A 53288-nucleotide genomic window follows, 5' to 3' on the forward strand; every position below is an offset into this window, starting at 1 on the left:
AGCATCCGTTTGCGCTCAAGAACGACCTTGCGCGAATAGGCGATCAATCGACCATTGGCCAGCGCTGAACGGACCGCGTTGTGGCCGATCGCGGCGACGAGTTCCTGACGGTCGTGGGCCCCGTGCAGGCCAGGCGGAAGTTCGAGCACGCCACCACAGTGCCGTTTTCCGGGCCTGCTGTCGCGGGCATCCCAGGCGCCTGTGGATAACTCAGGGCGGAACTACCAGTTCATCGTTCTGAACGTTGGACTCGTTGTTCTGAACGTTGGACTCGCGGTTAGGACAAAGCGGTTAGGGCGGTGTGGGTCATGGTGCGGATGCCGGTGATGAGGGCGCGTTCGTCCAATTGGAACGTTGGCTGGTGCAAGTCGTGGATGGGGCCTTCGCCGGACCAGACGCCGAGGCGCATGAAGGAGCCGGGGACCTTTTCCAGGTACCAGCCGAAGTCTTCGCCGCCGCTGGACTGCTTGGTGCCTGCCAGGGCGTCCTGGCCCAGGGCCGACTCGATGCCCGCGCGGAGGATCTGGGTGCTCTCGCGGTCGTTGATGACCGGGGGGACGCCCCGGGTGTGGATCAGCTCGAAGCCGACGCCCGTGGGGGCCAGGAGGGACTCGACCAGGCTGGCCACGATGGGCTCCAAGTCCGCCCAGACGTCGTGGTCGCCGGTGCGCAGGGTGCCACGCAGGACGCCGTCCTGGGGGACCGCGTTGGCCGCCTCGCCCGCGTGGACCGCGCCCCAGACCAGGACGGTGCCGGAGCGGGGGTCGATGCGGCGGGACAGCAGCGCCGGGAGGCCGGTGATGACCGTGCCGAGGGCGTGGACCAGGTCTGCCGTCAGGTGCGGGCGCGAGGTGTGGCCGCCCGGCGAGGTGAGGCGCAGCTCCAGCAGGTCGGTCGCCGAGGTGATGGCGCCGACGCGGGTGCCGATGCGGCCGACCTCCAGGCGCGGGTCGCAGTGCAGGCCGAAGATGCGGTCGACCCCGTCCAGCCCGCCTGCCTCGATGACCTCCAGGGCGCCGCCGGGCATGACCTCCTCGGCGGGCTGGAAGATCAGCCGGACCCGGCCGGGCAGCTCCGGCGCGGACGCCAGGGCGATGCCGGTGGCCAGCAGGATCGTGGTGTGGGCGTCGTGGCCGCACGCGTGGCAGACGCCCTGGACCTTGGCCGCGTACGGCAGGCCGGTCGCCTCGGTCATCGGGAGGGCGTCCATGTCGGCGCGCAGGGCGACGCAGCGGTCGCCCTCCCCGACGTCGCAGATCAGGCCGTTGCCCGCGGGGAGCAGCTCCGGCTGCAGGCCGAACGACTTGAGCAGGCCCGCGACCATCTCGGTGGTCGCGAACTCCTGCCGGGACAGCTCCGGGTGCTCGTGGAAATGCCGGAACCACGCCAAGACGTCGGACGCGTTGGCGTCCAACCACTGGTCGAGCCAGGCAGGTCCACGCCCGGCCGCGAGATCCTCCACAGTGGGCATACTGACCCCACTGGACGTGATCAGCACGGCTGAATCCTCTCCGGAGACGGCGAGGTGTCCGTTTCGACCACCCTCCGACGGGAGTTCGGGTCGCGAGTCCAGCAGAGTCACGCGACCCCTCCGGCTGTGGTTTCGGTTTCCATCTCCTGTCCCATAGTGCATCATCCCCCGCTCCGATCCGTTACGGCGACCACATCGCAAGACCGCCGGTAGTGACCTTGCGACGAACGGCACGCGGTGTTCGGCCGGGCAGTTCGATGATCAAGACGAAGGACCGTCTACCGGCGCTGAGCTGCGGTCATCCCTTCTTGCGCCGCTTCGCCCTCACCCGGTTGCCGTAGATGACGATTCCCAAGAGGACAGCCGCGGTCAGCCCGATCACGAGCTTGTTCTTCGAACGTGCCGCATCTTCCTCGGTGGGCGCGGGCTCCAGGGTCGGGCCGGTCGGCGCGACGGTCTCCGTGGGCTGCGCCAGGGGGTCGGCACCGGCCATCGGGGCCGCGCCGAGCACGACGAGCGCGCTGAGCAGAAGTCCGAGCAGCAGCCTGGTCACAGGCATCCGAGCCCTCCAAAGGGTGGTGAGGTCGTGACCAGATTAGTCGGACCGCTCACGCTCCGAGAAGGCCGCGAGGATGCGTTCGGCGGCCAGGGTGGCCGTCAGTTCGCCGTCGCGGACCTGTCGTTCCAGGTCCGGGGCCAGCGCGCGCACGGCAGGGTGGTCGTGAAGTCGGCCGAGAAGGATGTCCTGGACCATCGACCAGGTCCAGTCGACCTGCTGGCGGCGCCGCTTGTCGGCCAGCTCGCCGGACTCCGACAGGGTGCGGTGGTGCAGCTCGATCTGCTGCCAGAGCGTGTCGAGGCCCAGGTTCTCCTGGCCGCTGCAGGTCAGCACGGGCGGAGTCCAGGCCCCTTCGGGCGCACGCAGCAGCCGCAGGGCGCCAGCGAGCTCCCGGGCGGCCTTCTGGGCCTCTCGCGCGTGGTCGCCGTCGGCCTTGTTGACCGCGATCACGTCTGCCAGCTCCAGGACGCCCTTCTTGATGCCCTGCAGCTGGTCACCCGTTCGCGCCAGGGTCAGGAACAGGAAGCAGTCGACCATGTTGGCCACGGTGACCTCGGACTGCCCGACGCCGACGGTCTCGACCAGCACGGTGTCGTAGCCCGCGGCCTCCATCAGCACGATGGTCTCGCGAGTCGCCTTGGCGACGCCGCCGAGCGTGCCCGACGTCGGCGACGGCCGGATGAACGCCGCCGGGTCGACCGCGAGCCGCGCCATCCGGGTCTTGTCGCCCAGGATGCTGCCGCCCGTGCGGGTCGACGACGGGTCGACGGCGAGCACCGCGACCCGGTGCCCCGCGGCGGTCAGGTTCGAGCCGAGGGCGTCGATGAACGTCGACTTGCCCACCCCCGGCACGCCGGTGATGCCGACCCGGTGCGCCCCTCCCGCATGCGGCAGCAGCTCGACCAGCAGCTCCTGAGCCAGCGCGCGGTGGTCGGCGCGCTTGGACTCCACCAGCGTGATGGCCCGCGAGAGCAGCCCTCGGTCGCAGGCGAGCACACCCTTGGCGTACTCGCCGACATCGATCTTCTTACCCAAGCGAGTGCCCGTGCTGCTCGGCGAGCTTGCGCAGCAGTTCGGCGGCCGCGTCGGCGATGACCGTGCCGGGCGGGAAGATCGCCGCCGCGCCCGCGGCGCGCAGCTCGTCGAAGTCCTGCGGCGGGATGACGCCGCCGACCACGATCATGATGTCGTCGCGGCCCAGGGCCGCGAGCTCCTCGCGCAGCGCGGGCACCAGGGTGAGGTGACCGGCGGCGAGGGAGTTGACCCCGACGATGTGCACGTCGGCCTCGACGGCCTGGCGCGCGACCTCGTCCGGGGTGGAGAACAGCGGGCCCACGTCGACGTCGAAGCCGAGGTCGGCGAAGGCCGTGGCGATCACCTTCTGGCCGCGGTCGTGTCCGTCCTGGCCCATCTTGGCGACCAGGATGCGCGGGCGGCGCCCCTCAGCCTCGGCGAACTCGTCGACGACAGCGCGCGCGTCATCCACAGTGGACGACTGGCCGACCTCGTCGCGGTACACACCCGAGATCGTACGGATCTGCGCCGAGTGCCGTCCCCAGACCTTGCCCAGCGCCTCGGAGATCTCGCCGACGGTGGCCTTCTTTCGGGCCGCGTCGATCGCGAGTTCCAGCAGGTTGCCGCCACCGTCGGCGGCGTTGGTCAGGGCGTTGAGCGCGCTCTCGACCGCGCCGGAGTCGCGTTCCTCGCGGAGCCTGCGCAGCTTCTCGATCTGCTGCCCACGCACGCCCTTGTTGTCGACCTTGAGGACGTCGATGTGGTCCTCGGTCTCGACCCGGTACTTGTTGACGCCGATGACCGGCTGACGCCCGGAGTCGATGCGGGCCTGGGTGCGCGCGGCGGCTTCCTCGATGCGCAGCTTGGGGATGCCCGCGTCGATGGCCTGCGCCATGCCGCCCGCGGCCTCGACCTCGCTGATGTGGCCCCAGGCCTTACGGGCGAGGTCGTAGGTGAGCCGCTCGATGAACGCGCTGCCGCCCCACGGGTCGATGACCCGGGTGGTGCCGGACTCCTGCTGCAACAGCAGCTGCGTGTTGCGGGCGATACGCGCGGAGAAGTCGGTGGGCAGCGCCAGCGCCTCGTCGAGGGCGTTGGTGTGCAGCGACTGCGTGTGGCCCTGGGTCGCGGCCATCGCCTCTACGCAGGTGCGGATCACGTTGTTGTAGACGTCCTGCGCGGTCAGCGACCAGCCGGAGGTCTGGCAGTGCGTGCGCAGCGACAGCGACTTCGACGACTTCGGCTCGAAGCCCTTCACCAGCTTCGCCCAGAGCAGGCGGGCCGCGCGCATCTTCGCGACCTCCATGAAGAAGTTCATGCCGATGGCCCAGAAGAACGACAGCCGCGGCGCGAACCGGTCGACGTCCATGCCCGCGTCCCGACCGGCCCGGATGTACTCCACGCCGTCGGCGAGGGTGTAGGCCAGCTCCAGGTCGGCGGTCGCCCCGGCTTCCTGCATGTGGTAGCCGGAGATGGAGATCGAGTTGTACTTCGGCATGTGCTGCGAGGTGTAGCTGAAGATGTCGGAGATGATCCGCATCGACGGCCGCGGCGGGTAGATGTAGGTGTTGCGGACCATGAACTCTTTGAGGATGTCGTTCTGGATGGTCCCGGCGAGCGCTTCCGGCGCCACACCCTGTTCCTCGGCCGCGACGACGTAGAGCGCGAGAACGGGCAGCACGGCGCCGTTCATCGTCATCGACACGCTCATCTTGTCCAGCGGGATGCCGTCGAAGAGCTGGCGCATGTCGTAGATGGAGTCGATGGCCACGCCCGCCATGCCGACGTCACCGGCCACCCGCGGATGGTCGGAGTCGTAGCCGCGGTGGGTGGCCAGGTCGAAGGCGACCGACAGTCCTTTTTGGCCCGCCGCGAGGTTGCGGCGGTAGAAGGCGTTGGACTCCTCGGCGGTGGAGAACCCGGCGTACTGGCGGATGGTCCACGGCTGGTTGACGTACATCGTCGGGTACGGCCCACGAAGGTACGGCGCGATGCCCGGGTAGGTGTTGAGGAAGTCGAGTCCTTCGAGGTCCTCGGCCCCGTAGACCGGCTTGATGCCGATGCCTTCGGGGGTGTCCCAGGACAGCGCGTCGGCGCCCTTGCCGGTGGCCTCGTGCAGCGCGGCCTGCCAGTCGGCGGCCGACCCGGCGGCGGGACCGCCCAGCTCGATTCCGGAGAAATCGGGGATGCTCATGCCTTGACTCCCAACGTCTCCATGGTAGCTCGCAGAACGGCGAGCGCGTCGCAGCCCGCGAACACGAACTCGTCCACAGTGGACAATTCGGCGTTCGGTTTGCCCGCCAGCAGGATCCGCTGGGCCCCCGCCGACTTCAGGGTCTCGATGACCGCCGCCGCGTCGGCGGCGTAGGCCTTGTCGGTGCCCGCGAGACAGGCGATGGTCGCGCCGCTCGCAGCGAACTCCTCGACCGGTCCGGCGACGGTCTCGATGCCGCCTGCCTGGAACAGGTTGGCGGCAAAGGTTGCCCGCGCGGTGTGCGCGGCCACCGGCCCAAGCGTGGCGAGGAAGATCTTCGGTCGCGCGCCCGTCTCGGCGAGTGTCCGATCGGAACGGTCGCGCAGTTCCTCATAGGCCTCGGCGTAGTGGATGACCGGCAGGCCGCCGGTCGGTGCGGCGGGCTCCGGCTCGCGCACGATCGGCTTCTCCGCGAGGTTCGGGAACTCGTTGACCCCGGTGATCGCGTCGGTCCGGTTCGCGATGTTGGCCGAGCGGGCCGCCCAGGTGGCGGCGAGCCGGTCGGAGATGACGCCGGTGTCGAGGGCGGCGATGATCCCGCCCGCGCGCTCGATCTCGGTGAAGAAGTCCCACGCGGTGCGGGCCAGGTCGTCGGTGAGCCGTTCCACGAACCAGGAACCGCCCGCCGGGTCGATCACACCGGCCAGTTTGGACTCGTCGAGCAGCACCGACTGGGTGTTGCGGGCGATGCGCCGGGCGAACCCGTCGGGCAGGCCGAGCGCGGCGTCGAACGGGAGGACGGTGACCGAGTCGGCGCCGCCGACACCCGCGCCGAAGCAGGCCAGCGTGGTGCGCAGCATGTTCACCCACGGGTCGCGCCTGGTCATCATGGCCGGCGAGCTGACGGCGTGCTGGCGCTGCGGCGCCGTGAACCCGGCGACCTCGGCGACGCGCGCCCAGAGTCGGCGGGCGGCGCGGAACTTGGCGATGGTGAGGAACTGGTCGGCCGTGGCGGCGTAGCGGAACTCCAGCTGCGCGGCGGCGGCCTCGACGCCGAGCCCGGCGTCGGTCAGCGCGCGCAGGTAGGCGACACCGGCGGCGATGGACGCGCCCAGTTCCTCGGCATCGGACCCGCCCGCGTGGTGGACGGGAAGGCCGTCGACGACGATCGAGCGCAGCGCCGGGTACTCGGTGGCGACCCTGACCGCGAGCGTGGCGGCCCCGTCGAGGTCGGCGCCCGCGGCGGTGCGGGCGTGGTGGCCGATCGGGTCGGCGCCCAGGTTGCCCTTGACCTCACCGGCGGGTATGCCCTTGTCGGCGTGCACCCGCAGCAGTTCGTCGGCGGCGGCGCGGAAGTCGGCGCCCGCGTCGAGGGTGACCGGCGCGAGGTCGAGGTAGACGTCCTCAAGCACGTCGGCCAGCGCCGAGACCGGCAACCCGCTGCCACCCACAGCCAGCCAGAGCGAGGTGACACCGTTCTCCAGGTCCGCCATCACCGCCTTGCGGGCGGACGCGGGGTCGGGATCGGTGTGGCGCTGACGCACATCCCACCCGGTCGCGACGTTGCCCTGGGGCTTGCCGCCGCGGACATAAGGCGGCAGTCCGGGAAAGCCCGCGGGCGGCGGCGCGTCCTCGGCGGTGTAGAGCGGCTCCAGGACGATGCCGTCATAGGTGGTGGTCGCGAGCAGCGACTCGACCGCGCCGTCGAACTCTTCGGGCAGGGCACCTGACTTGCGGAGCACGCCCGCGACAAGGTCCTGCCACTGCTCGCGGGCGGCGTCGGCGAACTCGCCCGCCAGAACCAAGTCGTGCGGCGCCGTGCTCGCCCTCGCAGTGGGGGATGTCATGCCCAGAAATGCTACGGAAACCGAGCGTCAACACCAGGCGAGGACGTTGTGAGGCTAATCGCGATTCACAAACCGTCCGGGGTCTTGTCTGCTTTCGCCACCGCCGAGCCCGAGGTTTCGGGGAACAATGGGCCAGTGTCCACTGTGTCTGACTCGCAACCACCTCAGCGCCTGGTCGCAGGCCGTTACCGGCTGCGCGCGCTGCTTGGACAGGGGTCCATGGGGACGGTCTGGGAGGCCTACGACGAGCACCTGCACCGCCCGGTCGCGGTGAAGGAGGTCCGGCTCGACCAGGGAATCCCCGAGGGCGAGGCCGATGAGCTGCGGGAACGCACGATGCGCGAGGCCAGGGCCATCGCCGTGGTGTCGCACCCGAACGTCATCACCCTGCACGATGTCGTCCGGGTCGACGGCGAGCCGTTCGTGATCATGGAATACATGCCCGCGGCCAGCCTGGCGCAGATTTTGCGGGCCAACGGGCCGCTCACCGACACCCAGGCGGCCGTTGTCGGAGACGCGATCGCCGCGGGCCTACAGGCCGCGCACGAGGCGGGAATCACACATCGAGACGTCAAGCCGGGCAACGTGCTGGTGGGTCTGGACGGCCGGGTCAAGCTCACCGATTTCGGAATCGCGCGCAATGTCTCGGAGAAAACACTCACCCGGACCGGCATCATGCTCGGCTCCCCGGCCTATATCGCCCCCGAGATCGCCTCGGGCGCGGCGGTCAGCCCCCGCGCCGACCTGTGGGGGCTCGGCGCCACGCTCTACGCCGCGGTCGAGGGTCGGGCGCCGTACGACCCCGAGGGCGAGGCGCTCGCCATCGTCTCGGAGGTCGTGCACGGCGAGATCCCCACACCGACGATCGACGGCCCGCTGCGGTCGGTCATCGAGGAGCTGATGGTCAAGGACCCGGCCGAGCGGATCTCCCTGAGCGAGGTCCGCGCCCGACTGCACCCGCTGCAGCCGGTCCCGGGGACGCCGGTGTTCGCCGGTCTGACCACGACACTGCCCGCGCCCGTGACAGCGGAGGCCGCGCCGAGCGACCCGACGGTCACGATCGCCGCCGACGCGGTGTCGTCCCCCAGCATGCCGCTGGCGGCCGCGCCCGGCCCGCTGCCCTTCACCGAGCCCCCACCCAGGCGGTCGCACTGGGGCGTCGCCGCGGCCGGGGTCGCCGCTGCCGTGCTGTTCGCCGCCGCCGCGGCCGGCGGTTTCGCGCTGACCCGGGTGGTCGGCGGCGAGCCGATCGGGCCGCGGCCCCAGACCCAGACGTCGCAGGCGTCGGCGCCGGTTCGCGATGTCGAGGTGCGCACGGCGGACGCCGCCACCCTCGCGGGCGAGCAGGGCGGCAGCTTCTCCATCCCCGTGCCCGCCGACTGGGTCAAGTTCGTCGAGCAGCGCGCGGAGAAGAAGCTGACCAACAGCACCCGCGTGCACTGGGTGGCCCCGGACGGCACGTCGGAACTGGTGGTGGAGCGGTTCCCGAACTTCTACCCCGACCACCGAATCGACAAGTACCTCGCGGTCCTGGCCGCCCGCGCGCCCGGATACCGGCTGGTGGGGACATCCGAGCCTGCGGCGGGCGAGCCCGAAATGCCGCTGCAGCTGACCTACCGGACGGTGGAGATGGCCGACGACGCGATCGGGCAGGTGCCCGCCGACCTCAACCGGGCGACGTTCGCGAACCTGCTGCCCGCGGGATCGGACCTGTGGGTGGTCAGCCTGACGGTGCCGATCGAGCAGGAGGACAGCGGCAAGCGCGGCCTGTTCACCCGCACGGTCGCGGAGTTCCGCCCGACTGGGTAGCGGGGTTCACTCGACGGGATCGTCCGGCCCGTAGCGGCGGTGGGATTCCGCGGTCTGCGCGAGTTTCCGCAACGCCGCCAGTGCCGAATCACCCAGGACAGTGCCGACCACGACACCCTCCAGGACGCGGTCGATGCCTGTGAAGTTCGCGACGTAGTCAAGATCGGTCCGCGCGATCACCTCGCACGCCTCGGCGTAACGGCGCATCCCGGCGATGAGCTGAGGGTGGTCGATCTCGCGGGCCGCTGTGTAGACCATGGCGAGCGAGCGGGCGGCCGGGTGATCCCGAGTGCAGGTCCAGCCCATGTCCTCGATGAGAGCGACGACCTCGTCCAGCGCGGCCTCGTCGACCTCCTCCGGCGCCTGGGTCAGCCCCTTCGAGACCGTGCCCATCAGCTTGTCGAGGTCGTCGGTCGGGGAGTCGACGGTGGCGAGGATGTCGTGGACGGCCGCCACCGAGAGCCCGCCGAGTTCGATCATCGCCCGTACGAGTCGCAGCCTGCGGACGTGGCTGTCATCGTATCTGGCCTGGTTGGGGCTGGTGCGTTCGCCCGGCGGGAGGATGCCCTCACGCAGGTAGAACTTGATCGTCGGCACGGCGACACCGCTGCGCCTGCTCAGTTCCGCGATCCGCACCGCGCCTCCTTCGGAATTTTCCTTGCCAACGAGCCGGATAGATAGTGTACTTATCGATAGTAGAGAGTATCGCTATCCATTCAGGGGGATCTTGTGCGCACCAGACTCAGTCAAGCCATCGACTGGCACCGGCCGTTGATGATCTTCTCGCTGGCCATGGTCGTCATGACAGTGGCGTCCGTGCTCGGTCTCATCGTGGACGACCGGATGATCGCCGGCGCGCCCAACTGGCTCAAGCCGTTCAAGTTCGCCGTGTCGTTCATCGCCTACAGCGTCATGTGGGCCTGGCTGATGTCGCTGCACCCGCGCAGGCCACGCTGGCTGCACCACACCGGAACGCTGCTGGCCGTCGCCGGGGTGGTCGAGATGGCCGCGATCGCGGGCCAAGCCCTGCGCGGCAAGCCCAGTCACTTCAACGTCCAGACCGAGTTCGACGCCACGCTGTGGATCACCATGGGCATCACCGTCGCGATCCTCTGGGTCGCGACGCTGGCCGCGTCGATCTCCGTGGCACGCGACGTCCTGCTTCCCCGGCCGCTCAAGCTCTCGATCAACCTGGGCATGGCGATCTCGCTGGCCGGGATGCTCACCGGCCCGCTGATGTCGCAACGCGAGACGGGGATCAAGGGGGTGGCCGGAGCGCACTCGATCGGGGTGCCCGACGGCGGGCCGGGCATGCCGATCACCGGCTGGAACCTCGTCGGCGGCGACCTGCGTGTCGGCCACTTCATCGGCATCCACGGGCTGCAGGTGCTTCCGCTGGTCGCGGTCGTGCTGGCCGCGTTCGTCGCCCGGCACGCGATCCTGGCGCGCGAGGAGGTGCGGACCCGGCTCGTGTGGACCGCGGGCGGTGTCTACACCGGACTGTTCGCGCTCGTCACCTGGCAGGCGTTCCGCGGGCAGTCCCTGGTCGAGCCGGACGCGCTCACGCTGCTCGCGTTCGCCGGAATCGTCGCGGCGGGCACCGCCGGGGTCACCTGGGCGAAGTCCGCCGCGCGGACACCGGTGCCCGCGTGAACGCCCTGCTGTTCGACCTCGCCTTCTGGGTCACCGTCCCGTTCTGGGCGCTGATGGTGTTCGCGCCCGCGTGGTCGTGGACCCACCGGATCGTCTCGTCGCCGTGGATCGTGCTGCCGCCGGTGGCGGTCTGGGCGGTCCTGGCCGTGCCGCGGTTCCCCGAGCTGTGGTCGGCGGTGAGCACGCCGTCGGTGGAGAAGTTCACCGCGTTCGCCGCCGACGGCGGGGCGGCGGCGCTGATCTGGGCGCAGATCATCGCGTGGGACCTGTTCATCGGCCGGTGGATGTACCTCGAGGCGCGCAGGCTCGGAATCCACCCGCTGATCATGGGCCCCCTGCTCGTGTTCACCATCCTGCTCTCACCGATCGGGCTGCCGGCGTTCCTCGTGCTCCGGGCGCGCACGCGCGCGTAGGCTTCCCGGAGTGACCGCTATCGACATCGACACAGACCCGAAGGCCTTCGCGGAGCAGGCGGCAAAAGCGCTTGCCGAACGGACCGGGGTCGAACAACACGACCTGGCATTCGTCCTCGGCTCCGGCTGGCGGCCCGCCGCCGACGAACTCGGCGAGCCGATCGCCGAGGTGCCGATGGCGGAGCTGCCCGGCTTCCTCGCGCCGACCGTCCAGGGACACGGCGGCACGATCCGGTCGGTCGACGTCGACGGCAAGAAGGTGCTGCTCGTGCTCGGCCGCACCCACCTCTACGAGGGCCACCCAGTCGCGCGTGTGGTCCACGGGATTCGCACGGCGGCGGCCGCCGGTGTGCGCGCCGTGGTGCTGACCAACGCGGCGGGCTGCCTGATGGAGGGCGTGCAGGTCGGCCAGCCGGTGCTGATCAGCGACCACCTGAACCTGACCGCGCGCTCCCCGCTGGTCGGCGCGGACTTCGTCGACCTGACCGACCTGTACTCGGCACGACTGCGGGCGGTCGCCAGGAGCATCGACCCGACGCTGGTCGAAGGCGTCTACGCGGGCCTGCCCGGGCCGCACTTCGAGACCCCGGCGGAGATCCACATGCTCCGGGTCATGGGTGCGGGCCTGGTCGGCATGTCCACGGTCCTCGAAGCCATCGCGGCCCGCGCGGCCGGTGTCGAGGTGCTGGGGCTGTCGCTGGTGACGAACCTGGCCGCGGGCATCACCGGCGAGCCGCTCGACCACCTGGAAGTGCTGGAGGCCGGTCGGATCGCGGCGAGTTCGATGGGCACGCTGCTGCGCGAGTTGGCTCTGCGCTCGTGACCCGGCTGACCTCGGAGCTGCGCGACCGCGCGTTCCGCTGGATGGCCGACGACCCCGACCCGGACACCAGGCTGGAGCTGCAGAAGCTCGTCGCGGCGGCCATGGGCGGCGACCCGGCGGCGGTCGACGAGGTGGCAGATCGGATGGCGGGCACGTTGGAGTTCGGCACCGCCGGGCTGCGCGGGCCGGTTCGCGCGGGCTCGAACGGGATGAACCGCGCGGTGGTCATCCGCACGACGGCCGGTCTTGCGGAGTGGCTCAAGGCGCAGGGCCGGGGTTCGGGGATCGTGATCGTCGGCCGGGACGCGCGGCGCGGGTCGGAGGCGTTCTACGCCGACGCCGCCGGGGTGCTCGCCGCGGCAGGCTTCGACGTGCGGGTGCTCCCCCGCCCGCTGCCGACACCGGTGCTGGCGTTCGCCGTGCGCGAGTTCGGCGCGGTGGCGGGAATCCAGATCACGGCGTCGCACAACCCGCCCGCGGACAACGGGTACAAGCTCTACCTCGACTCGGGCGCGCAGATCGTGCCGCCCGCGGACCGCGAGATCGAGGCCGCCGTCACGGTGGCCCCGCCAGCGGTGTCCGTGCCGCGCTCGGACACCTGGACGACCCTGGGCGACGACGTCCTGCAAGCGTATCTGGACCGCGTGTCGTCGCTTCCCCATGGCACCGCCCGCGAACTGCGCGTGGTGGCGACCGCCCTGCACGGTGTCGGCGCGGGCACTCTCGCGCCGGCGTTGAACCAGGCCGGGTTCGTCGACGTGCGGATGGTGTCGGAACAGGCCCAGCCGGATCCGGACTTCCCGACCGTCCCGTTCCCCAACCCGGAGGAACCGGGTGCCACGGATCTGTTGCTCGCCAAGGCAACCGAGGTCGACGCGGACGTCGCGATCGCCTTGGACCCGGACGCCGACCGCTGCGCCGTGGGCGTTCGCGGCGCTGACGGTGTCTGGCGGATGCTGCTGGGCGACGAGACCGGCGCGCTGCTCGGCGTGCACCTTTTGTCCACTTTGGACCGAGTGGCGCATCCCGACGCGTTGGTGGCCAACACGATCGTCTCGTCCTCGCTGCTCAAGTCGATCGCCTCGGCGGAGAACGTCCGGTATGACGCCACCCTCACCGGGTTCAAATGGCTGATGCGGGCGGGCGACGGGAACGGCACCGGACTTGTCTACGCCTACGAGGAGGCACTGGGTCACTGCGTCGACCCGGACTCGGTGCGCGACAAGGACGGCATCTCGGCGGCCGTGCTGGTGTGCGACCTCGCCGCGACCCTGAAGGCTGCCGGCCGGACGCTGCTGGACGCGTTGGACGACCTCGCCGTCACCCACGGCCTGCACCTGACCCGGCAGGTTTCGTTGCGGGTGACGGACCTGGCGCGAATCGCCCGACTCATGTCGGACCTTCGGGTCGATCCGCCCGCCGAGCTGGCGGGCGTCCCGGTGGCTTGCGAGGACCTGCTGCCCGCGGCGGATGTGCTGCGGTTCAGCGGCGAAGGCGTTCGGGTGATCGTGCGTCCATCTGGGACCGAGCCGAAAATCAAGGCATATCTGGAGATCGTGGAACCGGTGGCGGACCGGTCTTCGCTCGCCGACGTTCGCACTCGGGCAACCGGCTCGCTGGACGCACTGGCCGACGAGGTGGCCGGGCTGCTGCGTTAGCGCGATGACCGTTATCCGCCAGCGGTGGCGCGGCCGAGCCAGCAGGCTGGTGTCATGAACACACCACTTGAGGGCAAGGCCGCGCTGGTCACCGGCGGCAGCAGGGGAATCGGCGCGGCGACGGCGATCCGTCTCGCCCAGGACGGCGCCGACGTCGCTTTCACCTTCCACAGCAACGAGACCGCGGCCGCGGCCGTTGTCGAGCAGATCAAGGCGACGGGCGGACGAGCGCTCGCGATCCAGGCGGACAGCGCTGACGCGGGAGCGGTCATGGCCGCCGTCGAACAGACCGCCGCGGAGTTCGGCCGATTCGACATCCTGGTCAACAACGCCGCGACCTATGTCGTGGAACCGTTGGAGGAACTCGATTTCGCCGCGTTCGACCGAAGCGTGGCGGTCAACATCCGGGCGCCGTTCGCCGCGGCCAAGGCGGCCGTCCCGCTGATGGCCGACGGCGGGCGGATCATCTCGATCGGCACCCTGGTCAACGACCGGGTCGCGTTTCCGAACTACACGCACTACGCCACCACGAAGACCGCGCTGATCGGCCTCACCAAGGGACTGGCGCGCGAACTCGGGCCGCGAGGGATCACGGTGAACCTGGTCAACCCGGGTCCGACCGACACGGAGTTGAACCCGGCGGACGGGCCGTATGCCGACACGATCCGCGGGTTCACCGCGCTCGGGCGGTTCGCCGAGCCGTCGGAGGTGGCGGGCGCGGTGGCGTTCCTGGCCGGGCCGGACGGCCGGTACGTGACGGGCGCGACGCTCACCATCGACGGCGGGTTCACCAGCTGATCTGGCAGACTCGGTGGCCGTGCCCAGACTGCTGATCGTCCACCACACACCGTCGCCCGCACTGCAGGCGATGTTCGAGGCCGTGGTGTCCGGGGCGAGTGACCCTGAGCTGGCCGAGGTCGAGGTCGTCCGCGAGCCCGCCCTCTCCGCGACGGCCGCCGACGTCCTGGCCGCCGACGCCATCGTGCTCGGCACCCCGGCCAACATCGGGTACATGTCGGGCGCGTTGAAGCACTTCTTCGACACCGTCTACTACCCGTGCCTGGACGCGGGCAAGGGCACGCCCTTCGGCTTCTACGTCCACGGCAACCAGGGCACCGAGGGCGCCGTCACCAGCGTCCGCACCATCGCCAAGGGCATGGGCTGGACGCCGGTGGCGGAACCCGTGGTCGTCCTCGGCCAACCCGAGAAGCCCGACCTGGAACGCTGCTGGGAACTCGGCGCGACGGTCGCGGCCGGACTGCTCTAACCGCGAGTCCAACGTTCCCGACAACGAGTCCGACGTTCGGGACCGCCTGAACGTCGGACTCGTTGTTCTGGCTGTTGGACTCGCGGTTAGCGGTTGGTGGTGTTCAAGGAGTCTGGGAAGTAGCGGGCGCCCGCGGGGGTGGGGACGGCTGCTTCCAGGGCCTCGATGTCCTCGGGGGTGAGGGTCACGTCGGCCGCGGCCAGGTTCTCCGCCAGGTAGGTGCGGCGCTTGGTGCCCGGAATCGGGACCACGTCCGAACCCCGGCTGTGCACCCACGCCAGCGCGAGCTGTCCCGCGGTGACCCCGCGTTCGGCGGCCATGGCGCGCAGGCGGTCGGCGATGGCCAGGTTCTCCTCGAAGTTGCCCTCGGTGAAACGCGGCTGGAACTTGTCGCGCATGTCGCCTTCGGGGAGGTCGGCGCGGGAGGTGAACCGGCCGGTGAGGAAGCCGCGGCCGAGCGGGGAGTAGGCGACGATGCCGATCCCCAACTCCCGGGCGACCGGGAGGACCTCCTCCTCCAGGTCACGCGTCCACAGCGACCACTCGGTCTGCAGCGCGGTGATCGGGTGCACGGCGTCGGCCCGGCGGATGGTCTCCGCACCCGCCTCCGAGAGGCCCAGGTGGCGGACCTTGCCCTCGGCGACCAACTCGGCCATCGCGCCGACGGTCTCCTCGATCGGGGTGTCCGGGTCGACCCGGTGCTGGTAGTAGAGGTCGATGTGGTCGACGCCGAGCCGCTTCAGCGACGCCTCACAGGCGGCGCGGATGTAGGCGGCGTCGCCGCGGACGCCGCGGGCCATGGGGTTCTCCGGGTCGCGGACGATGCCGAACTTGGTGGCCAGCACGACCTGGTCGCGGCGGTCGGCGATCGCCTTGCCGACCAGCACCTCGTTGGTGTGCGGGCCGTACATGTCCGCGGTGTCGAGCAGCGTGACGCCGCCGTCGAGGGCCGCGTGGATGGTGGCGATCGACTCCGTGTCGTCCGTCTTGCCGTAGAACTCGCTCATACCCATGCAGCCGAGACCTTGGGCGCCGACTCGCAGGTCACGCAGCAAGCGGGTCTTCATGCGGAAGCCTCCTCGGACCGCATGAGGCGGTCATAGTTGTCGATCTTGTAGTCGAGGATGTCGAGACACGCCAGCAGCTGTTGGACGCGCTCGGCGACGGCGTCGCGGTGCCGTTCCAGGATTTCCTTGCGCGGGGCCGCGGTGACCGCGCCCTCGCGGCACAGCGCCGCGTATTCGCGCATCAGCTGGATGGGCATGCCGGTGGTGCGCAGCTTGGTCAGGAACTCCAGCCACGCGAGGTCGTCGTCGGAATAGGCGCGTCTGCCCGCGGAATCACGTGCCGGGGGCGAGATCAGCTCGATGCGCTCGTAGTACCGAAGGGTGTCGATCGACAGCCCACTGCGGTGGGCCGCCTCGGCGATCGCGTATGTCACGCCTTCGACCGTATGACCTGGAGTGCGCTCCAGGTCAACTACAAGTCACTTTCTTTCGGCAAAGCCCACGCCTCCAGGTGCTCCGCGAGCTTCGGGACCTCCAGCGCGCCCCGGCCCACCTCGCGGACCAGGTCGAGGGCGTCGTCGGTCTCCGCGTCGATCCACCAGCCGTTGAGGTCGCAGAAGGTGACCACCGCGACCCAGCCCAGGCGCCAGTTCCCCTCGGCCAGCGGCCGGGTGCGCACGATGGAGTCGAGCAGGGCGGCGGCCTTGAGCCAGAGGTTGTCGTACGCCTCGACACCGAGCACTGTCGCGCGCGGGCGGTGGGCGGCGGAATCGAGCAGGCCGAGGTCGCGGACCACAAGGTCGCCCCCGGTCACGGCGGCGGCCAGGACAAGCAGGTCGCTGGCGTCGAGATAAGTCGTCACACCGTGCCGATGCGGTCGAGCAGGCCCCGGTAGCGGGGCAGGACACGACCGAGGACCTCGCCGAGTTGCTCCTCGCGGTGCAGCCGCGCCCAGCGGTCGGCCAGCGCCAGCCGCAGGATCTCCTGCTTGGAACGCCCTTCCGCGGCCGCGAGCTCATCGAGGCGGGCGTTCTCCTCGTCGGTCAAGCGCAGTGTCATCGCCATGGGTTGATGGTATCACCACGGTACCAACAATCCTGTTCACCAAACCGGCCCGCACTAGGCTGAATCGCGTGCCCCGACCGAAGACCCATGACGACGCGCTGCGGGTCCGACTGCTCGACCGGGCCGGTGAGCTGATCTCCACCCAGGGCGCGTCCGCGTTGAGCCTGCGCAAACTCGCCTCCGACGCCGACACGTCGACCACCGCCGTCTACTCCCTCTTCGGCGGCAAGCCCGCGCTGGTCCGCGAGCTCTACCTCGAGGCGTTCGACCGCCTCGGCCGCAGACTGCGCGCGGTCACCCCGTCAGGCGACCCGAAAGAGGACATGGTCCGGCTGGGCCTGGCCTACCGGGAGAGCGCCCTGGCCGACCCGCACCTCTACGGCGTGATGTTCGGCGAGGTGATCCCCGGATTCGAGCCCGACAAGGAGGCGCACGCCGAGGCCTTGGCCGCGCTCGCGCCGCTGCGGGACGTCATCCACGCCGGGATCGACGCGGGTGTGTTCATCGAACCCGCCGAGGACATGGCGATGGCGTGCTGGGGCATCGTGCACGGGCTGGTGTCGCTGGAGCTGTCCGGCAACCTGCCGCCGGACCTCGATGTCGAGTCCACCTACGAGCGCGCGCTCCGCAACAACCTCGTCGGCTGGCTGAGCTAGACCGCGCCGTACTGGCGGTCTCCCGCGTCGCCGAGGCCCGGGACGATGAAGCCCGAGTCGTTGAGGCGCTCATCGATGCTCGCCGTCACCAGCCGGACCGGCAGACCGGACTGAGTCAGGTGCTCCACGCCCTCCGGCGCGGCCAGCGCGCAGATCGCGGTGACATCGGTGGCGCCGCGGTCGGCCAGCAGCTTGATCGTGTAGACCATCGAGCCGCCGGTCGCGAGCATCGGGTCGAGCACGAACACCGGCCGGTCGGACAGGTCGGCGGGCAGCGACTCCATATACGGCGTCGGCTGCAGGGTCTCCTCGTCGCGGGCCAGCCCGACGAAGCCCATCTGCGCGTCCGGGATCAGCTTGTGCGCCTGGTCGGCCATGCCCAGCCCAGCGCGTAGAACTGGCACGAGCAGCGGCGGGTTCGCCAGCCAGTGCCCGTCGGTGCGCGCGACCGGGGTGTGGATCCGCTCGACCCGCAGCGGCGCGGCGCGCATCGCCTCGTAGGTGAGCATGACGGTCAGCTCGTGCAACGCCGCCCGGAAATTGGCGCTGTCGGTGCGTGCGTCGCGCATGACCGTGAGGCGGGCTTTGGCGAGCGGGTGATCCACGGTCAAGACGTCCATGAACGCACACGGTAGCGGTTGGGCGACTGGTGTGGGTCGAGTGACAAGTTGGGCATACCGAGCATCGTCGTCGCCCGATAGGGTGACGCGGTCCACCGAGCTGGAGTGACCGATGCCCGACTTACCCACCGCAGCACCGGTGTTCGTCGACCCGACCGGGAAGCGGCGCAAACACGTGCGAACCACCGCCGTCGTGAGCGTCGCCGCACTGGTCGCCGTGGGTGGTCTCCTGGTCGCGGCGCTGTTCGGCGCACCGCTCGGACCCACCGCGTCGCTGCCGATCCCGCCGCCGCCCTCGGCGCCCGCGCGGCCCGCGCCCGTCGTGACCACGACCGAGGCCCCGGACCGCACCTCGCGCGTCCAGACCACCGCGGCGCCCACCAGCACCACGACGACGACCTCGAAGGCCCCGGCGACAACGACCACCTCGTCGGCCGCCGGCACCACGACCAAGCCCGGCAACACACCGCCCGGCAGGCCAAGCGACCTTCCCCGCCCCACCAAGCCGCCGCGCTAGTGGCCCGGCATCTCCGGGCACGCAAACCGCGTGCGCACTGGGTTCTGCTCGTCGCCGTGCTCGTCGCGGTGGCCGGTTTGCTCACGGTACAAGCGATCATGAACGGCGGGATCGGAGCGGAAGGCGCCGCACCGAACGGCACGGCGAACAACGTCCCGGCCGCCGCGCGGGACGGCGGCGCGGTCATCGATCCGCGCGGGGACACGCCGGTCACGGTGGGCCCGAAAGACAAGATGCTCGCCCTGACCTTCGACGACGGCCCGGACCCCGAGTGGACCCCGAAGATCCTGGAGACACTCGCCCGGCACAACGTCCGGGCGACGTTCTTCATCACCGGCGCGAGCGCGGCGAAACACCCCGGCCTCGTCGAGGAGATCATCCTGCGGGGCCACGAGATCGGCCACCACACCACCACGCACACGGACCTGCGCGAAGCGGGCGAATCGCGCACGTGGATGGAGCTGCGGGCGACGGACCTGACCCTGGCGTGGACCGCGAACCGCACCACCGCCTTGGTCCGACCGCCCTACGCCGCGACGCCGGAATCACTCGACGACCTGGCCTGGCAGGCCGCGCGCAGGCTCGGCGCCGACGGCAGGCTCGTGGTGCTCTCCGACCTGGACTCGCAGGACTGGCGCAAGCCCGGTGTCGACGCGATCGTCGCCAACTCCACGCCGCGTGACGACCGTGGCGCGATCCTGCTCATGCACGACGCGGGCGGCGACCGGTCCGAGACGGTGGCCGCGCTGGACCGGCTCATCCCGGACCTGCACGCGCGCGGCTGGACCATCGGGTCGGTGTCGACGACAACCGGGTTGCAGGACTCCGGAGCCTTGCCGGGGATGCTGGCCCGACTGGGCGGGCTGCTGCTGGTGGGCATCGTGCAGCTCGCGGAGTTCGTCGCGGGATCGCTGGAGGTGGTGCTGATCGCGGCGACCGCCGTTGCCGCGCTGCGCACGCTGCTGGTGCTGCTGACGACCGGGGTGCACGTGCGCCGGGTCCGGGGAAAACGTTTGCGTCCGGTCCGCTACCCGGTCACGGTGCTGGTGCCCGCGTACAACGAGGCGAAGGGCATCGAGGCGACCCTGCGGTCGATCCTGGAATCGCGGCATCCGCTGGAGATCATCGTGATCGACGACGGCTCCACCGACGGCACCGGGCGCATCGTCCGCGACCTGCAACTGCCCAGGGTCCGGCTGATCCGGCAGGCCAACGCGGGCAAGGCGGCGGCGCTCAACACCGGCATCGCCGCCGCCCGGACCGAACTGATCGTCATGGTCGACGGCGACACCGTGCTGGAAGCGGAAGCGGTCGGCACGCTGGCCGCGCACTTCGCCGACCCCACGATCGGCGCCGTGTCGGGCAACGCGAAGGTCGGCAACCGCGGCGGCGTCCTCGGCCGCTGGCAGCACATCGAGTACGTCATCGGCTTCAACCTCGACCGCCGCATGTACGACGTGCTGCAGTGCATGCCGACCGTGCCGGGCGCGATCGGCGCGTTCCGACGGTCGGCGGTGCTCGAGGTGGGCGGCGTCGGCGAGGACACGCTCGCCGAGGACACCGACCTCACCATGGCCCTGGAGCGCGACGGGTGGCGGGTGATCTACGCGGAGGGCGCGGTCGCGTGGACCGAGGCCCCGGCGACGCTCGGGCAGCTGTGGAAGCAGCGCTACCGTTGGTGCTACGGCACTTTGCAGGCCGTGTGGAAGCACCGGCGCGCGGTCATCGAGCCGGGCCAGTCGGGCAAGCTCGGCAGGCGTGGGCTGCCGTACCTGCTGATGTTCCAGGTGCTACTGCCGGTGCTCGCGCCGATCGTGGACGTCGCCGCCGTGTTCGGCCTGCTCACCGGCGACGCCACGACGACGCTGCTGACGTGGCTCGGTTTCCTGCTGATGCAGGCGATCCCGGCGGTCATCGCGTTCCGGCTCGACGGTGAGCGGCTGGGACCGCTGTGGGCGCTGCCGCTGCAGCAGTTCGTGTACCGGCAGCTGATGTACCTGGTGGTGATCCAGTCGCTGGCCACGGCGGTCTCCGGGGTGCGGCTGCCCTGGCACAAACTGGAGCGGCGCGGTCAGGACCTAGCCCTTGTGGGCCAGGACAGCGAACATCGTCACTGACATGTGGAAGTCGCCCGACCGAGCGCCCGCGGCCAGGTCGGCGAGGAACTTGTCGGCCTGCTCCTGGGTGATCGCGCCGCGGCCGACGCCGGTGGCGGCCAGCATGCGCACCAGCGAGCCGTCAGCGGCGGTGTGGTCTTGGATCAGGGCCTGCGAGCCGATGTCGGTCACCTTCAACCCGGCCGCCGTGAGCTGCCCGGCGAGCCTGCGCCCGCTGTAGGGGTTGGGCGTGGTGGTGAGCATTGCCTCGGTGAGGGCGCCCAGGACGGCCGGGTCGCCGGGGTGCAGGATCGCGGTGGCCCAGTCGGAGTCGATCACCACCGCGCGTCCGCCCGGCCGCAGCACCCGCGCGATCTCGACGGCCGCGCGCTCGGGCTCGGCGAGGTGCTGGAAGACCCGCTCACAGCGGACAGCGTCGAAAGTGTTGTCCCCAAAGGGAAGCTGGTATGCGTCGCCGTCGACGAACCGGGCGGATGAGGCTTTCTCGCCTGCGCGCTTCTCGGCGACGCAACGCATTCCGGCGTTCGGCTCGACCCCGACAGCATCGCCCGCGGACCCGACGGCCGCGGCGAAGGCCTGCACGTCCTCCCCCGTCCCGGCGCCGATGTCGAGCGCCTTCTCGCCGGGGTGGAGGTCGAGGGCGAGCATGGCCCACTGGCGCAGTCGCTGGATGCCGGGCAGGGCGGCCTGGAGGTCGAGGACCTCGACCAGGCGGTCGAGGTCGGCCGGATTGATCTGCTCGGCGCGGAACGACGGTTCACTTTCTGGCATGGGTTCACGGTAGCCGGATCGGATCGTCTCGACTTGCGGTCATGGTGTCACCCGATCGCGCTACGCTGCCGGGCGTGAGCGAGCAGCCAGGAATCCCAGGTCCGCACGAGATGCGCGCGTCCAACGACGACCGGGAGCGCTTCTCGAAAATCCTGCACGAAGCCATGTCCGAGGGCAGGCTCACCGTGGGGGAACTCGAGGAGCGCTTGGACCAGGTCTACGCGGCGAAAACCTACGGAGACCTGATCCCGGTGGTCCGCGACCTGCCGGGTCACCAGGTGGTCCCCCGGCTGCAACAGCCCCTCGCCACGCCCGCGCCGAACCGCATCGGCGGTCGCGGCACGTCGTCCAACGCCATCGCGATCATGTCGGGCTCGGAACGCAAGGGCCCCTGGGTGGTCCCGCCGTCGTTCAACGCCATCGCGATCATGGGCGGGGTCGAAATCGACCTGACCCAGGCCACTTTCGAGGCGGCGGAGACGATGATCCAGGCGTACGCCCTGATGGGCGGGGTCGAGATCCGGGTGCCGGAGGGCATCACGGTGGTGGTCGACGGCATCGGCTTCATGGGCGGCTTCGCCAACTCGGTCCGCACCCAGGGCCCTCCCGGCTCGCCGGTCGTCCGCATCACCGGCTTCGCGATGTGGGGCGGCGTGGACGTCAAGCCACCGCGGCGGCGCAAGGGCAGGCACGGACACAACGAGATCGAGAGCTGAGAAACGCGCACGTTTCGGAGCCACCGGTGGTGGCCCATCACGGCGGCCCGTCCACCACCAGATCATCAATGCCCACGCAGATCCCCCGCACGACCACTGCGGGCAGTGCTTGATCATTGATGGAGACAGTCCACGTCGAACTGTCGAACGCTTCCACGGCCACTAGACACTGCTCGTAGTCATCGGCCATAACCCGGTCTGGTGCGACGCCATCCCAGGTGTGAACCGCTACGACCAAGCAATCAATGGTCTGCTCCAGATCCACGGCGAACGCGGTCAGAGTTGGCCAATCGAATTTGTAGCCACCGTCGCGAACCGAGCTCACGAACTGCTCGTACGGCTGTCCGTCCGGCAGCCGCCCCACGCCGTCGTAATCCAGCATCGACCACTGCCAGGTATTGACCGGAATCGTGGCCAACACCCGGCACAGCCTGATGATGCCGCCCGCATCCTCGTGCATCGAGAATTCGCGGGTGATCATTCGCGCACGATGAATTCGCGGGACCCGGCAAGCACGTCTTCGAGCGTCAGCGGATTGTCGAGTGTGTCGATCTTGACGCCGAGCTCGTGTTCCCATTCCTCGTCGCACTGGGATTGATACCAGCGCTGCGGGAAGCCCAACGCACTCTCAGGCATATGCCGTGCCTCCGCCCTCAGCGAGTGAAGCGGCGATGCGATGGAGGTTGTCGCGCCACTGGTCGGTGGGGATGGGCGGTAGGACGTCGTCCCACATCGTGAGGAAGGATCCGCGGAACTGGAGCATGCCCGCGGGGCGGCCGAAGAACCACAGGTGCAGGTGCTCCGCGCCGTCGCCCCACTTGTTCTGGTGGACGCGGCCGATCCCGCCCAACGACAGGTAGGCGCGCTCGACCCGCTGGATCATCGGGCCGTAGGACGCGGCCAGGGCGGGTGGCAGGTCGACCAGGTCGTAGTGCTCGCGCGGGAACAGGAACAGCACCGCGGGCAAGCCGCTCGGTTCGCGGGTGGAGCCGACTCGCCAGTGGTCGTCGCTCCAGAGGAAATCCTCGTCCGGCTTGTCGCACGCCTCGCAGTCGACGCCGCCGGCACCGGCACGCGGGGGTTCGGGGAGCACCGGGGTCTCGAACGGCTTGACCCGCAGGTCGCCGGTGAACGGGAAGGTCGCCCAATCGGCGAACGGGGGCAGGGTGCCGGTCTCGCCGAACGGCACGGCCGCCAAGTGCTCACTCATGCGGCCACATTAACGCCGGTCAAGATCACGTACCCCTGATTTCGCCCGCCGCCGACGGCACCCGGACGGAGACGGCGGTCCGGCCGGGACGCGGCCTAGACTCGCGGGTATGGCCGCATCCACGACGACGACGTCCGGGTCACCCCCCGAGTTCGCCGACGCCACCCGCGACGAGACCTCGTTGCGCAGGTTCCTGCACGGGTTGCCCGGGGTGGACCAGGTGGGCGTCGAGCAGCGCGCTGCCGGGTTGGCGACACGCAGTATCAAGAAGGCCAGCAAGATGTGGGCCATCGACATGGCGATCTCCATGGTCGACCTGACCACCCTGGAAGGGGCGGACACGGCGGGCAAGGTGCGGACGCTGTGCGCGAAGGCGCGCAGACCGGAGCCGGAGCGGCCGGAGGTGCCGCACGTCGCGGCCGTGTGCGTGTATCCGGACATGGTCGAGACGGCCGTCGCCGAGGTTGCGGGGACTGGGGTCGGGGTCGCCAGCGTGGCCACCGCATTCCCCTCCGGGCGGTCGAGTCTGCGGATCAAGATCGCCGACACCGAATACGCCGTCGAGGCGGGTGCGACCGAGATCGACATGGTGATCGACCGGGGCGCGTTCCTGTCCGGCAGGTACGGGCAGGTCTTCGACGAGATCCAGACCATCAAGCGCGCCTGCGGGGACGCCCACCTCAAGGTCATCCTGGAGACCGGCGAACTCGCCACCTACGACAACGTGCGCCGCGCGTCCTGGCTGGCGCTGCTCGCGGGCGGCGACTTCATCAAGACCTCCACCGGCAAGGTCTCCCCCGCGGCCACCCTGCCGGTCACCCACGTGATGCTGCAGGCCGTGCACGACTGGCACGCCGTGACCGGCGAGCTGCGCGGGGTCAAACCCGCGGGCGGCATCCGCACGACCAAGGACGCCATCCGCTACCTCGTGGCGGTCCAGGAGGTAGCCGGGCCGCAGTGGCTCGACCCGCACCTGTTCCGCTTCGGCGCCTCCAGCCTGCTCAACGACCTGCTCATGCAGCGCCGGACGCAGCTCGACGGCTTCTACAGCGGCCCCGACTATGTGACGGTGGACTGAGATGACCTGGGACTACGCGCCCGCGCCGGAGTCGCGGGCCATCGCGAACCTCAAGCCGAGCTACCGGATGTTCCTCGACGGCGAGTTCGTCGAGGGCTCCGGCGAGCCGCTCAAGACGATCAACCCGGCGACGGAGGAAGTCCTCGCCGAGGTCAGCACCGCGAGCGCGTCCGATGTGGACCGTGCGGTGAAGGTCGCGAAGCGGGCGCAGGACAAGGTGTGGGGGCCGATGTCGGGCGCCGAGCGCGCCAAGTACATCTTCCGCATCGCGCGGATGATGGCCGAGCGCTCGCGTGAGCTGGCCGTGTTGGAGAGCCTCGACAATGGCAAGCCGATCCGCGAATCCCGCGATGTCGACGTGCCCACCGCGGCCGCGCACTTCTTCTACCACGCGGGCTGGGCCGACAAACTGGACTACGCGGGCTACGGCCCGAACCCGCGCCCGCTGGGTGTCGCGGGCCAGGTCATCCCGTGGAACTTCCCGCTGCTGATGGCCGCGTGGAAGATCGCACCGGCTCTGGCCTGCGGAAACACCGTGGTGCTCAAACCGGCAGAAACAACCCCGCTGACCGCGCTGGTGCTCGCCGAGATCATCCAGCAGGCCGAGCTGCCGCCGGGCGTGGTCAACATCCTGCCCGGCGCGGGCGACGTCGGCGCGGAGCTGGTGAACCACCCGGGTGTCAACAAGATCGCCTTCACCGGCTCGACCGAGGTCGGCAAGATCATCCAGAAGTCGTTGGCGGGCACGAGAAAGAAGCTCACCCTCGAACTCGGCGGCAAGGCCGCCAACATCGTCTTCGACGACGCGCCGCTCGACCAGGCAGTCGAGGGGATCGTCAACGGGATCTTCTTCAACCAGGGCCACGTCTGCTGCGCGGGCTCCCGGCTGCTCGTGCAGGAGTCGATCGCCGAGGAGCTGCTGGAGAAGCTGCACAAGCGCGTCTCCACGCTGCGCATCGGCGACCCGCTGGACAAGAACACCGACGTCGGCGCGATCAACTCGCGCGACCAGCTCACCAAGATCCAGGACCTGGTGGCGACCGGTGAGGCCGAGGGCGCGGTGCGCTGGACGTCGGCGTGCCCGCTGCCGGAGAAGGGTTTCTTCTTCGCCCCCACGGTGTTCGCCGGGGTCAGCCAGGCCATGCGGATCGCCCGCGAGGAGATCTTCGGGCCGGTCCTGTCGGTCCTGACCTTCCGCACACCGGATGAGGCCATCGCCAAGGCGAACAACACGCCCTACGGGCTGTCGGCCGGAATCTGGACCGAGAAGGGCTCCCGGATCCTGTGGGCGGCCAACCAGCTGCGCGCCGGTGTGGTGTGGGCCAACACGTTCAACCGCTTCGACCCGACCGCGCCGTTCGGCGGGTACCAGGAGTCGGGCTTCGGCCGCGAGGGTGGCCGCACGGGTCTGGAGGCGTACCTAGATGTCTGAGCGACTCAGCGTTGCCAAGACGTACAAGCTCTACCTGGGCGGTGCTTTCCCACGCTCGGAGTCGGGACGCACTTACCCGGTGACGGACTCGCGCGGCAAGTTCCTGGCCAACGCGGCGCAGGCGTCCCGAAAGGACGTTCGTGAGGCGGTTGTGGCTGCCCGCAAGGCTTTCGGCAAGTGGTCGGGCGCGACCGCGTACAACCGCGGCCAGGTTCTCTACCGCGTGGCCGAGCTGCTGGAGGGCAGGCGCGAGCAGTTCATCGCCGAGGTCGCTTCGAGCGAAGGCATCCAGGCGAAGAAGGCTGCGTCCATTGTGGACGCCGCTATCGACCGCTGGGTCTGGTACGCGGGCTGGACGGACAAGATCGCCACGGTCCTGGGCGCGTCGAACCCGGTCGCCGGGCCGTATTTCTCGTTCTCGGTGCCGGAGCCGACCGGCGTGGTCGGCGTGCTCGCTCCGCAGAAGTCGTCGCTGCTGGGCCTGATCAGCGTGATCGCCCCCGTGATCGCGACCGGGTGCACGGCGGTCGTGGTGACGAGTCAGGACCGTCCATTGTCCGCGATCACGCTCTCGGAGGTCCTCGCGACCTCGGACGTGCCGGGTGGCGTGGTGAACCTGCTGACCGGCCACACCGCCGAGTTGGCCCCCTGGCTCGCCTCGCACGCCGACGTCAACGCCCTGGACCTGACCGGCGCCCCCGACGAACTGCGCGCCGAGCTTGAGGCGTCGGCGTCGGGGACGGTCAAGCGGGTGCTGCGCGCGACCGAGGAGGACTGGGCGAAGCAGCCCGACATCCGCAGGCTGCGCGCGGTCCTGGAGACCAAGACCGTGTGGCACCCGATGGGCGTCTAGAACCAGTGCAGGACGGTGTCGAACAAGTCGGTGAGCGGGCCTAGGTCGCCGACCATGCCTGCCTTGCAACCCTCGATGTAGCGCTCGCCCGTGACCCGCGAGATGTCCATGTCCCAGCCGATGTGGGCGGCCAGGTGCCGGAAGAAGGCCCGCTGGGTCCGGCCGTTGCCCTCACGGAACGGGTGGATGACGTTGACCTCGACGAAGTAGTACGTGAACCGTTCGAGGAACTCGGTGCGGTCGAGCCCCGCGAGGAGGTGTTCCTCGCGGAGCGCGGTGAGCAACCCGGTCATGGACTGCTCGATGTAGCGCCAGTGGGCGAAGGGGGACTCGTCACGGGCGATGTCGACGTGCCGCGGCGTGCCCGCCCACGCGTAGATGTCACCGAAGAGGTGGCGGTGGTAGTCGCACAGGTGGGCGAAGTCGAAACCGCCGGGCGGCGGCTGCCTGCGCATGCTCTGGTCACGTAGGAAGGCGAGGTCGCGTTCCACGGCGATCAGGGTCGGTCGGTCGGCGATGTCGAGCAGGTTGAGCAGGACACCGGTCGCTGGATCGGTGTACGGGTCGTCTTGGGTCACTGCTTGGTGAACTGCCGAATCCGCCTGCGCACGGCCTCGTCGGTGGTGAGCTCGCCGCGGTCGACCGCGCGGGCGTCGGCGATGGCGTCGGCGGAGACGTCGAGCCCTTCCAGGCGGGCGTTGGCCACGGCCTGGGTGATGGCTGTCTCCGAGTCACAGATGAGTCTGCCGAAGTACTCGGCCATCACCTTCCGCGACAGCGGCTCGGTGCTGGGCTCGTCGTCGGCGAGACCGTGCCGGGCCGCGCGCCAGGGTTCCTCGTCGTGGGTCATGGCGCTGAGCTGGTGGCGGTCGAACCCGGCGTAGCGCTCGACCACCCAGCGCACCGTCTCCCGGTAGCTGTTGCCGAGCCGCTTCGGGTCGCCCTCGTCCCACGCGGCGACCGCGCGCTTGCCCTCGTGGTGTCGGTACACCTCAGGAACCACCGGACCGGCCCGCCAGGCCTCGATGCGGTCGGGGAACACCGGCTCGCCGGTCATCGCGAGATGCCAGCCCTGCACGTAGTAGAGCAGCTTCTGCAGGCGCATCGGGGAGTCCGGACCGGTCTCCGCCAGGATCGCGGCTGCGACGTCGTGCACGTCGGCCACACTGGCCTCCAGTCCGTTCGGGTGCCGCTTCCTTGTTAAAGAATACCGGTTCTACCTGCGAATGTCCCCCGTTCAGGGTGCTCTGTGGACAACTTGCGCGCAATCACACATGCCAGTCAGCGCGTTGTCATAACCTGATTCGGGATCGATGGAGCGAACTGGGCGGGACGTGCGTCCCACTGTCGATACAAGGGGGCGACATGACCGAGTCGGACGTCGGCGGCTACCGCGGCGAAGAAGACGCGTTCGCGAGTTACACGGCGGGGGTGAACCCGCTCGCCGAGCAGCTCAGGAGCGTCGCGGGCGGCCTCACGCCGCATGGGGAGTTCGGCGACGACGCGTTCTCCATCATCGGCGGCGAGGTCGGGCTCAGCCAGGCCATCCGCGACGCCACCCAGCGCCAGCTCAAGCGCGTGAACGGGCTGGCCGACAGCATGGGCGGCACGGCCGAGGCCGTCCGCAACACGTGGACCAACCTGCAGGGCACCGAGGACGACGCCGCGGCCAGGCTGCGCCGCGCGGCGGGTGACATCGCATGACCGCCCCCGTGCGCGACCTGCTGGAGCCGATGATCCAGCCCGCCGCGACCGCCCAGCGCCACCTGGCCACCAACGACGCCGCGATCGACCAGATCGGCGGCGCCCACGCGACCCTGAGCGGCTCCCTCGACACCGTCGGCTACGACGCCTCGCGACAGGCGTCGTCGCTGCGGCAGGGCTGGACCGGCCAGGCGAGCCTGCGCCACGAGTCCGACGCCGCCGCCCAGGCCAGCACCGGCGCCGAGCTGAGCTCCTACAGCGCCGAGGTGCAGACCGCGGTCCGTGAGGCCAGCGACATCCTCAAGGTCGGCCAGAAGCTCAACCAGGACCAGATCGACGACTTCAACCGCAAGGCCGCCGAGCTGCTGCAGGCCGCGGCGGCGCTGCGCCAGGCGGGCGACCCGGCGGGCGCGCAGCAGAAGCTCACCGAGCTCGCCCGCTACGCCGCCCAGCTGACCGGTGACACGTCGACGAACCTCGACACCGTGATGACCCAGCTGACCGGCGTCGTCACCAAGCTGACCGGCGGCGCGGGCTCGACGAGCGCGTCGAGCGCGGAGACGCCGACCGCCTACAACGACCGCCAAGGCGGCGGTGGTGGCGGAGGCGGAGGCGGCGGTGGAGGAGACGGCGGCGGAGGCGGAGGCGGCGGTGTCGCGACCAAGCGCAGGCTGCCCATGGCCATCCCGCCGCAGCCGGGCACGGGCGTCCAGGTCAACCTGCCCGACGGCAGCTCGGTCATGGCCCCCAACGAGACCGCCGCGAAGGCCGTGCGGGCCGCGCTGAGCCAGCTCGGCGTCCCCTACGTCTGGGGCGGCACGTCGCCGGGCTCCGGCCTCGACTGCAGCGGGCTGACCCAGTACGCCTACGGCGAGGGCGGCCTGGAGATCCCCCGCACCTCACGTGAGCAGGACATCGGCGCCGAGGTGCCGTCGGCCGACCAGCTGCTCCCCGGCGACCTGATCTGCTGGGAAGGCCACGTCGCGATGTACATCGGCAACGGCCAGATCGTCGAAGCGGGCGACCCGGTTCAGGTCGGCCCGCTGCGGACCACGAACTCCGGTATGCCGTTCGTCGGTTTCTACCGGCCTACCGGCTGACAGTCAGGCAGACTGGCGCAGTGGAGATCGATATCGATCATGAACTCGACACGGTGGTCCGCCGCGTCGAGCAGACCGAGCAGCGCGCCCAGCGGATCGGCCCGGTCACCGGGCAGGCCGCCAGCGGCGACGGCGCGATCACCGTGGAGGTCCGGCCGGGCGGGCTGCTGTCCGAGGTCAAGCTGACGCCCGCCGCGCTGTCGAGCGGGTCGGACGCCCTGGCCGCGCAGATCATGGCCCTGGCCGAGCGGGCGACCCGGCGGGCGGGCGCGAACATGCACGCCGCACTCGCGCCGGTGCTGGGGCCCGACGGCGAGAAGCACCTGAGGTCGCTGGGCTACGAGCCCGACGACGAGGACGACGACGAAGCCTTCGACACCCCGCTCGGGCACCAGCAGCGGCGGCGGGTCCGATGACCGGGCGGGAACCGATCCGGCGCAGCACCAAGCAGCTGATCGAGGACGGGCGCGCGCGCCAAGAGGCGATGGCGAACATCGACACCGTCCTCGCGGGCGTGCGGGGCACCGCGTACGACAACCACCAGAGCGTCCGCGTCACCGTCGACGGGCGCGGCAAGCTGCTGGAGCTGTGGCTCCGCCAGGACGCCGTGCGCTGGGGCGCCGACCAGCTCGGCAGGCTCATCGTGATGGTCGCGCGGGCCGCGATGGACCAGGCGACGCAGGCGGGATACAACAAGCTCGGGCCCATTCTGGGCGACAACATGACCTACGCCATCGAGTTGATCTCCGGGCGCTCCGCCCCCGCGCGAAACCCGCAGGCGGGCGGCATCAGCGCGGAGGAGTTCCAGCGCAGACGGGACGAACGGATGGCCAACGGTCCCACGAAGGCCGAACCAGCCGAGGACGACGGGTTCGACCCGGACGACCCGCTGTCGTTCGACCTGTCATCCCTACGTTCGGATCGTTGATCCGACCCCGTAGGCTGCCCGACGCACCCCGAACGTACGCCGATGGCTGCGCGACCAGGAGGACCTCCAATGGCCCAGGACATCGTCCCGATCGAGCTCGGGCTGCCGCAGGGTGACGTCGTCACGCTGTGGGCGCCGCGCTGGCGGGAAGACGGTGAGGAGTGGGAGGCGTTCCTCGGGCACGAGGACGACCTCTACGCCTTCCCCGACGCCGCCCACCTCGCGGCCTTCGTCCGCACCACCGAAGAGCACGACCTGTCCGACCACCCCGCCTGGCACCTGGTGCCCGCGCTGTCGGTGGCCGAGCTCATGCCCGACGAGGCACACCAGTACGACCTGGTGGGCGTCCCGGAGCTGGCGGCCGAGGAGCCGGACACGTGGACGGTCGGCGAGCTCGCCGAGATCGTCGCGATCGTCCGCTCGCTCGCGGACGTGTGCGAACTCGACGAGGTGCATGACGTCCTGAACTCCGCAGACGGGTTCGCGGTGCTCGACCAGGGCACCTTCCCGTTCACCGGCCGCGACGGCGAGCGCCTGTGGACCGACCTGGCCGAGACGATCGCCGAGCGCTGGGACGAGGTCCTCGACGCGCTCGACTCGGTCGTCACCGCGCCCGCGGTCGACGAGGTCGCGCTGGAGAAGAGCGCCGAGGAACTGGTCGCGTTCCACGCCGAAGCCGCTGAGGCCGCCGCCGAGGACGACGACATCGAGCCGGTCGACGCCGAGGCCGCCGAGGAAGAGGCCGAAGAGGAAGCTCCGCCGACCTTCTGGTCCGAGGTCGGCATCGACCCGATCAAGATCATCACCGACGGGTCCGAGTACTACACGCTGCGCTGCTACCTCGACGACGAGCCGATCTTCCTGGGCTCCGAGGGCAAGATCGACGTGGCGACGTCGGCGCGTGGGCTGGCCAAGTTCCTGGCGAACGGCGACCACTCGGAAAACGACATCGCCGAGGTCTCCACGTGGGACGCGGTGGCCGCGAAGGCGACCGACGGCAGCCTCGACCTCGAGGTCGAGACCGACAACACCTACGTCCTGCAGGGCCTGGGCGACGACCTCGCCGAGGGCGTCGACGCGGTCGACCCGGTGCAGCTCGACCTCGCGGTGGAACTGCTCACCGACACCGCCGACTGGGCGGGCGACGAGTCGGTCGGCGAGGCGCTCAACCAGTCCGAGAGCCTCGGCTGGCTGGTCAGCTTCATCCTGTCCCCGGACCCCACCCGGATGGCGCCGAGCGCACCGTTCGACAAGGAGTCGTCGACCTGGAACAAGCTCGTCCAGGACTTCGAGGACCGCCTCCGCACCCACTAACCCGCGAGTCCAACGTTCAAAACAATGAGTCCAACACTCGCGACTGTCGCGAGTGTTGGACTCATTGTTTTGGGCGTTGGACTCGCGGCTACATCAGGCGGGCGTAGCCGGGCTTGATGACGTTGTTGATGATGTCGAGGCGCTCCTCGAACCCGATGAACGCGGACTTCATCGCGTTGATCGTGAACCACTGAAGGTCCGACCAGCCGTAGTCGAAGGCCTCGACCAGCGCCGCCATCTCGCTCGACATCGAGCAGCCGCTCATGAGCCGGTTGTCGGTGTTCACCGTGACACGGAAGCGAAGCGAGGTCAGCAGACCGATCGGGTGCTCGCCGATGGACGTCGCCGCGCCGGTCTGCAGGTTCGACGACGGGCACATCTCCAGCGGAATCCGGCGATCGCGCACATAGGACGCGAGCCGTCCAAGGTGGACGGAGCCGTCGGCGGCGATCTTGATGTCGTCGACGATCCGCACACCGTGCCCGAGCCGCTCGGCGCCACAGTGCTGCAGAGCCTCCCAAATGGACGGAAGGCCGAACGCCTCACCGGCGTGGATGGTGAAGTGCGCGTTCTGCTGGCGCAGGTACTCGAAGGCGTCGAGGTTGCGGGTGGGCGGGAAACCGGCCTCCGGGCCCGCGATGTCGAACCCGACGACACCGGCGTCGCGGTAGCGCACGGCCAGTTCGGCGATCTCCAGCGACCGGGCGTTCTGCCGCATGGCGCACAGCAGCGTCCCGATGCGGATCGTCCTGCCCGCGGCGGCGGCCCGGCGCTCGCCTTCGCGGAAGCCCGCCTGCACGGCCTCCACGATCGCGTCGAGTTCCATGCCGCGCTCGGTGAAAAGCTCCGGGGCGTAACGGACTTCGGCATAGACGACCCCATCGGCCGCGAGGTCCTCCGCACATTCGGCTGCCACCCGGACGAGTGCTGCCTCGTCCTGCATTACACCGCACGTGTGCGCGAACGTCTCGAGGTAGCGGACCAGCGAACCGGAGTCGGCCGCGTCGCGGAACCAGGTGCCGAGCGCGTCGACGTCGGTGGTCGGGAGATCGGAATAGCCGTTGGCCTCGGCAAGATCAATAACCGTGCCCGGCCGCAGGCCGCCGTCGAGGTGATCGTGCAGGAGGACCTTGGGGGCGGTGACTATGGCCTCCGGGGTCACCGGAGTTTCGACATGCTTCGACATGCAGACACGGTACTCACAATGTGGGCTCACCCGATCGGGTAGCCACGCGGTCACGTATGGTTCGGCCCGGTCGCGAAGCAAGCAACGCGGCTGTACGCCGAACGGTCCAATCGTCCGTGTCTGGACCGACGAACTAGCAACGGGTGGTGTATGGACGCCTTTTGGGACTGGCTAGGCTCCCCACAGTCGTCTGCATCTCCCCTCCCCAGGACGAAGGTCACCTCCGTGAACGAGAGCACGAACCCCACGGTGTCGTTCGACCGGATGCGCAACATGCTCACGCGCGCGGCCGAGATCCGTGAGAGCGAACAGCAGCAGATCTTCGACGCCCTGGATGAGATCCATGCCAGGCTGTCGCCGCTGGAATCCATCGGGTCGGTGCGCAAGCGCCTGTCCGAGATGCCGGACCGCACTGAGGTAGCAGTGCTGGCCGACCGGCTGGACGCGGCGATGTCGAAGCTGGAATCTCAGGACAACGCGATCGCGGCCATCGCCCGCGCGGTCGACAGCATCGTCGACAAGCTCGCCACCCCATTCGCCCAGCTCGACGGCCGTCTCGACGGCATGTCCGGGCGGTTCGAGGGTGTCGCGGGCCGGATGGATGGGCTGGAGGACAAGCTCTCCAACATCCACCGCCGCATCGACGAACTCGACCACCACCTGGACAAGCAGGACGGCAAGATCGACCAGGTCCCGTCCCTGGCGACCACCCCGGTGCGCGAGCGCATCGAGCTCATGGAGACCGCGCTGCGCGGCCGCCTCGACGAGGTCGACGAGGGCGTGCACGAGCACCTCGACGGCACCAAGGACATCCTCGCGCGGACCGTCGCCGAGACGTCCGACGCGGTGCAGACCAAGATCACTGTCTCGACCGACGCCGTGACCGGCAAGCTCGCGGAGACCGCGACGGCGCTGACCGGCAAGGTCACCGAAACCTCGCAGTCCCTGCACGGCAAGCTGGCGGACGCCTCCTCGTCGCTGCACGGGAAGTTGGCCGAGGCTTCCACCTCGATTCACGGCAAGGTCAGCGAGTCGGCCGACGCGGTCCAGGGCAAGCTGGCCGAGTCCACCGACTCGCTGCAGACCGCGCTGCTGGAGACGTCGTCCTCGCTCGAGGGCAAGCTGGTCGAGACCTCGGCGTCGCTGCAGGCGCAGCTCGCCGAGACGGCCACGTCGCTGCACGACAAGGTCACCGAGTCTTCTTCGTCGGTGATCGGCAAGGTCGCGGAGACCTCGGCGTCGGTCATCGGCGCGGTCACCGAGACCTCGGCGTCGGTCGAGGGCAAGGTCGCGGAGTCGGCGCAGGCCATCGAAGGCAAGGTCACCGAGACGTCTTCGTCGGTGATCGCCAAGGTCGCTGAGTCCGCGACCGCGCTGCAGGGCAAGCTGGCGTCGTCCACCGAGGCGCTGCACGGCCGCTTCACCGAGACCTCGGACTCGCTGCACGGCAAGCTCGACACCAGCGTCCAGCAGCTCGACAACACCCGCATGGAACTGGGCACCTCCCTCGGCGAGACCCGCGACGCCGTCGCGCTCAAGCTGGAGGAGGCCACCCTGGCCCTGCAGGAAGCGCTGCGGGAGACCAAGGAGACCGTGGACGCCAGCGACCGCCTGGAGGCGCTCGCGCAGCGCCTGGAGAAGGTCACGGCGAACCTGGACAGCATGGCCAACCGCCTGGACACCGTCGAGGACGGCTTCACCGCCCGCCTCAACGAGCTGCGTGGGTCCATCCAGCAGAGCCTCACCAAGGTCGAGGGCACGCTGTCGAACCAGCCGGACAACACGTCGGTCGAGTCGATGATGAAGAAGACCAACGAGGAGTCGGTGCGTCGCATCGGCGGCCACCTGGACGAGGCCATGGCCACGTTCGCCGAGCTGATGATGGGCGGCGGCACCCCCAGCCCGCCCCCGCCCACCGCGCTGCCGCGTCAGGGAAACCGCCGCCGCACCAACGGCAAGGGCCCCAAGTCGGCCGACAAGGTGCGTGACGACAACTCGGAGGACACCGACATCGCCGCGGGCGCCTAAGCCCTTATCCACAGGCGACAGGGTTATCCACACCCCCACCCACAATCTCGGGAACTGACTCCCCTGGCCGATAGACTGGCCAAGGGACGTCCCCCCGAGGTGGGTGGGGGTTTGTCGTCGCGGGGGTTGGTGCGGGGTTGAACGGCCTCGTCGGGTGATCTGTCGCGCGAGGGCACGGCAACGGGCTGGCACAGCGGATTCCGCTGCCATGGAACTTGGCGGCCGGTGCCGCTCAGGACAGGTTGTAGGCCATCTGCGGCAGGAGCCTGCCTGGAACGGAACCGGAGGGCACCGAGCCGATCCGGACCGCTCCCATCTTCAGATAGAAGTCCTCGGCGTAAGGATCGGCGTCGATGGTGAATCGTTTGAGGTTCAGGGTTTGGGCGGTGTCCACGGCGTGTTTCCACAGGCGGCGGCCGACGCCGGTGCCGAGGTGGTCGGGGTCGACGTAGAGGTAGCCGAGTTCGCCTTCGGGCGCGTGGCCGCTCAGGGTGTAGAAGCCGACCACCTGGTCGCCGTCCTGCGCCACCGTCGCTCGCTGCGCTGTCACGTCGTCGGGGCGCAGGGTCAGCTCGGCCCGGCAGGCCTGCAGGAACGCCTCGTCGTAACCCCAGTGGGCCTTCGAACGCAACGCGAGTTCGCTCAGGGTGGCGGCCTCGGCCGGCGTGGCGGCGCGAATCAGCATGGTGCCCACTGTGGGGTTGTGACCCGCCGCGATCGAGTCGGTTTGCGGACCAGCAGTTGGGCGTGTTGGAACGGGCGTTCGCCCTGGTGCGGCTCGCGCACCAACCTGGCCAGCTCGACCAACCCCGCTTGGCGCAACAGTTCCATGAGGCTGTCGGGTGACCACCGGTAGGCGAGGGTGACCTTGTGGTCGAATTCCCGCGGCACGGGGTCGTCACCTGCGAAGAATCCGAGCAGCAGGTGACCGCCCGGTGCCAGCACCCGGTGGAATTCGGTGAATACCGCCGACAGTTGCCACGGTGGTGTGTGGATGATCGAGTAGAACGCGAGAATGCCGCCGAGGGCTCCGTCGGGGAGGTCCAACGCGGTCATCGAGCCCTCGTCGAACCGCAGGGCCGGGTGGGCTTGGCGGGCCAGGGCGACCATCTCGGGAGACAGATCGATGCCGAAGGCGGTCAGCCCGAGCGCGTGCAAGTGGGCGGTGACATGGCCGGGACCACAGCCGAGGTCGGCGACCGGTCCGGCGTCGTGGGCCCGCACCACTTCGGCGAACGCGGCCAGCATGGCGCGTTCCATCGGCAGGGTTTCAAGGATATTGCTGAAAAGTTCGGCGTAGTGGACCGCGATGGCGTCGTAGGCAGCCCTGGTGTCGCGCAAGACGGCGGGTTCGGTCACGGCGGAAACCGTAGACGCGGCGGCCCCCGGTCGCCGGGACCGGGGGCCACCTGAGTCAGGCCGCGACCGCCTCCTCCTGCTTCACCGAAACGGGCACGTGCCGCAGGGCGCGGTAGGCGAACACCGCCGTCAAGGCAACCACCACGGCGCCGAAGGTGGCGGCCACGGTGAAGCCCTCGGTGAAGGCGATCCGCGCCGCCGTGATCACCGTCGGGTCACCCGACGCGACCGCTCCACCCAAGGTGTCCTGCGCGACCCGGGCAAGATCCGGGGGCAGCGAACCCACGTGCCCGGCCATGTCCGCGTGGTAGATCGCGGCGCCGACGCTGCCTAGGATCGCCATGCCCAGGGCCGCGCCCAGTTCGCTGCCGGTCTCGGAGACCGCCGACGCGGCGCCCGCCTGTTCGGCGGGGGCCGCGGTGAGGATCAGGTCCGCCAGCAGGGACACCGTCATGAGCACCCCGGAGGCGACGAGGCCCGCGCCGACCAGCACCAGCCACAGGGGCGAGTCCGCACGAACCTGGGTGAGCACGACGAACGCCGCCGCGAGCACCACCAGGCCGGACGTGACCAGCACCGACACCCGCACCTTGTTGGCGAGCACCCCCGAGATCGTCATGCAGATCATCACCCCGGGCATGACCGCGAGCGACCACAGTGCCGCCGTGAACGGGCGCATGCCGAGCACCAGCTGCAGGTACTGGTTGGTGTACATCGTGATCCCGATGAAGCAGAACATGCTCACCACACTGACCACCACCGCGCCGCTGAACGTCCGGTTCCTGAACAGCGAGACGTCGACCAGCGGGCTCGCCGTGGTGCGCTGCCGGTGGACGAACGCGACGGCGAGCACCAACCCGAGGACGAGCCCCGCCACCGAGGACGCGGTGACGCCGTCGACGGCGATCTGCTTGATCCCGTAGATCACCGCGATCATGGCGACGAGCGATATTGCCGCGCCCGCCAGATCGAACCGGCCGGACTCCGGGGCGCGGAACTCGGGGAGCAGGAACGGACCCACGACGAGCAGCAGGACCATCGCCGGGACGTTGATCAGGAACGCCGAGCCCCACCAGAAGTGGTCGAGCAGGAAGCCGCCGACGATCGGGCCGATGGTGGCGCCCATGGTCAGACCGGCGGTCCAAACGGCGATGGCGGTCTTGCGCTGGGCGGCGTCGTGGAACATGTTGCGGATCAGGGCCAGGGTGGACGGCATGAGCGTCGCGCCGGCCAGGCCGAGCAGGCCGCGCGTCAGGATCAGCAGTTCCGCCGAATTCGAGTAGGCCGCGGTCACGGACGCCACGCCGAACGCGGCCGCGCCGATCAGCAGAAGTCTGCGGCGGCCGATCCGGTCGCCCACGGCACCCATGGTGATCAGCAGACCGGCCAGGACGAACCCGTAGGCGTCCATGATCCAGAGCTGCTGGGTGGCCGTCGGGCCGAGGTCGGCGCTGATGAACGGCAGTGCGAAGAACAGCACGCTGACGTCCATCGAGACCAGCAGGCACGGCAGGACGAGCACGGCGAGCCCGATCCATTCCCTGCGTCCGGCGGTGAGCTTGTCGTTCATGGGTACCCCCCTCTAACTGCGTATGTCATACGCGCTTCTGCGTAAGTTATACGCAGAACTAGGATGTGGAGTCAACCCGGATCGAAAGCGGAGGACATGGCGGACCAGACGAGCACCGGCTTGCCCCGGAGCATCGAGGCGGCGTGGGGACTGGGCGAGCGACCCAGCCGCGGCCCCAAGCCGGGCCTGACCCTGGACCGCATCGTCGCGGCGGCGATCACGGTCGCGGACACCGAGGGGCTCGACGCGCTGTCGATGGGCCGGGTCGCGAAGGAACTCGGCTCCAGCGCGATGTCGCTCTACCGCTACGTGACGGCGAAGGACGAACTGCTGGCCCTCATGGTCGACGCGGGCTTCGGCGCCCCGCCCGAACCGATGCCCGAAGACTGGCGTGCGGGATTGACGTGCTGGGCGCGGGCTGAGTTCATGGCGCTGATCACCCGTCCATGGCTGGTCCAGGTGCCGATCACCGGTCCGCCCGTGACACCGAACCAGCTCGGCTGGCTGGAGAGCGGGCTGAAGTCACTGTCGCGCACCGGGTTGGACGCGGGCGCGAAGATGTCGGCGATCCTGCTGGTGACCGGCTACTCCCGCAACGCCGCGACGTTGGCGATCCAGATCGTCGCGCCGCCGGGCGAGCAGATCATGCCCGACTACGCCGCCGTCCTGCGCAAGCTGATCGACCCGGACACCTTCCCCGAGCTGACCGCGGTGGTGGATTCAGGCATCTTCGACGCCGACGACGACCACTCCGCCGAGTTCGACTTCGGCCTCGACCGCATCCTCGACGGCGTCGCCGCGCTGCTCCCAGCGAAAGGCGAAGCCGCTACGGAGTGAGCGGCCGTAGCCGAGCAGCGTCACCCACACCGATCAAGGGCGAATCGTCTCCAGGATGAGCGGACCGATCTCCGGGGCGGTGTCGCCGACCTCGTACGCGCCTTCCAAAGTGGACAGTGCGGCGGCGACCGCGTCCGGGGTGTCGGTTCGCAGTTCCAGCACCGGATCCCCGGTCCGCACCGACTCACCCGGCTTGGCGTGGCAGAGGATTCCGGCGGCGGCCTGCACCGGGTCCTCCTTGCGCGCCCGGCCCGCACCGAGCCGCCAGGCCGCGACGCCCACGGCGTAGGCGTCGAGCTTCGTCACGACCCCGTCGCGGTCGGCCTTGATCACGTGCACGTGCTTCGGCTCGGGCAGCGGCGCCTCGGGGTCGCCGCCCTGGGCCCGGATCATCCGCGCCCACGTCTCGTACGCCTCACCGGAGGCCAGCATCCGCCCAGGGTCCACATCGGACAGCCCGGCGAGGTCGAGCATCTCGCGGGCGAGCGCCAACGTCAGCTCGACGACATCCGCCGGACCGTCGCCCCGCAGGACCTCGATCGACTCGGCGACCTCCACGGCGTTGCCGACAGCGCGGCCCAACGGGATGGACATGTCGGTGATCAGCGCCGAGATCTTCAGGCCGCGGGACACACCAATGCCCACCAGGGCCTTCGCCAGCGCGCGGGCGTTGTCGGCGGTCTTCATGAAGGCGCCCGAGCCGAACTTGACGTCGAGGACCAGCGCGTCGGCGCCCTCGGCGATCTTCTTGCTCATGATCGAGCTGGCGATCAGCGGGATCGACTCGACGGTGCCGGTGACGTCGCGCAGGGCGTAGAGCTTGCGGTCGGCGGGGGCGAGCCCCTCGGTGGCCGCGCAGACCACGGCGCCGACGTCGCGGAGCTGGGCGAGGATCTCCTCGGTCGTGAGGCTCGCGCGCCAGCCGGGGATGGACTCAAGCTTGTCGAGGGTGCCGCCGGTGTGCCCGAGGCCGCGGCCGGACAGCTGCGGGACGGCCGCCCCGCAGGCCGCGACCAGCGGCGCCAGCGGCAGCGTGATCTTGTCGCCGACCCCGCCGGTGGAGTGCTTGTCGACGGTCGGCCGGTCGCTGTGCAGCGTCAGCGTCTCCCCCGAGTCGACCATCGCCGCGGTCCAGCGGGCGGTCTCGTCGGTGTCCATGCCGTTGAGAAAAATGGCCATGGCCAGGGCGGACATCTGCTCGTCGGCCACCGCGCCGCGGGTGTAGGCGTCGATCACCCAGTCGATCTGCTCGTCGCTGAGCCGGGCGCCGTCGCGCTTGGCCCGGATGACGTCGACCGCGCTGAACCGTTCCACCGACATGCCTCCACAGTCTCGATACTTCGTCAACCGTATCCTCGGCCACACTCTCCGGTCTCGATGGAAGGGAACCGCCGGGGAGCGGGGCCGCCGAAATCCGTTGGCCCGTCCGACCTGGTTCCCGCTCCCACACCCTGCATGGAGATCATCAAGATGAAGAACAACCGGATCGGCTTGGCCGCGGCGCTGCTGTGCCTCGGTCTCGCGACCACCGCCTGCGGCGGCGAGTCCCCCGCTGAGCAGGCCCCTTCGAGCTCGAACGCGGCCGAGGCGCCCGCCACCAGCGGCGCGCCCGAGTCGGGGTCGGTGGCGACGGTCGCGAGCGGCGCCCCGGCGCCCTCGTCGGTGCCCGCCGCCGAGCCCGAGCCGCCGTTGGTCCTCCCGGAGCTGCCCAAGGGCGCGCCGAAGGATTTCCCGGTGCCCAGCGGCGCGAAGGTGTCGGCGGTCGGCACGGACGGCTCTTTCTCGGTGACCGGGGAGGGCGCGGAGAAGGTCCTGTCCTTCTACCGCAAGGCCCTGCCGGGCGCCGGTTACAAGATCACCGCTGACGAGCCCACCGCGGTGAGCTTCGAGGGCCCCGCGGGCAAGGGCAAGGTCGCGATCGACGGCGACCACGTCACCGTCACGATCGCCAAGTGACCCTCCGGCCGTGGGCGGGGTCCGGCCCGCCCACGGCCGCTGACCATTCCCGAGGACGTGCGCGCGGTTCCTGACCCGCGTGCCGAGGTCGTACGGAAGGAACTTCCATGTCACGAGCCCTTGTCGCCGCCGTCGCGGCGGTGATCGGACTCAGCGGTTGCTCCGGCGCCCAGGAGGCGCCGCCCGCGGCAGGTACGTCGGACGCGAGCACCGCGGCAGGCACGTCGTCCCCCGCCGTCACCAGTTCCGGGACCGAGACGCCACCACCACCACCGAATGGCGCGCCGGTCACGACCACCTCGGTTCCGGCGGTGCCCCCGCCCGGCATGCCGCGGGACTTCCCGGTCCCGCCCGGCGGCAAGGTCACCGACGCGAGCCGCGACGGGCAGCTGACGATGGTGGTCAGCGGCGTGCTGCCGGAGAAGGCGCTCGGCTACTACCGGACCTCGCTGCCGCCCGCCGGGTACCAGGTCGTCCGGGAGAACACGTCGCAGCTCAGCGGCGACGAGGTCGTCAGCATCGACTTCGCGGGCAAGGGCTACACAGGCACGGTGGCGATCGACCAAGGCCAGGTCGACGTCGTCGTGGTCACCATGAAGAAGGGCTAGGTGTGATGTCCAGGGACGTTGTCCCGGTTAAAGGCGATGAGTGTCGGCCTGTCGCCAAGACAGGTGAAGGCCTCTGGTTGTGAAGTGGAGCTGTTGAGGAACCGCTTCACATCCCGGAGGCCTTCGTGTCCCACCCTAACGCCACCCTGACGCCGCGGACCCGGCTGCGTCTGGCACGACTGATCATCGAAGAGAACTGGCGTCCTGCCGACGCGGCGAAGATGTTCATGGTCGCGGAGAAGACCGCGCGAAAATGGGCGAAGCGATACCGCGACGAGGGCGTGGCGGGCATGGTCGACCGCAGCTCGCGGCCGCATCACAGCCCGGCAAAGACCCCGGAGCCGGTGGTGCGGCGGATCGTGGGGTTGCGGTGGCGGTTGCGGCTGGGACCGGTTCAGATCGCCGGACGGCTCGCGATCCCCGCCTCCACCGTGCACGCCGTACTGGTCCGCTGCCGGATCAACCGCCTCTCCCGCATCGACCGTGTCACCGGCGAACCCCTGCGCCGCTACGAACACGACCACCCCGGCTCGCTGATCCACGTCGACATCACCAAGTTCGGCAACATCCCCGACGGCGGCGGCTGGCGTTACGTCGGCAAACAACAAGGACGACGCAACCGCTGGGCCACCGCGGCCCGCACCAGCACACCCCGATCAGGCTGGGGCGGGCCTCTCCTGGGCAGCGCCTACCTGCACACCGTCGTCGACGACCACTCCCGCGCCGCCTACGTCGAGATCCACACCGACGAGAAAGCCGCCACCGCGATCGGTGTCCTCGAACGGGCGGTCGCATGGTTCGCCCAGCGTGGAGTCACAGTCGAACGCGTGCTCTCCGACAACGGCGCCTGCTACCGCTCCCACGCCTGGACCCAGGCCTGCGCGACACTGGCGATCACACCGAAACGGACCCGACCCTACCGACCACAGACCAACGGCAAAGTCGAACGCTTCCACCGCACCCTGGCCGACGGCTGGGCCTACGCCCGCTACTACCCCTCCGAACAAGAACGTCGATCAGCCCTACCCGGCTGGCTCCACTTCTACAATCACCACCGAGCCCACTCCGCCATCGGAGGCCAACCACCCATCACCCGGCTGACCAACCTCCCTGGACATCACAGCTAGGGCAGCTGGTCCGGCCCGAACGCGTCCGGCAGCACAGCCGACATCGGCGCCGGGCCCGCCGGGGTGTCCACCAGGCAGTCCGGGCCGCCCAGCTCGAAGATGATCTGCCTGCACCGGCCGCACGGCATGAGCAGCTCGCCCGTGCCGCTGCGGCAGGCGACGGCCACGAGCCTGCCGCCGCCAGTCATCCGGAGCTGCCCGGCCATGGTGCACTCCGCGCACAGACCGACGCCGTAGGCCGCGTTCTCGACGTTGCAGCCGGTGACGACCCGACCGTCGTCGACCACCGCCGCCGCGCCGACCTGAAGCCCCGAATAGGGGCAGTAGGCCGACGCGGCGGCGCGGACGGCTTCGGCCCGAAGCGCGTCCCAGTCGATCATTTGCCCTCGCCCCTGCGGTAGACCTCACCGATGGCGCGCGGAATCCGCAGCCGTTGCGAGGCCAGACCCAGAACCAGCAGCGTCACCACATACGGCGCCGCGCCGACCAGTTCCGCCGGGACCTGTTCGCTCACGAAGTACCACCAGCCGAACAGCACGCCGAGGGCTGCGGCGACACCCGAGAGGACGTGGTGGCCTGCCCGGTACTGGATCACGGCGACGAACACCAAGGCGATCCCCAACAGCAACAACAGCGCGTGGACCGCCGCCGAGCCGCGCAGGGCCAGGGCGTCGGTGTAGCCGAACAGGCCCGCGCCAGTGGCGAGGCCACCAGGCCGCCAGTTGCCGAAGATCATCGCGGCGAGGCCGATGAACCCTCGGCCACCGGTCTGCCCGTCGCGGAACTGGCCGGAGCTGACCGCCAGGAACGCACCGCCGAGACCGGCGAACGAGCCTGAGGCGACCACCGCGTAGTACTTGTATTTGTAGACGTTGACGCCGAGCGATTCCGCCGCGGTCGGGGCTTCGCCGCAGGAGCGCAGCCGCAGGCCGAACGGCGTGCGCCACAGGACGTAGGCCGTGCCGACGATCAGCGCGACCGCCAGCACCGACAGCAGCGAGACGTCGGTGAGCAGCCCGCGCAGGATCCCGGCGAGGTCGGAGATGAAGAACCAGCCCTTTTCCTCGACCCGGCCCAGGGGGTCCCCGATGCCCGGCACCGACACCTTGGCGGCGTCCTCGACTCGGGGTGACTGCTTCTGGCCGCCACCCGGCGCCTTGGCGAAGTACAGCTTCGACAGGAACAGCGCCGCGGCCGGTGCCAGCAGGTTGACCGCGACGCCGGAGATGATGTGGTCGACACCGAAGGTCACCGTGGCGATCGCGTGCAGCAGGCCGCCGATGGCGCCGAGGAGCAGGCCGAACGCGACACCCGCCCACGGACCCCACTGGTAGCCCGCGTACCCGGCGCCGAACGTGCCGAGCACCATCATGCCCTCAAGACCGATGTTGATCACGCCCGCGCGTTCGGACCACAGGCCGGCCAGACCGGCCATGGCCAGCGGGACGGCCGCGGTGATGGCGGCCTGAACCGTGCCCGCGGAAGTCAGGTCGCGTGCGTCGGCGAGCAGCCGGACCAGCGACAGCAACAGCAACGCACCCACCGCGATGAGGACGTACACCATGGGCGACAGGCGCTTCGTGCGCTTGACGGCCGGTGCGATCTCCATTCCGACGGTCAGCCCACCCGCGCTCATGACGACACCTCTTCAAGAGTCTTGGTCCGACCCAGGGCGCGGCCGACTTCATGTTGTTCAGCTCGGACCCGGTAGCGGCGGATGAGTTCGTAGGCCACAACGACCGAGAGAACGATGACGCCCTGCATGATCAGCACGATCTCGCGCGGGACACCGGCGACGTCGAGCGAGTTCGCGGTGTTGTCGAGGAAGCCCCACAGAAGCGCGGCGACGGCCATGCCGACCGGGTGGTTGCGGCCGAGCAGGGCCACGGCAATGCCCGTGAACCCGATGCCCGCCGGGAAGTCGAGTGCGTAGGAGTAGGAGGCCCCGAGTAGCTGTGGCATGCCGACCAGGCCGGCGACCGCGCCCGAGATGAGCATCGAGTAGACGACCATCTTCTTGACGCTGACCCCGCTGGCGACCGCCGCCGACTCGGACAGGCCAGTTGTCTTGAGCTCGAAGCCGAAGCGGGTGCGGGTCAGCACGAACCAGTAGAGGAAGCCGACCGCCACGGCCAGGAACACCAGGGCGAAGATCTTCGACGTCGACCCGGTGACCACGAGCCCGTCCACGCGGCCGCCCTCGGTGATCGGGCGGGTGCTGATGTTGTTGCTGCCCGGCACGTTCTGCGCCAGCCGGGCCGGGTTGAGCAGGTAGGACACCAGGTAGGTGGCGATCGCGTTGAGCATGATCGTCGAGATGACCTCGCTGACCCCGCGGGTCACCTTGAGCAGCGCGGCCAGGCCGGACCACGCGGCGCCGACCAGCATCGCGGCGAGGATCGTCATCGTGATCCGCAGGAACGACGGCAGGCTGTCCATGAAGGCCGCGCCCGCGAGCGTCGCCGACAGCATCGCGGCGAGCCGGTACTGCCCGTCGACACCGATGTTGAACAGCTTCATCTTGAAGCCGACCGCCACCGCCACCGCGGCCAAGTAGTACGTGGTCGCGGTGTTGAGCGAGTTGACCAGCGTCCGTGGCCGCTGCGCGGCGGCCGACATGGCGTCGACCGTCTCGATCGGCGAGTGGTCGGTGACCATGAGGATGAAAGCGCAGATCAGCGCGGAGAAGACCAGTGCGCCCAGCGGCGCGGCCAGTCCCAGCACGATCGCGCGGGTGGAGAACCTGCCCATCAGCCTTCCCTCCCAGCGCCGGTCATCGCGGAGCCGAGTTCCTGCGGGGTGACCGTGGCCGGGTCGTAGTGACCGACGATCGCGCCGCGGAGGATCACCGCCAGGGTGTCGGACATGCCGATCAGCTCGTCGAGGTCGGCGGAGATCAGCAGCACGGCGAGTTGCTCGGCGCGAGCCCGGCGGACGTGGTCCCAGATGGCGGCCTGCGCTCCGACGTCGACACCGCGGGTCGGGTGCGAGGCGATCAGGACGTCCGGCTTGCTGCTCATCTCACGGCCGACGATGAGTTTCTGCTGGTTGCCGCCCGACAGCGCCGAGGCGTTCACGTCGATGCTCGGCGTGCGGACGTCGTACTCCTCGACGATCCGCTGGGTGTCGGCGCGCGCTCCGCGCCGGTCGAGCAGGAGACCACGCGCGTTGGGCTTGCGGGTCTGGTGGCCGAGGATGCGGTTCTCCCACAGGGTCGCCTCCAGCAGCACGCCCTGGCGGTGGCGGTCCTCCGGGATGTAGCCCATCCCGGACTCGCGGCGGTGCTTGGTGGACGTCCGGGTGATGTCCTTGCCCGCGAGGTGCACCGTGCCGGAGGCGGGCTGGCGGATGCCCATGAGCGTCTCGACCAGTTCGGCCTGCCCGTTGCCCTCGACGCCTGCGATGCCCAGGACCTCACCGGCGTGGATCGTGAAGGAGACGTTGTCGAGCAGCTTGCGGCCGTCGGCGCTGGTCACGGTGAGTCCGCGGGCCTCGAGCACCGGCCGGTCGGTCACGGTGGACTCGCGCAGCTCCGGCACCGGCAGGGCGCTGCCGACCATCAGCTCGGCGAGCTGGCGCGCGGTGACGTCCTTGGGCAGGACGCTCGCGACGGTGGTGCCGCGGCGCATGACGGTGATCTCGTCGGCGACGGCCAGCACCTCGTCGAGCTTGTGCGAGATGAACAGGATCGTCAGGCCCTCGGCCTTGAGCTCGCGCAGGTTGCCGAACAGCTCGTCGACCTCCTGCGGGACCAGCACGGCGGTCGGCTCGTCGAGGATCAGGGTGCGGGCGCCGCGGTAGAGGACCTTGAGGATCTCGACCCGCTGGCGCGCGCCGACACCGAGGTCGTCGACCAGGTCGTCGGGGTCGATGTTGAGCCCGTAGTTGTCCGAGATCTCGCGGATGCGGCGGCGGGCGGTGTCGAAGTCCAGTCCCAGCCCCGACCTCGGCTCGCCGCCGAGGACGACGTTCTCCAGCACGGTGAGGTTGTCGGCCAGCATGAAGTGCTGGTGGACCATGCCGATGCCCGCCTTGATGGCGTCCGCGGGAGAGGTGAAGACGATCGGCTTCCCGGCCACGAAGATGGTGCCCTCATCGGGACGCTGCATCCCGTAGAGGATCTTCATCAGGGTGGATTTCCCGGCGCCGTTCTCGCCGACGAGGGCGTGCACGGTGCCCGGCCGGACGGCGATGTTCACGTCCGAGTTGGCGATCACGCCGGGGAAGCGTTTGGTGATTCCGGTCAGCTCTACGGCGGGGTGTCCGCCGGGCTCGCCGGTGTCCTGTGTGGCCACGGTCGATTCCTTGTCGATCGAGGTGATTCACGCGGAGTGCCGAAGGGCCCGGGGCCCGCGGATGTCGCGGTCACCCGGGCCCATGGCACGGCCCTTGTCCGGCTTACTTGGTTGCCGGAACCTTGATCTCGCCCGAGATGATCTTCTGCTTGTACTCGTCGAGCTTGGCCTTGATGTCGTCGACCTTCCCACCGCTGGTGGAGTAGTCGATGCCACCGGCCTTCAGGTCGTAGACCTTCTTGCCCGACTTGAACGTGTTGTCGTTGACCGACTTGACGAAGTCGAACACGGCGACGTCGACCTGCTTGACCATCGAGGTGATGATCACGTCCTTGACGTCGGCGAGCGACGGCAGGTTGTACTGGTCGGAGTCGACACCGATGCCCAGCTTGCCCTTGGCCTTGGCGGCCTTGAACGCGCCGTTGCCGGAACCGCCCGCGGCGGCGTAGACGACGTCGACACCGGCGTCGAACATGCCGTTGGCGGCGGTCTCACCCTTGGCGGGGTCGTTGAACCCGGTGAAGTCCGGCGGCTGGGTCAGGTACTTGGCGTCCACGGTGGCGTCGGGCTTGACGGCCTTGACCCCCGCGGTGAAGCCCGCCTCGAACTTCTGGATCAGCGGGACGTTGACGCCGCCGATGAAGCCGACCTTGCCGGTCGTGCTCTTGAGCGCGGCGGCCGCGCCGACGAGGAACGAGCCCTCGTGCTCGGCGAAGACCAGGTTCGCCACGTTGGCGGCCTCGGGGGCCTCGCTGTCGATGATGGCGAACTTGACCTCGGGGAAGGTCGGCGCGACCTTGGCCACGGCGCCCTCGTAGGCGAAGCCGATGGCCAGGATGGTGTTGTACCCACCCTCGGCGAGCTGGATCAGCCGGTCTTCCTTCTGGGCGTCGGTCTCGCCCGCGGCGGCTTCGAGTTCCTTGACCTCGATGCCGAGCTCGGCCTTGGCCTTGTCCAGGCCACGCGCCGCCGAGTCGTTGAACGACTGGTCGCCGCGGCCGCCGATGTCGTAGGCCAGTCCGACCTTGACGTTGGAGGCCTTCGGGGCGGTGCCACTGGTGGTATCACCGCCGGTGCCGGGCGTCGTTTCCGAGCCGCACGCGGCCAGGCCCAGGCCCAGCGCGAGCAGCCCCGCGGCGAGACGAATTCCTCGCATTCGGCGCAAGGCTTTCTCCTTCCCAGACGGTCGCGCCCGGGATGGCCGGATCGCGATGACTATTCGCAGGACCGTACTCCGCGGTAAGGCGCTCGCGACCCAAGCGCGCACGCCGTGACCCAATCGTTTGTCTTAACTGTGAACGATCACCCTGAGTAGTAGAAGTTCCACACTCCGCGTGCGGAAACGTGCTCCCTCACGGCACCCGGGCGGGCCTTGTGCGTTGCGGCGGCCGTGTCTCGTCTGTCACAGAGAGCGTTCGCAGGTTGGGTGTGCTCCGCGATCCGGGTCTAGCATCCGGTTAGTCAAGGCCCGTTCGGTGTGGACTCCCAGCGAACGGAGTCCCATCTGTAGACGCTGGAGGCCGTCAACCGTGTCCGACTCGGCCAGCGCCACCGCAACGGTGGCTGCGCGCGGGTCCCGGCGCACCGGGACGCTCTACCGGGGAGACCCGGGGATGTGGTCTTGGGTCGCGCACCGGATCACCGGGGTGCTCACCTTCTTCTTCCTCTTCGCGCACGTGCTCGACACCGCCCTCGTGCGGGTGTCGCCCAACGCGTACGACGAGATCATCGAGACGTACAAGACCCCGATCGTCAACCTCATCGAGGTCGGTCTCGTGGGCGCGGTGCTCTACCACGCGCTCAACGGCATCCGGGTCATGCTCGTCGACTTCTGGGAGAAGGGCGCCCGCTACCAGAAGCAGATGCTGTGGACGATCCTCGGCGTCTGGGTGCTCGTGATGATCCCCGGGACGTACTTCATGTTGGTGCGCACGGTGACCGAGATGTTCGGGGGGCACTAGTCATGACGCTCGCACTGGACAAGCCGCGGTCGCCGCGGCGCCCGGCCGCCCGTCGCAGCAACTTCGAGATGATCAGCTGGCTGTTCATGCGGATCTCCGGCATGGCGCTGGTGGTCCTCGTGCTCGGCCACCTGTTCATCATGAACATCCTCGACGACGGTGTGCACCGCATCAACTTCGCCTTCGTCGCCGGCCGCTGGTCGAGCCCGTTCTGGCAGTTCTGGGACCTGTCGATGCTGTGGCTCGCCGAGATCCACGGCGGTAACGGTCTGCGCACGGTCATCAACGACTACGCGCGCAAGGACAGCACCCGTTTCTGGCTGAAGATGATGCTCTACGTGTCGATGGTGCTGATCCTGGCGCTGGGCTCGTACGTGATCTTCACCTTCGACCCGGACATCAGCGCCAACTAGAACTGGACTTCTCATGCAGTTCCACAAGTACGACGTCATCATCGTCGGCGCGGGCGGCGCGGGCATGCGTGCCGCGATCGAGGCCGGCCAGCGTTCGCGCACGGCGGTGCTCACCAAGCTGTACCCGACCAGGTCCCACACGGGCGCGGCCCAGGGCGGCATGTGCGCCGCGCTGGCCAACGTCGAAGAGGACAACTGGGAGTGGCACACCTTCGACACGATCAAGGGCGGCGACTACCTGGTCGACCAGGACGCCGCCGAGATCATGGCGAAGGAGGCCATCGACGCGGTCCTCGACCTGGAGAAGATGGGCCTGCCGTTCAACCGCACGCCCGAGGGCAAGATCGACCAGCGGCGCTTCGGCGGGCACACCCGCAACCACGGTGAGGCCGCGGTCCGCCGCGCCTGCTACGCCGCCGACCGCACCGGTCACATGATCCTGCAGACGCTGTACCAGAACTGCGTGAAGCACGGCATCGAGTTCTTCAACGAGTTCTACGTGCTCGACATCTGTCTCACCGAGACGGAGAACGGCCCGGTCTGCACCGGCGCGATCGCCTACGAGCTCGCGACCGGCGAGATCCACGTGTTCTCCGCGAAGGCTGTCGTGTTCGCGACCGGAGGCTTCGGCAAGGTCTTCAAGACCACCTCGAACGCGCACACCCTGACCGGCGACGGCATGGGCATCGTGTACCGCAAGGGCCTGCCGCTGGAGGACATGGAGTTCTACCAGTTCCACCCGACAGGCCTGGCGGGCCTGGGCATCCTGCTCACGGAGGGTGCCCGAGGCGAGGGCGCGATCCTGCGCAACGCCTCCGGTGAGCGGTTCATGGAGCGCTACGCCCCCACCATCAAGGACCTCGCGCCGCGCGACATCGTCGCCCGGTCGATGGCCCTGGAGGTGCTGGAGGGTCGGGGCGCGGGTCCGAACAAGGACTACGTGCTGCTCGACTGCACGCACCTGGGCGCGGAGGTCCTGGAGACCAAGCTGCCCGACATCACCGAGTTCGCCCGCACGTACCTCGCGGTCGACCCGGTGACCGAGCCCGTCCCGGTGTACCCGACCGCGCACTACGCGATGGGCGGCATCCCGACCAACGTCCACGGCGAAGTGCTGCGCGACAACGACAACGTGGTGCCCGGGCTCTACGCGGCGGGCGAGTGCGCGTGCGTCTCGGTGCACGGCGCGAACCGGCTGGGCACGAACTCGCTGCTCGACATCAACGTCTTCGGGCGTCGAGCGGGTCTGGCCGCGGCCGAGTACGCGAACAACCACGAGCACGTCGAGCTGCCGGAGAACCCCGCGGCGGCCGTGCAGGCGCAGGTCGAGCTGGTGCTGTCGGAGCACGGCAAGGAGCGGGTGGCCGACATCCGCACCGAGCTGCAGGCCACGATGGACGCCAACGCCTCGGTGTACCGCACCGAGGAGACCTTGAAGCAGGCCCTGCACGACGTGCAGGCGCTCAAGGACCGGTACGCGCACATCACCGTGCAGGACAAGGGCAAGCGGTTCAACACCGACCTGTTGGAAGCCGTGGAGCTGGGCTTCCTGCTGGAGCTGGCCGAGGTCCTGGTCGTCGGCGCGCTGGCGCGCAAGGAATCGCGCGGCGGCCACGCCCGCGAAGACTACCCCCACCGCGATGACACGAACTTCATGCGTCACAGCATGTTCTACAAGCAGGGCGACGGTCTGAAGTCGGACATCCGGCTCGACTACAAGCCCGTCACCTTCACCCGGTACAAGCCGATGGAGCGCAAGTACTGATGACCGCCGCAACTGTTGCTGAATCGGCAGGCGCCCGGGGCGACCAGCCGCCGGTGCCCGAGGGCGCCGTCACCATCACGGTGAAGATCCTGCGCTTCAACCCGGAGATCGATTCGGAGCCGCGCTGGGAGACCTTCGGCGTCCCCGCGCTGCCCACCGACCGGGTGCTGAACCTGCTGCACTACATCAAGTGGTACTTCGACGGGACCCTCACGTTCCGCCGGTCCTGCGCCCACGGCATCTGCGGCTCCGACGCCATGCAGATCAACGGCGTCAACCGGTTGGCGTGCAAGGTGCTGGTCAAGGACCTGATGGCGGCCAAGGGGAAGCAGACCACCATCACGGTGGCGCCGATCAAGGGCCTGCCGGTCCACAAGGACCTGCTCGTCGACATGGAACCGTTCATGGAGGCGTTCAAGGCGGTCAAGCCGTTCCTGATCACGTATGGGAACGAGCCGACCCGGGAGCGTATCCAGTCGGCGGCCGATCGTGAGCGATTTGACGACACGACCAAGTGCATCCTTTGTGCTTGCTGCACTACGTCGTGTCCGGTGTTCTGGAACGAGGGCTCGTACTTCGGGCCGGCGGCGATCGTCAACGCCCACCGCTTCATTTTCGACTCGCGTGACGAGGGAGCCCAGGAACGCCTGGACATCCTGAACGACGCGGAAGGCGTGTGGCGTTGCCGCACGACCTTCAACTGCACGGACGCGTGCCCGCGTGGCATCCAGGTCACCAAGGCGATCCAGGAAGTCAAGCGCGCACTGCTGTTCCGTCGTTGATCTGATCACTTGCTTTCAGCGGGTGCCGTCCACTCCGGACGGCACCCGCTTTTGTCACAGGGGGTAAGGGTAGAGCCGGATCTCTGGAACTTGGAACGAGAGCAGGCCTGCCAGAGGCGGGACCGGTTTGACACCCGGAATCTCCACCAAGAGAAGATCCGTCCCGAGTCGGATCGTCACCACCGGGTCATCCCCCTCGCCGACTTGAGCGATTTCGCCGGCGACGAGGATCTCGGTATCGACCTCCGAGAGGGACGTGACGGCAGAGGAGACCTCGGTCCACGCGGAAACCTCATCCGGAACATCGATCTCGACATCGAACTGTCCAACCTCGGCGATACCCGGCCCCATCCAGCGACCGGACGCAGCTCCGACGTCACATCGGAAAGCCACGATCCCGGCCGACGGGTCGACAACCCGAAGGACTTCCACCCTCATCTCATGGCCCGTCCTGCCGTGCGTCCCACCCAAGCTGCCTCACCCGACAACGCGGACAGTGTCCACTGTGGACAAACTCAGTTCGCGAGCACCGTCCGCAACTGCTCGAGCTGGTCCACCCATTCGGCCATGCTCTCGGCCTCACCCCAACATTCGCGGAGTTCTGAGTCGTCGGCGAGTACACGGGTGAGGGCTTGAGCGGCGAGTGGGGCGAAGTCTTCAGACAGGTGCGAGATTGGGTCCTCGGGACCATAGCTTTCGTCGAGCGGGCTGCCGCCGGGGCGCTGGGCGGCGACGATCGCCGCCGCCGCGACGGCGACCGAGCCGATCGAGAGGTCCAGGTACCCGCTCTCCCCGGCCGCTTCGGCCAGGGCGGCGCGGATGGCTTCCGGCCGGTCGGCCGCGGCGAGGTCGTCGAGGTCGTTGCAGAAATCGGCCGCGTCGTCGTTGTCGAATAGCCCGGTGCCCCACGCACCCATGGTGTGCTCCTTACTTGGCCTCGCGTCCACCGGATGCCGACGAATGCCGCGACGGTACCCCGCACGTATGACAGTCCACTGGTCCAGTTGAGCCCACAGTGTGTGTCGTCCACCATGGACGGCGACCGTTGGGAGCGTCATGCGCACTCGCTTCGAGTTCGACGTCCACACGAGGGCCACGCCTGAGCAGGTCATCGAGCTGTTCACAGACTTCTCGGCGAACCGGCCCAACCGCTGGCCCGCGCTCTCGCCTCGCGAGTACCGGGTGTTCTCGGTCGGCGAGACCGAGGCCGAGGCGCAGGAGGGGCAGGACCTGCCCAAGGTCAGCGCCCGCTGGCACTACGACTGGTCGACACCAGGCAAGGTCGTCATGACCGTCACCGAAAGCGCCTACCTGGCCACGTCCAGCTTCCACACGGTCGAGGTCAAACCGGCGGCGAACGGCGGCAGCGACCTCCACGGCGTCTGGGACAACACGGCCACCAACCTGTCGGCCAAGATCGGCATCGGGATGATGCGGGTCATGGGCCCGACGTTCTTCCGCCGCTACTACAAACGCACCCTTGACCGCCTCGCGGAAACGGCCTGACTCAGGACAGGCCGCTCAACGTCGAAAATCAGTCGGCCGATCGAATCCCGACCGTCATGGACAGCCTGAGTTCAACCGGTCGTCGCAACACCGTTGGTT

At 69.3% G+C, this 53288-nt stretch carries 59 protein-coding genes (1 of these 59 only partly in view); 29 read left to right on the forward strand and 30 right to left on the reverse strand.

Features of this window, described 5'->3' with window-relative positions; all coding sequences use genetic code 11:
* The 6 genes from GPZ80_RS14890 to GPZ80_RS14915 form a co-directional block, all read right to left on the reverse strand.
* A protein-coding gene (locus GPZ80_RS14890) for an endonuclease domain-containing protein (RefSeq protein WP_187220937.1) crosses the window boundary here: on the reverse strand, positions 1–149 show its beginning. 754 nt of this gene lie to the left of the window's left edge; 149 of the gene's 903 nt are visible here — the first part of the coding sequence; the start codon lies at positions 147–149; its stop codon lies beyond the left edge, outside the window.
* Positions 150–277: 128 nt separating this feature from the next.
* A complete protein-coding gene (locus GPZ80_RS14895; protein WP_187220938.1) occupies positions 278–1582 on the reverse strand; it encodes a M20 family metallopeptidase in 1305 nt (434 codons plus the stop codon).
* A gap of 187 nt (positions 1583–1769) precedes the next feature.
* Complete coding sequence (locus GPZ80_RS14900) at positions 1770–2030, reverse strand: hypothetical protein (RefSeq protein ID WP_187220939.1); 261 nt, start codon at positions 2028–2030, stop codon at positions 1770–1772.
* 36 nt (positions 2031–2066) lie between these two features.
* On the reverse strand, positions 2067–3065 hold the full coding sequence (gene meaB, locus GPZ80_RS14905; RefSeq protein ID WP_187220940.1) for a methylmalonyl Co-A mutase-associated GTPase MeaB: 999 nt from the start codon (positions 3063–3065) through the stop codon (positions 2067–2069).
* Positions 3058–5238: a methylmalonyl-CoA mutase gene (scpA, locus tag GPZ80_RS14910; RefSeq protein WP_187220941.1), complete on the reverse strand. Its 2181-nt coding sequence runs from the start codon at positions 5236–5238 to the stop codon at positions 3058–3060. The genes meaB and scpA overlap by 8 nt, the downstream gene beginning before the upstream one ends.
* Positions 5235–7085: a methylmalonyl-CoA mutase subunit beta gene (locus GPZ80_RS14915; protein WP_187220942.1), complete on the reverse strand. Its 1851-nt coding sequence runs from the start codon at positions 7083–7085 to the stop codon at positions 5235–5237. The genes scpA and GPZ80_RS14915 overlap by 4 nt, the downstream gene beginning before the upstream one ends.
* Before the next feature lie 219 nt (positions 7086–7304).
* Here GPZ80_RS14915 and GPZ80_RS14920 point away from each other — a divergent pair, with 219 nt between their 5' ends.
* The gene (locus tag GPZ80_RS14920; protein WP_187221013.1) at positions 7305–8894 is read left to right on the forward strand and encodes a serine/threonine-protein kinase; all 1590 of its coding nucleotides are present in this window, start codon (positions 7305–7307) and stop codon (positions 8892–8894) included.
* 6 nt (positions 8895–8900) lie between these two features.
* Here GPZ80_RS14920 and GPZ80_RS14925 read toward each other — a convergent pair whose 3' ends face one another.
* The gene (locus GPZ80_RS14925) at positions 8901–9530 is read right to left on the reverse strand and encodes a MerR family transcriptional regulator (protein ID WP_187220943.1); all 630 of its coding nucleotides are present in this window, start codon (positions 9528–9530) and stop codon (positions 8901–8903) included.
* A 93-nt stretch (positions 9531–9623) separates the two neighbouring features.
* On the opposite strand from GPZ80_RS14925, the gene GPZ80_RS14930 reads away from it, so the two are divergent.
* The 6 genes from GPZ80_RS14930 to GPZ80_RS14955 are packed head-to-tail and all read left to right on the forward strand — an operon-like array spanning position 9624 to position 14708.
* The gene (locus GPZ80_RS14930) at positions 9624–10547 is read left to right on the forward strand and encodes a hypothetical protein (protein ID WP_312880335.1); all 924 of its coding nucleotides are present in this window, start codon (positions 9624–9626) and stop codon (positions 10545–10547) included.
* Positions 10544–10960, forward strand: coding sequence for an ABA4-like family protein (locus GPZ80_RS14935; RefSeq protein WP_187220944.1), 417 nt, complete (start codon positions 10544–10546; stop codon positions 10958–10960). Before GPZ80_RS14930 ends, GPZ80_RS14935 begins: the two co-directional genes overlap by 4 nt.
* A 10-nt stretch (positions 10961–10970) precedes the next feature.
* Positions 10971–11783, forward strand: coding sequence for a purine-nucleoside phosphorylase (locus GPZ80_RS14940; RefSeq protein WP_187220945.1), 813 nt, complete (start codon positions 10971–10973; stop codon positions 11781–11783).
* Positions 11784–11824: 41 nt separating this feature from the next.
* The gene (locus tag GPZ80_RS14945; protein WP_187221015.1) at positions 11825–13441 is read left to right on the forward strand and encodes a phospho-sugar mutase; all 1617 of its coding nucleotides are present in this window, start codon (positions 11825–11827) and stop codon (positions 13439–13441) included.
* Between the two features lie 54 nt (positions 13442–13495).
* Complete coding sequence (locus GPZ80_RS14950) at positions 13496–14239, forward strand: 3-oxoacyl-ACP reductase family protein (protein WP_187220946.1); 744 nt, start codon at positions 13496–13498, stop codon at positions 14237–14239.
* A 19-nt stretch (positions 14240–14258) separates the two neighbouring features.
* On the forward strand, positions 14259–14708 hold the full coding sequence (locus GPZ80_RS14955; protein ID WP_187220947.1) for a flavodoxin family protein: 450 nt from the start codon (positions 14259–14261) through the stop codon (positions 14706–14708).
* Between the two features lie 86 nt (positions 14709–14794).
* Here the strand turns inward: GPZ80_RS14955 and GPZ80_RS14960 are convergent, their stop codons facing one another.
* Genes GPZ80_RS14960 through GPZ80_RS14975 form a run of 4 tightly spaced genes read right to left on the reverse strand, consistent with a single transcriptional unit; the run spans position 14795 to position 16780 of the window.
* On the reverse strand, positions 14795–15775 hold the full coding sequence (locus GPZ80_RS14960; RefSeq protein ID WP_187220948.1) for an aldo/keto reductase: 981 nt from the start codon (positions 15773–15775) through the stop codon (positions 14795–14797).
* Positions 15772–16149, reverse strand: coding sequence for a MerR family transcriptional regulator (locus GPZ80_RS14965; RefSeq protein WP_187220949.1), 378 nt, complete (start codon positions 16147–16149; stop codon positions 15772–15774). The genes GPZ80_RS14960 and GPZ80_RS14965 overlap by 4 nt, the downstream gene beginning before the upstream one ends.
* A gap of 38 nt (positions 16150–16187) precedes the next feature.
* Positions 16188–16577: a type II toxin-antitoxin system death-on-curing family toxin gene (locus GPZ80_RS14970; RefSeq protein ID WP_187220950.1), complete on the reverse strand. Its 390-nt coding sequence runs from the start codon at positions 16575–16577 to the stop codon at positions 16188–16190.
* The gene (locus tag GPZ80_RS14975) at positions 16574–16780 is read right to left on the reverse strand and encodes a ribbon-helix-helix protein, CopG family (protein ID WP_187220951.1); all 207 of its coding nucleotides are present in this window, start codon (positions 16778–16780) and stop codon (positions 16574–16576) included. The genes GPZ80_RS14970 and GPZ80_RS14975 overlap by 4 nt, the downstream gene beginning before the upstream one ends.
* A 68-nt stretch (positions 16781–16848) precedes the next feature.
* Here GPZ80_RS14975 and GPZ80_RS14980 point away from each other — a divergent pair, with 68 nt between their 5' ends.
* Entirely contained in the window at positions 16849–17436 is a 588-nt protein-coding gene (locus tag GPZ80_RS14980; RefSeq protein ID WP_187220952.1) for a TetR/AcrR family transcriptional regulator, read from the forward strand.
* Here GPZ80_RS14980 and upp read toward each other — a convergent pair.
* Entirely contained in the window at positions 17433–18056 is a 624-nt protein-coding gene (gene upp, locus GPZ80_RS14985; protein WP_187220953.1) for a uracil phosphoribosyltransferase, read from the reverse strand. The two genes, GPZ80_RS14980 and upp, sit on opposite strands and share 4 nt — an antisense overlap.
* Before the next feature lie 112 nt (positions 18057–18168).
* Here upp and GPZ80_RS14990 point away from each other — a divergent pair, with 112 nt between their 5' ends.
* Positions 18169–18573, forward strand: a complete 405-nt coding sequence (locus GPZ80_RS14990; protein ID WP_187220954.1) for a hypothetical protein — start codon at positions 18169–18171, stop codon at positions 18571–18573.
* Positions 18573–20690 carry a bifunctional polysaccharide deacetylase/glycosyltransferase family 2 protein gene (locus tag GPZ80_RS14995; RefSeq protein WP_312880336.1) on the forward strand — a complete coding sequence of 706 codons (2118 nt, stop codon included), beginning with the start codon at positions 18573–18575 and terminating at the stop codon, positions 20688–20690. The genes GPZ80_RS14990 and GPZ80_RS14995 overlap by 1 nt, the downstream gene beginning before the upstream one ends.
* Here the strand turns inward: GPZ80_RS14995 and GPZ80_RS15000 are convergent.
* On the reverse strand, positions 20652–21461 hold the full coding sequence (locus tag GPZ80_RS15000; RefSeq protein WP_187220955.1) for a methyltransferase domain-containing protein: 810 nt from the start codon (positions 21459–21461) through the stop codon (positions 20652–20654). The genes GPZ80_RS14995 and GPZ80_RS15000 overlap by 39 nt on opposite strands.
* Positions 21462–21535: 74 nt before the next feature.
* Between GPZ80_RS15000 and GPZ80_RS15005 the strand changes: the two genes are divergently transcribed.
* A complete protein-coding gene (locus GPZ80_RS15005; protein ID WP_187220956.1) occupies positions 21536–22177 on the forward strand; it encodes a DUF1707 SHOCT-like domain-containing protein in 642 nt (213 codons plus the stop codon).
* A 37-nt stretch (positions 22178–22214) separates the two neighbouring features.
* On the opposite strand, the gene GPZ80_RS15010 is transcribed toward GPZ80_RS15005, so the two are convergent.
* From GPZ80_RS15010 to GPZ80_RS15020, 3 genes are read right to left on the reverse strand one after another with little or no spacing between them, the layout of a single operon-like run.
* A complete protein-coding gene (locus tag GPZ80_RS15010) occupies positions 22215–22658 on the reverse strand; it encodes a hypothetical protein (RefSeq protein ID WP_187220957.1) in 444 nt (147 codons plus the stop codon).
* Complete coding sequence (locus GPZ80_RS15015; RefSeq protein WP_187220958.1) at positions 22655–22813, reverse strand: Imm53 family immunity protein; 159 nt, start codon at positions 22811–22813, stop codon at positions 22655–22657. Before GPZ80_RS15015 ends, GPZ80_RS15010 begins: the two co-directional genes overlap by 4 nt.
* Positions 22806–23387, reverse strand: coding sequence for an HIT family protein (locus GPZ80_RS15020; RefSeq protein WP_187220959.1), 582 nt, complete (start codon positions 23385–23387; stop codon positions 22806–22808). The genes GPZ80_RS15015 and GPZ80_RS15020 overlap by 8 nt, the downstream gene beginning before the upstream one ends.
* Before the next feature lie 109 nt (positions 23388–23496).
* Here GPZ80_RS15020 and deoC point away from each other — a divergent pair, with 109 nt between their 5' ends.
* The 3 genes from deoC to GPZ80_RS15035 are packed head-to-tail and all read left to right on the forward strand — an operon-like array spanning position 23497 to position 26750.
* Positions 23497–24465, forward strand: coding sequence for a deoxyribose-phosphate aldolase (gene deoC / locus GPZ80_RS15025; protein WP_187220960.1), 969 nt, complete (start codon positions 23497–23499; stop codon positions 24463–24465).
* A gap of 1 nt (position 24466) precedes the next feature.
* Complete coding sequence (locus tag GPZ80_RS15030; protein WP_187220961.1) at positions 24467–25897, forward strand: aldehyde dehydrogenase family protein; 1431 nt, start codon at positions 24467–24469, stop codon at positions 25895–25897.
* On the forward strand, positions 25890–26750 hold the full coding sequence (locus GPZ80_RS15035; protein ID WP_187220962.1) for an aldehyde dehydrogenase family protein: 861 nt from the start codon (positions 25890–25892) through the stop codon (positions 26748–26750). The genes GPZ80_RS15030 and GPZ80_RS15035 overlap by 8 nt, the downstream gene beginning before the upstream one ends.
* Here GPZ80_RS15035 and GPZ80_RS15040 read toward each other — a convergent pair.
* Both GPZ80_RS15040 and GPZ80_RS15045 read right to left on the reverse strand, forming a co-directional pair.
* Positions 26747–27328: a Fic/DOC family protein gene (locus GPZ80_RS15040; RefSeq protein WP_187220963.1), complete on the reverse strand. Its 582-nt coding sequence runs from the start codon at positions 27326–27328 to the stop codon at positions 26747–26749. The two genes, GPZ80_RS15035 and GPZ80_RS15040, sit on opposite strands and share 4 nt — an antisense overlap.
* Complete coding sequence (locus tag GPZ80_RS15045; RefSeq protein WP_187220964.1) at positions 27325–27915, reverse strand: type II toxin-antitoxin system antitoxin SocA domain-containing protein; 591 nt, start codon at positions 27913–27915, stop codon at positions 27325–27327. Before GPZ80_RS15045 ends, GPZ80_RS15040 begins: the two co-directional genes overlap by 4 nt.
* 200 nt (positions 27916–28115) lie before the next feature.
* Between GPZ80_RS15045 and GPZ80_RS15050 the strand changes: the two genes are divergently transcribed.
* The 5 genes from GPZ80_RS15050 to GPZ80_RS15070 all read left to right on the forward strand — a co-directional run bounded on the left by GPZ80_RS15050 (position 28116) and on the right by GPZ80_RS15070 (position 31796).
* Complete coding sequence (locus GPZ80_RS15050) at positions 28116–28454, forward strand: hypothetical protein (RefSeq protein ID WP_187220965.1); 339 nt, start codon at positions 28116–28118, stop codon at positions 28452–28454.
* A complete protein-coding gene (locus GPZ80_RS15055; RefSeq protein ID WP_246477102.1) occupies positions 28451–29554 on the forward strand; it encodes a C40 family peptidase in 1104 nt (367 codons plus the stop codon). The genes GPZ80_RS15050 and GPZ80_RS15055 overlap by 4 nt, the downstream gene beginning before the upstream one ends.
* A 20-nt stretch (positions 29555–29574) precedes the next feature.
* A complete protein-coding gene (locus tag GPZ80_RS15060) occupies positions 29575–29970 on the forward strand; it encodes a YbaB/EbfC family nucleoid-associated protein (RefSeq protein ID WP_187220966.1) in 396 nt (131 codons plus the stop codon).
* Positions 29967–30482, forward strand: coding sequence for a YbaB/EbfC family nucleoid-associated protein (locus tag GPZ80_RS15065; protein WP_187220967.1), 516 nt, complete (start codon positions 29967–29969; stop codon positions 30480–30482). Before GPZ80_RS15060 ends, GPZ80_RS15065 begins: the two co-directional genes overlap by 4 nt.
* Positions 30483–30551: 69 nt before the next feature.
* Positions 30552–31796, forward strand: coding sequence for a SatS C-terminal domain-containing protein (locus tag GPZ80_RS15070; protein ID WP_187220968.1), 1245 nt, complete (start codon positions 30552–30554; stop codon positions 31794–31796).
* Between the two features lie 88 nt (positions 31797–31884).
* Here the strand turns inward: GPZ80_RS15070 and GPZ80_RS15075 are convergent, their stop codons facing one another.
* Positions 31885–32982 carry an adenosine deaminase gene (locus tag GPZ80_RS15075; protein WP_187220969.1) on the reverse strand — a complete coding sequence of 366 codons (1098 nt, stop codon included), beginning with the start codon at positions 32980–32982 and terminating at the stop codon, positions 31885–31887.
* Between the two features lie 264 nt (positions 32983–33246).
* Between GPZ80_RS15075 and GPZ80_RS15080 the strand changes: the two genes are divergently transcribed.
* Positions 33247–35010 (forward strand): apolipoprotein A-IV repeat region-like domain-containing protein, encoded by a 1764-nt coding sequence (locus tag GPZ80_RS15080; protein WP_376771681.1) that lies wholly within the window; start codon positions 33247–33249, stop codon positions 35008–35010.
* Positions 35011–35242: 232 nt separating this feature from the next.
* On the opposite strand, the gene GPZ80_RS15085 is transcribed toward GPZ80_RS15080, so the two are convergent.
* Genes GPZ80_RS15085 through GPZ80_RS15095 form a run of 3 tightly spaced genes read right to left on the reverse strand, consistent with a single transcriptional unit; the run spans position 35243 to position 37939 of the window.
* Positions 35243–35695, reverse strand: a complete 453-nt coding sequence (locus GPZ80_RS15085) for a GNAT family N-acetyltransferase (protein WP_187220971.1) — start codon at positions 35693–35695, stop codon at positions 35243–35245.
* A complete protein-coding gene (locus tag GPZ80_RS15090) occupies positions 35689–36369 on the reverse strand; it encodes a class I SAM-dependent DNA methyltransferase (protein WP_187220972.1) in 681 nt (226 codons plus the stop codon). The genes GPZ80_RS15085 and GPZ80_RS15090 overlap by 7 nt, the downstream gene beginning before the upstream one ends.
* A gap of 55 nt (positions 36370–36424) precedes the next feature.
* Entirely contained in the window at positions 36425–37939 is a 1515-nt protein-coding gene (locus GPZ80_RS15095) for an MFS transporter (RefSeq protein ID WP_187220973.1), read from the reverse strand.
* Between the two features lie 96 nt (positions 37940–38035).
* Here GPZ80_RS15095 and GPZ80_RS15100 point away from each other — a divergent pair, with 96 nt between their 5' ends.
* On the forward strand, positions 38036–38776 hold the full coding sequence (locus GPZ80_RS15100; protein ID WP_187220974.1) for a TetR/AcrR family transcriptional regulator: 741 nt from the start codon (positions 38036–38038) through the stop codon (positions 38774–38776).
* Between the two features lie 33 nt (positions 38777–38809).
* Here GPZ80_RS15100 and GPZ80_RS15105 read toward each other — a convergent pair whose 3' ends face one another.
* Positions 38810–40090 (reverse strand): thymidine phosphorylase, encoded by a 1281-nt coding sequence (locus GPZ80_RS15105; protein WP_187221018.1) that lies wholly within the window; start codon positions 40088–40090, stop codon positions 38810–38812.
* Positions 40091–40231: 141 nt separating this feature from the next.
* Between GPZ80_RS15105 and GPZ80_RS15110 the strand changes: the two genes are divergently transcribed.
* The 3 genes from GPZ80_RS15110 to GPZ80_RS15120 all read left to right on the forward strand — a co-directional run bounded on the left by GPZ80_RS15110 (position 40232) and on the right by GPZ80_RS15120 (position 42467).
* The gene (locus GPZ80_RS15110; RefSeq protein ID WP_187220975.1) at positions 40232–40732 is read left to right on the forward strand and encodes a hypothetical protein; all 501 of its coding nucleotides are present in this window, start codon (positions 40232–40234) and stop codon (positions 40730–40732) included.
* A 107-nt stretch (positions 40733–40839) separates the two neighbouring features.
* On the forward strand, positions 40840–41340 hold the full coding sequence (locus tag GPZ80_RS15115; RefSeq protein ID WP_187220976.1) for a hypothetical protein: 501 nt from the start codon (positions 40840–40842) through the stop codon (positions 41338–41340).
* A gap of 125 nt (positions 41341–41465) precedes the next feature.
* A complete protein-coding gene (locus GPZ80_RS15120) occupies positions 41466–42467 on the forward strand; it encodes an IS481 family transposase (RefSeq protein WP_187220977.1) in 1002 nt (333 codons plus the stop codon).
* Here GPZ80_RS15120 and GPZ80_RS15125 read toward each other — a convergent pair.
* From GPZ80_RS15125 to GPZ80_RS15145, 5 genes are all read right to left on the reverse strand, one after another.
* On the reverse strand, positions 42464–42847 hold the full coding sequence (locus GPZ80_RS15125) for a cytidine deaminase (RefSeq protein ID WP_187220978.1): 384 nt from the start codon (positions 42845–42847) through the stop codon (positions 42464–42466). The two genes, GPZ80_RS15120 and GPZ80_RS15125, sit on opposite strands and share 4 nt — an antisense overlap.
* Positions 42844–44103 (reverse strand): ABC transporter permease, encoded by a 1260-nt coding sequence (locus GPZ80_RS15130; RefSeq protein ID WP_187220979.1) that lies wholly within the window; start codon positions 44101–44103, stop codon positions 42844–42846. Before GPZ80_RS15130 ends, GPZ80_RS15125 begins: the two co-directional genes overlap by 4 nt.
* Positions 44100–45218 carry an ABC transporter permease gene (locus GPZ80_RS15135; RefSeq protein ID WP_187220980.1) on the reverse strand — a complete coding sequence of 373 codons (1119 nt, stop codon included), beginning with the start codon at positions 45216–45218 and terminating at the stop codon, positions 44100–44102. The genes GPZ80_RS15130 and GPZ80_RS15135 overlap by 4 nt, the downstream gene beginning before the upstream one ends.
* Positions 45218–46762, reverse strand: a complete 1545-nt coding sequence (locus GPZ80_RS15140; RefSeq protein ID WP_187220981.1) for an ABC transporter ATP-binding protein — start codon at positions 46760–46762, stop codon at positions 45218–45220. The genes GPZ80_RS15135 and GPZ80_RS15140 overlap by 1 nt, the downstream gene beginning before the upstream one ends.
* A gap of 103 nt (positions 46763–46865) precedes the next feature.
* The gene (locus GPZ80_RS15145; RefSeq protein WP_187220982.1) at positions 46866–47918 is read right to left on the reverse strand and encodes a BMP family lipoprotein; all 1053 of its coding nucleotides are present in this window, start codon (positions 47916–47918) and stop codon (positions 46866–46868) included.
* A 373-nt stretch (positions 47919–48291) separates the two neighbouring features.
* Between GPZ80_RS15145 and sdhC the strand changes: the two genes are divergently transcribed.
* Genes sdhC through GPZ80_RS15165 form a run of 4 tightly spaced genes read left to right on the forward strand, consistent with a single transcriptional unit; the run spans position 48292 to position 51683 of the window.
* Positions 48292–48723, forward strand: a complete 432-nt coding sequence (gene sdhC, locus GPZ80_RS15150) for a succinate dehydrogenase, cytochrome b556 subunit (protein WP_176926862.1) — start codon at positions 48292–48294, stop codon at positions 48721–48723.
* Between the two features lie 2 nt (positions 48724–48725).
* Positions 48726–49136, forward strand: coding sequence for a succinate dehydrogenase hydrophobic membrane anchor subunit (locus GPZ80_RS15155; RefSeq protein ID WP_091383995.1), 411 nt, complete (start codon positions 48726–48728; stop codon positions 49134–49136).
* A gap of 13 nt (positions 49137–49149) precedes the next feature.
* The gene (sdhA, locus tag GPZ80_RS15160; RefSeq protein WP_187220983.1) at positions 49150–50901 is read left to right on the forward strand and encodes a succinate dehydrogenase flavoprotein subunit; all 1752 of its coding nucleotides are present in this window, start codon (positions 49150–49152) and stop codon (positions 50899–50901) included.
* On the forward strand, positions 50901–51683 hold the full coding sequence (locus GPZ80_RS15165; RefSeq protein ID WP_091383997.1) for a succinate dehydrogenase iron-sulfur subunit: 783 nt from the start codon (positions 50901–50903) through the stop codon (positions 51681–51683). Before sdhA ends, GPZ80_RS15165 begins: the two co-directional genes overlap by 1 nt.
* 54 nt (positions 51684–51737) lie before the next feature.
* Here the strand turns inward: GPZ80_RS15165 and GPZ80_RS15170 are convergent, their stop codons facing one another.
* Positions 51738–52121, reverse strand: coding sequence for a hypothetical protein (locus tag GPZ80_RS15170; RefSeq protein ID WP_187220984.1), 384 nt, complete (start codon positions 52119–52121; stop codon positions 51738–51740).
* Between the two features lie 77 nt (positions 52122–52198).
* The gene (locus GPZ80_RS15175; RefSeq protein WP_187220985.1) at positions 52199–52600 is read right to left on the reverse strand and encodes a DUF4259 domain-containing protein; all 402 of its coding nucleotides are present in this window, start codon (positions 52598–52600) and stop codon (positions 52199–52201) included.
* 139 nt (positions 52601–52739) lie between these two features.
* On the opposite strand from GPZ80_RS15175, the gene GPZ80_RS15180 reads away from it, so the two are divergent.
* Complete coding sequence (locus tag GPZ80_RS15180; RefSeq protein ID WP_187220986.1) at positions 52740–53189, forward strand: SRPBCC family protein; 450 nt, start codon at positions 52740–52742, stop codon at positions 53187–53189.
* Positions 53190–53288 lie beyond the last annotated feature (99 nt).

Source organism: Actinokineospora xionganensis (genome assembly GCF_014323725.1).
GTDB classification, from domain to species: Bacteria; Actinomycetota; Actinomycetes; order Mycobacteriales; family Pseudonocardiaceae; genus Actinokineospora; species Actinokineospora xionganensis.

Excerpts from the sequence above, each read along its gene's own strand:
- GPZ80_RS15130 (WP_187220979.1), bottom strand. The coding sequence starts at position 44,103 with ATGAGCGCGGGTGGGCTGACCGTCGGAATGGAGATCGCACCGGCCGTC.
- GPZ80_RS15085 (WP_187220971.1), bottom strand. The coding sequence starts at position 35,695 with ATGCTGATTCGCGCCGCCACGCCGGCCGAGGCCGCCACCCTGAGCGAA.
- GPZ80_RS14950 (WP_187220946.1), top strand. The coding sequence starts at position 13,496 with ATGAACACACCACTTGAGGGCAAGGCCGCGCTGGTCACCGGCGGCAGC.
- upp (WP_187220953.1), bottom strand. The coding sequence starts at position 18,056 with ATGGACGTCTTGACCGTGGATCACCCGCTCGCCAAAGCCCGCCTCACG.
- GPZ80_RS15020 (WP_187220959.1), bottom strand. The coding sequence starts at position 23,387 with ATGAGTGAGCACTTGGCGGCCGTGCCGTTCGGCGAGACCGGCACCCTG.
- GPZ80_RS14915 (WP_187220942.1), bottom strand. The coding sequence starts at position 7,085 with ATGACATCCCCCACTGCGAGGGCGAGCACGGCGCCGCACGACTTGGTT.
- GPZ80_RS15170 (WP_187220984.1), bottom strand. The coding sequence starts at position 52,121 with ATGAGGGTGGAAGTCCTTCGGGTTGTCGACCCGTCGGCCGGGATCGTG.
- GPZ80_RS14960 (WP_187220948.1), bottom strand. The coding sequence starts at position 15,775 with ATGAAGACCCGCTTGCTGCGTGACCTGCGAGTCGGCGCCCAAGGTCTC.
- GPZ80_RS14900 (WP_187220939.1), bottom strand. The coding sequence starts at position 2,030 with ATGCCTGTGACCAGGCTGCTGCTCGGACTTCTGCTCAGCGCGCTCGTC.
- GPZ80_RS15145 (WP_187220982.1), bottom strand. The coding sequence starts at position 47,918 with ATGCGAGGAATTCGTCTCGCCGCGGGGCTGCTCGCGCTGGGCCTGGGC.
- GPZ80_RS15135 (WP_187220980.1), bottom strand. The coding sequence starts at position 45,218 with ATGGGCAGGTTCTCCACCCGCGCGATCGTGCTGGGACTGGCCGCGCCG.
- GPZ80_RS15065 (WP_187220967.1), top strand. The coding sequence starts at position 29,967 with ATGACCGGGCGGGAACCGATCCGGCGCAGCACCAAGCAGCTGATCGAG.
- GPZ80_RS15010 (WP_187220957.1), bottom strand. The coding sequence starts at position 22,658 with ATGATCACCCGCGAATTCTCGATGCACGAGGATGCGGGCGGCATCATC.
- GPZ80_RS15125 (WP_187220978.1), bottom strand. The coding sequence starts at position 42,847 with ATGATCGACTGGGACGCGCTTCGGGCCGAAGCCGTCCGCGCCGCCGCG.
- GPZ80_RS14975 (WP_187220951.1), bottom strand. The coding sequence starts at position 16,780 with ATGGCGATGACACTGCGCTTGACCGACGAGGAGAACGCCCGCCTCGAT.
- GPZ80_RS15015 (WP_187220958.1), bottom strand. The coding sequence starts at position 22,813 with ATGCCTGAGAGTGCGTTGGGCTTCCCGCAGCGCTGGTATCAATCCCAG.
- GPZ80_RS14920 (WP_187221013.1), top strand. The coding sequence starts at position 7,305 with ATGGGGACGGTCTGGGAGGCCTACGACGAGCACCTGCACCGCCCGGTC.
- GPZ80_RS15055 (WP_246477102.1), top strand. The coding sequence starts at position 28,451 with ATGACCGCCCCCGTGCGCGACCTGCTGGAGCCGATGATCCAGCCCGCC.
- GPZ80_RS14990 (WP_187220954.1), top strand. The coding sequence starts at position 18,169 with ATGCCCGACTTACCCACCGCAGCACCGGTGTTCGTCGACCCGACCGGG.
- GPZ80_RS15115 (WP_187220976.1), top strand. The coding sequence starts at position 40,840 with ATGTCACGAGCCCTTGTCGCCGCCGTCGCGGCGGTGATCGGACTCAGC.
- GPZ80_RS15155 (WP_091383995.1), top strand. The coding sequence starts at position 48,726 with ATGACGCTCGCACTGGACAAGCCGCGGTCGCCGCGGCGCCCGGCCGCC.
- GPZ80_RS15000 (WP_187220955.1), bottom strand. The coding sequence starts at position 21,461 with ATGCCAGAAAGTGAACCGTCGTTCCGCGCCGAGCAGATCAATCCGGCC.
- scpA (WP_187220941.1), bottom strand. The coding sequence starts at position 5,238 with ATGAGCATCCCCGATTTCTCCGGAATCGAGCTGGGCGGTCCCGCCGCC.
- GPZ80_RS15070 (WP_187220968.1), top strand. The coding sequence starts at position 30,552 with ATGGCCCAGGACATCGTCCCGATCGAGCTCGGGCTGCCGCAGGGTGAC.
- GPZ80_RS15100 (WP_187220974.1), top strand. The coding sequence starts at position 38,036 with ATGGCGGACCAGACGAGCACCGGCTTGCCCCGGAGCATCGAGGCGGCG.
- GPZ80_RS15080 (WP_376771681.1), top strand. The coding sequence starts at position 33,247 with ATGCGCAACATGCTCACGCGCGCGGCCGAGATCCGTGAGAGCGAACAG.
- GPZ80_RS15095 (WP_187220973.1), bottom strand. The coding sequence starts at position 37,939 with ATGAACGACAAGCTCACCGCCGGACGCAGGGAATGGATCGGGCTCGCC.
- GPZ80_RS15075 (WP_187220969.1), bottom strand. The coding sequence starts at position 32,982 with ATGTCGAAGCATGTCGAAACTCCGGTGACCCCGGAGGCCATAGTCACC.
- GPZ80_RS15035 (WP_187220962.1), top strand. The coding sequence starts at position 25,890 with ATGTCTGAGCGACTCAGCGTTGCCAAGACGTACAAGCTCTACCTGGGC.
- GPZ80_RS15110 (WP_187220975.1), top strand. The coding sequence starts at position 40,232 with ATGGAGATCATCAAGATGAAGAACAACCGGATCGGCTTGGCCGCGGCG.
- deoC (WP_187220960.1), top strand. The coding sequence starts at position 23,497 with ATGGCCGCATCCACGACGACGACGTCCGGGTCACCCCCCGAGTTCGCC.
- GPZ80_RS15030 (WP_187220961.1), top strand. The coding sequence starts at position 24,467 with ATGACCTGGGACTACGCGCCCGCGCCGGAGTCGCGGGCCATCGCGAAC.
- sdhA (WP_187220983.1), top strand. The coding sequence starts at position 49,150 with ATGCAGTTCCACAAGTACGACGTCATCATCGTCGGCGCGGGCGGCGCG.
- GPZ80_RS15175 (WP_187220985.1), bottom strand. The coding sequence starts at position 52,600 with ATGGGTGCGTGGGGCACCGGGCTATTCGACAACGACGACGCGGCCGAT.
- GPZ80_RS15180 (WP_187220986.1), top strand. The coding sequence starts at position 52,740 with ATGCGCACTCGCTTCGAGTTCGACGTCCACACGAGGGCCACGCCTGAG.
- GPZ80_RS15050 (WP_187220965.1), top strand. The coding sequence starts at position 28,116 with ATGACCGAGTCGGACGTCGGCGGCTACCGCGGCGAAGAAGACGCGTTC.
- GPZ80_RS15165 (WP_091383997.1), top strand. The coding sequence starts at position 50,901 with ATGACCGCCGCAACTGTTGCTGAATCGGCAGGCGCCCGGGGCGACCAG.
- GPZ80_RS14945 (WP_187221015.1), top strand. The coding sequence starts at position 11,825 with ATGGCCGACGACCCCGACCCGGACACCAGGCTGGAGCTGCAGAAGCTC.